The sequence below is a fragment of the Akkermansia sp. RCC_12PD genome, assembly GCF_036417355.1.
Classification (GTDB): Bacteria; Verrucomicrobiota; Verrucomicrobiia; order Verrucomicrobiales; family Akkermansiaceae; genus Akkermansia.
On sequence record NZ_CP143889.1, the window covers coordinates 1,038,086 to 1,095,756 of the forward strand.

A 57,671-nucleotide genomic window follows, 5' to 3' on the forward strand; every position below is an offset into this window, starting at 1 on the left:
TCCTTGAAATTCATCGGAATCTGGAGGGAGGGAACGCCTTCGGCATTCTCCGGAAGAACACAGGAATAACGTAGCCGGATGGTGCGCGTGCCCCCCACGGGAATGGGATAAACGCGCGTCTTGAACATGTTGCCGCCGGACCATTCCACCAATCCGGGATCAATCTGCCTGCGCACTTCATTTTCAAAGATGACACGGGCCTTTTTCTTGGGTACGGGGACGCCGTCCACCATGCGGCCGTTGATGTCCAGGGCATATCCCTGCACCGTGGCGCCGGCAGGCAGGGGATAGGCCAGTTCGCCTTCCATCACGCGGCTGTTGGGATTGCGGAATACCAGAGTCACTTCCGTTTCCGCCAGGTTTTCCATCACACGGGATTTGATTTCCGCCTGAACGACGGAAACGGGACTTTCCCCCTGGCGGCATTCCGTCTTCATGAAAGGGGGAGGTAGGGAAGGCAGGCGGGAAGCCGCCGTCTGGGCGGCAGCCACGCAAACGGCAACAACAGGCAGGCAGAAAAAATACAGCAGTTTCATGTCCAGGGTAGTCAGGGTGAGGAGATGAAAGAAGAACCGGCCTTCTTACATTCCAATCCCGTTAACACATAAAGCCCCACATGACAAGTTGTTTGTTACAAATGCATCCCGGATTCCGCTGCAGGCTGTCCATAATCCAACCTCATGGAGAAGGAGGAAGGCCATCCCGTTCAGAAATGAAAACGGACGGCGGTGAACCAGGTCCAGCCGTTGAAACATTTGGCTCCGCCGCGCGCGCCGCTGGTAGCGGTGTATTCGCCGCCCACCATGAATTTCAGCATGTCCGGGTCTTTCGGGAACACATAATAATTCAACCCAAAGTAAAACGAGTTCATCGTACTCACCCATTTGGGATAAGTCGTCACGGCGGGAACGTAGCGGACAAACATCTTGACCGCATCCCTTCCGTGGGAAAGCTGATACCGGAAGATGCCCTCCAGATGGGGGGAAAACCTATAGGAAGGCAGAAGGACAAGCCCGTAAACATTCTCTCCGTAGGCATCCCCCACCACACGGAAGCCGGACATCAGTTCCGTCACCATGGAAAACTTCCCCTGGGACATTACCCAGTCCATCGTCACCACATCCCTGGCCCCCAGCCCCGAATAGTAGGAGTCTTCCGGCAGGGCACGCCCCGCGTAATGGGTGAAATTATGCGCATAAGTCAGCCAGACACGGCTTTTCTCCCCCGGCAGAAAGCCGCGGGCATCCATATGGACGGAGGCTTTGGCAAAGGCGTTGTCCTCCGTATTGAACTGGATTTCATGGGCCAGGCTGGTACTCGTGTCATTCAGGAAAACAGCCGCTTCCCACCCCACGGGAACATCCTGCCGCGGGTTTTCCAGCACGATGCCCCAGTTGGAAATGCTGCCGAGCTGGTTGACAAGGTCCGAACGTTCCAGAGTCTTGATCTCGCTGGCCGTCTCCCGGAATTCGGTCATCATCTTCGTAGTGATCTTTCCGGTGCGTACAAAAAAGGAGGGGTTGACCTTGTACTTGAGATAAAGCTCAAAAATGCCCCAGTCCGTCTTTGTGCGGCTCCACCGGCCGTTTTCCAGCTTGTACATGCCGTCCGTCTCCCCCATGTTGGTCAGACTGTGCAGAGTCAGGCGGTTTTTCAGGAAAACGGCTTCAAAGCCGATCTGAAGGCGCCGCCACTCATCCTCATGGCCGCCGGAACCCTTCCGGAATTTATTGGCTCCGGACGGAGCCACCCATGCCGCCTGATACTGTCCGGTCAGCAGAAGCTTGAACTGGTTTAGAAATTCCGAATCCTTGTTCTTGTAAAGATAGGGCATCTCCTTCAACCGGGCATAAAGCCCGTCCTCCGCCAGATGCTCGGGAGCCTTCACGGCAGCACCCGGTCCCGCAGGACCGGAGGCTTTCCAAGCGGAGCCTTCAGCCTTTGCAGTAACAGGCCCCAGAGCCAAAACCGCAAAAAGAAAACAGAAGATACGGGTACACATGTCTTCATAAGAAGACATGCCCTTGCCCTTGCCCTGTTGAATGCATGCCGGAAGATGCCAGGCTTACCGGACTGAGAAATCCGGACAAAATTCTCCATTTCCGCCCTGCCATCAGGAAGGAGAAAATCGCCCGGCAGGCACGGTCTTACGGAGGCGGAAACGGACATTCTCCAACGGGGCGGCATCAAGGCCGGATATATCCAACATACTCATTATCAAAATAAAAAAAGAAAGAAAAATCATGCCGGCTCCCGTGTACCTGCAAACAGACGGAAACAAGGCAAGCACGCTTCCCTGCTCCCAACTCTTGCAAAACGCGTGGAATCATCCGCTACTCATGCGGCTTGTGCGGCTCCAGCATTTGCTGGCGCTCCCGCTCCTTGTCCTTGGCAAGCCGACGCGCCTCCTTGGTCAGGTACTGCTGCAGGCGGAAGGCCTTCTGGCCCTTTTTGCGCACAACGTGCTCGGAAGAGCCGTCCGGCAGAATGCTGCATGCCTGCACGTTATCCCTGAAGCAGGCATCCAGAATGGACTTGAGGCGCCGCGCCAGCCTGCCGTTGATCACCGGAACCATGAGTTCCACCCTCTTATCCAAATTGCGGGTCATCCAGTCCGCGCTGGCGATGAAGAGCTGATGGTTGCCGCCGTGGTGGAAAAAGAAAATGCGGGCATGTTCCAGATAACGGTCCACAATGCTGACGACGCGAATGACTTTCCCGTTGGGACGCGGCCCCGTTTTCAAACAGCAGATGCCGCGCACGTTCAGTTCAATGTCCACTCCGGCATCGGCGGCCCTGTACAGGGCGTCAATAATTTCCACATCCTGAAGGCTGTTCATTTTGGCAGAAATGCGTGCAGGTTCGCCCTGCCGGGCGCGCTCCGCCTCCCCCTCAATCAGCTCAATGAGACGGGCCTTCATCAGCGCCGGAGAGGGATACAGCTTGCGGAACCGCATGAGCTTGGTGCGGCCCGTCACGGAATTGAAAAACTGGGAGGCGTCCGCCCCGAGCTGGTCATCGCAGGTGAGGTAGGAAATATCCGTGTAAATCTTGGCCGTGACTTCATTGTAATTTCCCGTGCCGAAATGGCAATAGCGGCGCAGCATGCCCTGTTCCCTGCGTACGACCAGGCAGATTTTTGCATGGGTTTTCAGCCCCTTGACGCCATAAACCACCTGCACCCCGGAACGCTGGAGCTCCTCCGCCTTTTCCAGATTGCGCGCTTCGTCGAACCTGGCCTTCAATTCCACCAGGGCCGTCACCTGCTTGCCGCTCTCCGCCGCCTTTTTCAGCGCGGCCACAATGCGGGAATTCCTGGCGGTACGGTACAGCACCTGCTTGATGGCGATGACGTCCGGATCTTCCGCCGCTTCCTCCACCAGACGCAGAACCGGCTCAAAACTTTCATAAGGATGGTTGAGCAGAATGTCCCCGTTGGCGATGTTTTCAAAGATGCTGACGGCGGGATCCACCGCGGGCGATGGCTGCGGAGACCATTGTTCCACCTTGAGCTGGTCATTGCCGGGGGCAAAGGCCATTTCCATGAAGTCGGAAAGCATCAAAGGCCCCTTGAGGTCGTAGGTCTCCGCCTTGCCTGCGCCGACGATCAGCATGATCCGGTCATGAAGGGGAACGGGAGCGGAAGATTCTATTTCCAGCCGCACGCATTCGGAGAATTTGCGGGCTACAAGCACTTCCTCCATTTCATCCGCCAGGTCCAGCGCATCTTCCTCCTGCACGGCGATATCTCCATTGCGCGTGACGCGGAACACGGCGGCGGAAAGAACGGTTTCTCCCGGGAAAACGGAACCTATGCATTCCCGCACCAGGTCTTCCAGCATCACGTAGCGCTCCGTCTCCGCAGAGGGCACGGGAACGCGGCGCGGCAGGCCGTCCGGGAGGGCTACCACGCTCACGCGTACGTCCCCGGTCTCATTGTCCCGCAATTCCACCCCCATCAGGAGCTTGAGGGACGGAAGGGCCGGCGCTTCCGGCGCATCCATGTCCAACGGAGTCAGAAGGGGGAAAATCTGGTTGTTAAAATATTGTTCCAGCGTCAGCCTCTGGGAAGTGCTGAGGTCTTCCAGAGCCAGGGGATTAATGCCGTTGACTTCCATCCACGGCAGGATTTCCTCATGGAAAAGCCGGTACTGGTCTTCAATCATGCGCCCTACCCGGGTACGGATAGCCTTCAACTGGCGCGTCGGAGTCATTCCGGAAATGTCCTTTACGCGGGAACCGGAATGCCTGAGCATTTGGAGGCCGCCCACGCGCACCATGAAAAATTCGTCCAGGTTGGAGGCGGTAATGGCCAGGAACTTGAGCCGTTCCAGAAGAGGAAGATCCGTCCTTACAGCCTGGTCCAGCACGCGCTGATTGAATTCCAGCCAGGAAAGTTCTCTGTTGATATATTCGTTAGACATGGGAAAAAGAGGATAGGGGTTCTGCAGCAGGGTCACCTCTGCGGGACCAGCACGACGTCATAGCCAAAAATATCCGCAAACAGGTCACCCTTCAGCCGCAGGGCCAGGTCTTCCACGGCGGTTTCCCGCACGCCCTGAAGTTCCAGCTCCAGCATCCGGCCGCGGATATGGGCTCTGACGCCGTTCACGCGCTGGGCGTGCCCGCGCTCCAGGGCATCCGCCACGCGCAGGATGGCGGCCATTTTCGCCACGCGCATGCGGTCCGTGAGTTCCAGCTCCCCGTACATGGGATCAGAATTGGAAGGAACCTCATGCCGGTGGTAGCGGGCCAGCAGAGCCACGGTTTCCACGTCGTCACGCGAAAGGCCAAAAATTTCACTGTTCAGAATGATGTACTGGGAATGAAGCTGGTGGTTCTGCTGGCTGATGAAAGACCCTACTTCATGGAGGATGGAGGCTACCTCCAACAGCAACCGGTCATGCTCCGAAAGACGGTGCAGGTCCTGGAGCTGGTCAAACATTTCCATGCACAGGTGCGCCACATGCTCCCGGTGCCCCTTGTCTGCCTTGTACCTGTCCGCCAGAATGCCGGCAAAGTGGAGCACTTCCGCCTCCAGATCCTCCGGATGCCGTTCCGCACGGATGAGACTGCCGAGGAATTCCTCCTCATAGCCGCTATCGGGAATAATGACGTCATTCAGGTTCAGACTGCGGGCAATCATTTCCGTCATCAACACGGCGGGCAGCAGGGAATCCACCCCGGCAAAGTCGGCACCGTAAACGTTCATGCGCTGCTCCATCGTGGTGCGGGACATTTTTTCAGCTTCCGCCACCAGCGCGGAACAGGAAACCTTGCCCTCCGCAGACGGATTCAGGCGCTCCCGCAACTGCTGCATTTCCTGCCCGATGACAACGAGGCCGGCCAATCCCTTGACGCCGCCGTAATCCAGGCAGATCTGGTCCACCTGCCCGCGCATGTGCTCCCGGAGCAGGGAAAGTTCCGTTACGTCGTCCCCATATTCGATTTCTCCGACGGCTTCACCCGTGCGGTGCGTTCCCAGGCGGTAGCAGGAATAGCGCATGATGCGCCCCTTCTGGAACAGAAGCACGCGGGTATTTCCCGGTCCGGTATGGACCACAAGCACCTTTTTCTTGCTGAATCCGGGATACCGGGCCAGCGTTTCCTGCACCTTCACATAAATGAGGCGCGTCATTTTGCCGTCGTCAATGCGCCGGCCGCGCAAACCGTGGGCCACATGCATCCGGTTCACGAATACATCCACATTATCCGCTTCCGAGATGATGTTAGAAATCATCAGCCGTACGGAAAGCCGGACGCCGGTTCCATATTCCTTGAGAATTTCCAGGTAGTCCCCGATGATCTGCACGCAGCGGTCCATCGTATGGCGGGAAATGCGGTGAAGGCGGAAAATATCCCGGGCCATGGGAACGGGCTGCTGGAGGAAATCCAGCATGCGTATCCTGTTCTCGGCCACCTCCGCCACCATCAGGCTCATGGAGCTGGGCCCCAGGTAGATGACCGCCTGCGTTGATATTTCAGAATCCTGAGCCTGATCGCCTTGCATCATTGCCTTACCATGTATTGTTTCCCCTGCCGTACGACAAGAACGGCAGCGTGACAACAATGTCACGCCGGCCCTTCCAGCAAGCTGAAGAATAAGGGATTTGCCATTTGACGGCAAGAGATAAGCGCGGCTCACAACCAGCTTTTAGACATGCTTGTGGCGACGATGGGAGTTGAATCCAAAAATGATTAAAATTGCCATGTTGAAAATTCCAAACATTACACTGGTCAAATGGAACCGTATATCGGGCGAGGGTGTAGCCACCAAGAAGGAAAGAAGGTAAGCCACGGCCATTAAAGAAGTCGACTTCACAAATCGCAATTCTATTTCTCTCGGAGGGTGCCGCATAACTAATATAAAAAATGACGCTGTCAGCACCGAGAAAACATTGATGATAAAAACTACTCTTGAAACCGGTACCCAGTTAAAATATTTCCAGTTAAAGATTTTATCGGAATAATGCTCATGAACAAGCATATTGCCGTACAACTTATGATAAATGAACATATGGGGTTCGGGCAATTTAACGTCAGGATAGTGCTTCCTGATTATATTGCATATACTTTCAGGCAGCATCCCTATGAATAAAAATTGCAGATAATTAATACTTCTTGTCGCCACAAATTCTCGAGGATGATTATTGATCGTTTCTTTCCACTGGCTACATAAATCAGAAAATTGCTCCTCCTTTGTTTTCCCGTCATTATTCCATCCATACCAATAAAGAGGGAACAATACTCTTTCCTCTTTAGATTGATCCTCAGTATTTTCTTTAGCAAGAAGCTGCGTACACAAAATATCGCTTTTCATCAAAACGCGAATAGGATACTCCCTGTCCACAGGCAAAACACTCTGAATCAGAAAAACGACAATTATCAGCAAGACGGATAAAAAGATCTGTCTCCAACGCCCCATTTTAACAAACTTTGGCAGTAAAGGAGTCATGTAACAAACCAAAAACGGCAATAATACCAAGGCATTGCTTCGATATGACAATGCATTCAGTATCAATAAAATACTCCCAATAAATATCCACACTGATTTAATACGTTTGCTTATCAAATAGGTGGATAGCCCCAGCAAAAATAATAGATTGGCATACAGAGCCAAATCCGTCCGAATGACAGTAAATGCAGTATAAGAATTAAGCATTGTCATGGGCAGTATAAACACAATCCAACGGTAACGAGTGGATGAGGAGTCCAGAGCTCTAACCAGAAATAAACATCCCACGCCCACTAATAAAATCCATAGATGATAAAAAAGCAGGAACACAAGTTTTACTGCTGTCGCCTGAAACCACGGCAATAGAGAGCACAAGGCGATCAACGGATATGACTTGAGAGCCAGAACAGGAGAATGTTGATCCGATAACTGCGAATAGTTGTCTACCATTCGTTGTGACGGAGAATAGCATGCCACAAAAACCAACAAGGTCACCACAATGACATAAAACGGCCAATACCGCAGGCAAAAGATTACTTTCCCCTTCAGGACTTCAAATATTGCCGCGCTGGCTCTCGGTTTATTTGGATTCATGGTATTCCTTTTCCGTATTGACATTCCATATATTGGATTTATCCATACGGCCAGAAATAATATTTTTGACCGCTTCCATAGCAGACAACATGGAATGATCCATATTGTTGTAGCGATGCATGCCATTGCGGCCTATTAAATACAAATTGGAAAAACCATCCAAGTATTCCCTGATTTTTTGAAACTGAGGATAAGTTCCAAAATAGGCCGGGTAAGCTTTGTTAATGCGGAATACAGTTTGATCAATAACATCTTTCTGATCGATAACGCCTATCTTTTCCAATTCCTCAATCGCAAATTGACAGAAATCTTTATCTTCCATCTTCCACAAATCGTCTCCTTCATTAACAAAATATTCCAAACCAATCCAAACAAAATTCCTGTTATGAACCAAATAAGGACTCCAATTGTTAAAAATCTGAAGTCTCCCCACCTTGACATCAGGTTCTTGAATATAAATCCAGTTATCGAAAACCACACCATCTTCACCCACACTGGTATTCATATATTTACTCTTGATCTTCAGTTTATGAAGCAATAGCCCTGCAGTCATAAAATCCCTGTAAACCAATCCCGCAGCAACATGCTGCACAGGTTCGGGAACTGGAATATCCATTTTTGCAATAAGCTCTTTTACCGGCATGGTGGAAATAACGTAATCAGCGTAAATTGTTCTGTAGGTTTGAGCATCCAAAGACAAAACTTCCACCCCTGCAACACGATCTCCTTTTAACAGAATTTTGGCAACTTCCTGGTGTAATTGTATAGACACGCCTAATTGGGAGGCTTCGCGGCCCACTTTTTCCCACAACTGTCCCGGTCCCAATTTTGGATACCAAAACTCCTCAATCAATGACGTTTCCGTTTTTGTTCCTTTCAGCTTTTTCCAAAAAAACAGTTTCTGACACGCATGGCCCAGGACTTTGGCCACAGATACTCCCTTGACACGCTGAGAACCCCAGTCAGCGCCTATTTCCCTGCAGGGCACCCCCCAAACCTTGGCTGTATAATCTCTGAAAAACGTTTTATAAAGTTCCTCTCCAAAACGGTTTACGAAAAAATCTTCCAACGTTTTTTCCTCCCGTTTATGAAAAACAGAATAAAGATAGGAACACCCCATCTTAAACACGCGCATCATACCCAGGTTCCTTATTGTCTCTACACTTAGGGAAATCGGATAAGCGAAAAATTTTCTCAAAAAATAAATCCGGGACAATCTGGACCTAACCAGCATAACCTCTTCTTCCTTTTCCGGATCAGGGGTTTCTCTGTCCCCCGTCAAGGCAACCCGCCGTTTGAGAGCAATATCATCACAAGATGGAGCTCCTTGCAGAGGGAGCATGTTTTTCCACCAGTCCATTACTACCCTTGATTTGGAAAAGAACCGATGCCCTCCGATGTCAATGCGGTTACCCTGATACATCAGTGTTCGGGAAATTCCTCCAAGCTGCTTCTCCTTTTCCAAGACAACTACATGAAATTTTCCTGTTTTTCCAAGCTCATAAGCAGCCGTTAACCCGGCAGGACCACCTCCGATAATCAAAACTGTTTTCATTAAAATTATCAATATAAAATGTATTTCCTAACTCCAAAATTCCATATTAGCACAACGGAGGTAGTCAGGCACTTGGATATTTCCACAGAAATAAGACATTGACCTACAAACAACCACATCAACAATTGCGTTAACAGGAGTCCCACGATGCCTATGAAAGCAAAAATAATAAATTCGATAGCAGGTTTTGAGCCTATTTTCCGTCGCTCAAATACCCATGTATTACTTGCAATATACACAACCACTAACCCAGCCACAAAACCAAAAGCCGAAGATACCAAGTAATATAATCCGAAAATTCTAAAGCATATAACAAGAATTCCAAAATCAATAAAAAATCCAATTCCGCCAACAAGCAAATACCGTAAAAAAACGTTCCATAACGCTTTTATATTGCCGTCCTGTTGGCAAAATAATCTCATTCGTTCAGTAAAACGGATTTAAAATTTATAGTCAACAGCAAATGATACGGACAGGACTCACCGAAAAAACTGGTTGAAATCACTAACATAGATGCCTACAAATAACTAAAATTACTATTTATCAATCAATATCCTGTATGCCCCCAATAAGGGAACTAGGCGTGGAACAAACCGCTTCATGCAGAAAAACAGCCCCGCCAGCACGCTGAAAATGACAGGCACCAAGCAAAGCCAGAAAACGTCCCAGGAGGTTCCCTTCAGCGTGATCCAACCGCTTTCCCGCAACAGGATAATAACAATGTAATGCGTTCCGAAGATGAAGAAGCAGGCCGGCGCAAGCCCCGCCATCCATTTGGCGGAGCGCGGGAACCACTCCGTAAACAGAATGGCCAGGGACATCAGGCCCAGCATACCCAGCGCAATGAGCATGGAATTGTGCTGGTCCCTGTGGCCTACCAGCCACCAGGTAAGCACCAGCGTGCAGAGAAGGAAAGCTACGGCATGGCGGCGCACGGCGGCCGTCAAATCCGGCAGGGGATAACGGGAAATAAACATCCCCAACAGGAAAAAGCCGAGGCTGTTGGCAATCGGATAGTCATGGTCCGCCAAATCCAGCGCAAAATAGTTCAGGGAAAGCATGAGCAGCCCCATCCAGAGCAAATAGCTCCCCAGCCGGTGCAGGAGAGGGGCAATAGCGGTATAAATGATGATGTCCCGTAGAAACCACATGGGAGCGTCCACAGGATGTCCCGCAATGCCCATGCAGCGAGCAAATGCCGCCAAGGCGGGCCAGAAACCGCTCCCCGGCTCCCCGCGCAGCCACCCGTACAGGGGGACGTAGGATTCATAATATTCATGCAACGGGGACCAGCCGATCAGGACGACCGCCGTCAATCCCCAGATCAGGTAGGGGCGCAGCAGAAACCAGCTGCGTTTCCACAGGAAAAAGCGCCCATCCAGAGAACCGAACGAACCGCGCCCGACAAAATATCCGGCAACCAGCAGGAAGAAAGGGGTGCGCGCCGCCAGAAACTCCGCCCAGACCCAGCGGTAGAGTTCCGCCGAATAAAAAGCCATGTGATTGGCAATGATCAGGAGGCAGGCAACGACCCGCGCCACATCCACCCAGACCATGCGATGAGTAGCCGTTTTTTCAAAAATCACGGAATCGGGAATGGGAGCGGCGGGCGTCATGATTCCCTTTCCGGCAGGATTTTTTAGAGGGGGGCAATCCCGAGCTGTTCGGGAAGCGCGATCCGGGGGCGCTCCGTCACAATGAGGGGTGCGCCGTCCGTCACGATGACAGTATGCTCAAAGTGGGCGGAAGGCTTGCCATCCGCCGTGACCACCGTCCAGCCATCATCCAGGATTTTGACGGAAGGCCTGCCGGCGTTCACCATGGGTTCAATCGCCAGAGCCATGCCTTTTTTCAGGCGCGGCAACTTGTAATGGGGGCGGTAATTCGGAATCTGGGGCTCCTCATGCAGATGACGGCCTATGCCGTGTCCGACAAAGTCTCTCACCACCGTAAAGCCGCGGGGGCGCACAAAGGCTTCCACCGCGCCGCACACGTCTGCCAGCAGAGCCCCGGGCCTCACCAAGTCAATGGCGCGGAACAGGGATTCCTCCGTGGCAGCCAGAAGGCGGAGCGTTTCAGGAGCCACCATGCCCACAGGCACAGTCATGGCATTGTCCCCATACCAGCCGTCCACAATGGCACCCACGTCCAGGCTCACAATGTCACCATTTTCAATACGGCGGGGGCCGCCGCTGCCGTGCACGACCTCCTCATTCACGGAAATGCAGAGCTGGCCGGGAAAACCGCGGTACTGGTAGAAGGCGTTGCCTACCTTGTATTTTTTGAAAATTTCGCGAGCAATGTCGTCTATTTCCCGCGTCGTGCGGCCCGCGTGGACCTCCGCCCCGATCTCCATCAAGATTTCCGCCGTAACGGCACCGGCTTTCTGCATTTTGGCGATTTCACCGGGAGACTTGATGTGGATTCGTTCTGCCATGAGATTCGGTTTTCTATTGTCGGTACTCCTCCAGCTTGCAGGCCAGATCCCGGGAAACCTCGGCAGGTTCCCGTTCCTCAGTCACGGTCATCTTGACCACCATGCCGCGCGCTTCGTAATATTTGGCCACTGGAAGGGTCATGGCCTCAAAGTCTTTCCAGCGGCGGGCGAAGGCTTCCAGGTTGTCATCCTTGCGGGAGACCATCTTCCCGCCGCATCTCGTGCACACTTCATCGGGAGTCTGCACTACGTAGCCGCAGGTGGAGCATTCCCGACGACGCAAAATGCGCTGTTCGATGAGCTCCCTGGCTACGTCCATCCAGACAACCACGTCCACGGCGGTTCCGCGCTGGGTCAGGAAATGGTCCAGAGCTTCCGCCTGGGCAACAGTACGGGGATAACCGTCCAGCAGCCATGCATCGTTGTCCACCTCGGAAAGCCAACCGCGCACCATATCGTTGACGATCTCGTCCGGCACCAGCATAGCCTTGTCCATATAGCTGAGCGCCTTGCGGCCCAGCTCCGTGCAGGATTCAATCTCCCGGCGCAGCATGGAACCCGTGCTCAGGGAATTCAGATTGAAAGCATCGGTCAGGAACCGCCCCTGGGTTCCTTTCCCGGATGCGGGAGCCCCAACCAGAATAAAATGCTTGAGATCCTTCATATCTGTCACTTTCAGAAAGGTTGTAAAGCTCTGCTTCACTGCATGGCATTATATGCTACGGCGCCAGCCAACACAAGCACGGCGATGATAACCCACATCACAGCGACCGTGCGGCTGCCTGCGGCAGAGCCGGTGCCCTGCACATGGCCGTACTTGCCCTTAAGCTTGCCTTTCTTCAAGAAGCCGTCGTAGTTGCGGGAAAGAAGCGTGGTTTCCACCTGGCGCATCATGTCAAGCAGCACGCCGACGAGAATCAGAAGGCTGGTGCCGCCGAAAAACTGGGTAACCAGGTAGGGAATGCTACCGCCGATGTTCAGCAGGGACGGCAGGAAGTAAATGAGGGTCAGGAAGGCGGAACCGGCAAAGGTCAGCCTCTGCATGGTCTGGTCCAGGAAAAGGGCGGTGGGGGGGCCGGGACGAATGCCGGGGATATAGCCGCCGTTGCGTTTCAGGTCTTCCGCAATCTGGGAGGGCTGGAACATCGTAGCCACCCAGAAGTAGGAGAAGAAGAAGATCATGAGACCGGAAATAATGTAATAACCGGAGGAAGCAGGGTTCATCCAGTCGCTCATCTTGGTCGCAATCCACTGCAGCGTGGTGTTGTAATGGGCGATCTGGGAAAAGAGCACCTGCGGCAGGGACAAAATGGCCGTGGCAAAAATGACGGGCATCACGCCGGAATAGTTGAGCTTGAGCGGCAGGTACTGCGTGGCTCCGCTGAACATCTTGTTGCCCATGACCCGCTTGGCGTACTGCACGGGTATTCGCCGCTGGGCCTGCGTCACCGTGACGACAAGGGCCACGACAATGATGAGGAAGGCTATCAGGGCCACAAGTAGCATGGCGCCCATGGGAACAACCGCTCCATCCTTGTACACGAGGGTTTTCCACGCCAGAGTGACCGCACCGGGAAGGGCGTGAATGATGTTGACGGAGATAATGAGGGAAACGCCGTTGCCTACCCCCCGTTCCGTGATCTGATCACCGATCCACATCAGAAACATGGTGCCGGCCACCATGATGAGCACGGTCATCAGCGCAAACTGCATGCCGGGGTTGATGACAAGTTGGCAGTCTGCGGGAATGTTGAGGCCGAGGGATTTCAAGCGCTCCGGATGTTCCAGAGTGCCTACCAGGAACCAGCCCTGCACAATGGCAATGACAATGGCAATGGCGCGCGTCCACTTGGTCATTTTCTGGCGGCCGCCTTCCTCCCGCACCATCTTGGCCCACTGGGGAACCACGGCGGAAAGGAGCTGGGTCATGATGGAAGCGGAAATGTAAGGCATGATGCCGAGGGCAAAAATGCCGCACTGCTGCAAGCCGCCGCCGGAAAAGATGGTCAGGACCGTAGCCAGCCCCGCTCCAGGACCGCTGGCATTGGCGGAGGCCTCAATCACCTTTTGCAGCTCCATGACGTCAATACCCGGCAGGGGTATCTGCACCCCGAGGCGGACAACGACGATCATCGCCAATGTGAACAAAATCCGGTGCCTGAGCTCCGGTACTTTCATGGAGTTTGCAAATGCGGATATCATGGTCCTGTTTTATAAAAGTTGTCGGGCAGCTTGGAGTTCCTGTCGCGGCGGCTTGTACCCGGGGCATCCATGGGAGCCGCAACAGTAAACACAATGATGCGAACCGGGTCAAGCTGCATGACCCGGTTCGCCAAATGTGATTAGGCTTCGCTAAGCACAGTGACGGAGCCACCGGCCTGGGCGACCTTTTCGCGGGCGCTGGCGCTCACGAAGTCCACGACCACGTTCAAGCTCTTGGTCAGAGTCCCGTTGCCGAGAAGTTTCACGGCGTCACAGGGGCCCTGGACAAGCTTGGCGGCGCGCAGGGAGTTTTCATCAACCGTAGCGCCGGCCTCAAACACGCGTTCGAGCTGGGAGAGGTTGACGATAAGGATTTTGTCCTGGAAGCGGGTGTTGTTGAACCCCTTCTTGGGCAGACGGCGGTGAAGGGGCATCTGGCCACCTTCAAATCCCGGGCGGATGGTGCCGCCGGAACGGGCCTTCTGGCCCTTATTACCTTTGCCGCAAGTCTTGCCAAGACCGGAGCTTTCCCCGTTGCCAAGGCGCTTCTTGCGGTGCTTGGCGCCCGGATTGGGCTGGATAGAATGAAGCTGTAACATGTTATTTACAATGGTTGGGTTGTCGTGGAGGCGGCGGCACGGGCAGCCGCCTCCTTGTCAAATTAGATAGCCTTTTCCTTCTTTTTGCCGCGGTCGGCAAGCACCTGGTCGCTCGTACGCAGGGAAGCGAGAGCCTGCAGGGTGGCCTTCACCACGTTGGCGTGGTTGGAGGAACCCAGAGACTTGGCAACGATGTCGCGCACGCCGGCTGCTTCCAGCACGGCACGGATGGTGTTGCCTGCGATCAGACCGGTACCGGGGGAGGCTGGTTTCAGGAGCACCTTGCCGCCGCCGAATTCGGAGTAAACTTCGTGCGGAATCGTGCCGTTGACGATGGACACGGGACGAAGCTGACGCTTGGCGGACTCCGTAGCCTTGCGGATGGCGTCGGCCACTTCGTTAGCCTTGCCGAAGCCGAATCCTACGCGGCCTTCCATATCGCCGCTCACGACGAGGGCGGAGAAGGAGAAGCGACGGCCGCCCTTGACGACTTTGGCGCAACGGTTGATGAACACAACCTTTTCAGCCAACTGGGGACCTTCTTCAACAGGAGCTTCAGTCTGGGGACCACGGCGTCCGTCACGGCGCGGACCGCGGCCATTCTGACCGTCACGACGGGGACCGCGGGGGCCGCGGAAGTCACGACCGGCAGGTGCGGTTTGCTGCGCTTGGGCGGGAGCGGGAGCTTCCGTAGCAGGAGCAGTGTTTTCCGTTTCGTTATTCATTTAGGGAATCTTTCAATTAGAATTTCAAACCAGTTTCACGGGCGGCGTCGGCCAGGGCCTTCACTTTGCCGCAGAACTTGAACCCACCGCGGTCGAAGACGACTTCGGTGACGTTGGCGGCCTTCGCACGTTCGCCGATCAGGTTGCCCACCTTGACGGCGGAAGCGCAGTTGGCGAGCTTGGAAGGGTCGGCGATGGAGGCATCGGCCGTGGACGCGGAGCAGATTGTCTTGCCTGCCGTGTCGTCGATGATCTGGGCATAGACGTGACGGTTGGAGAAGTAGACAGCCAGCCGGGGGCGGGAAGCCGTACCGGAGAGCTTTCTGCGGATGCGGCGGTGCACCTTGGCGCGGACGGCTTTGCGATTGATAGTACTCATCGTGTATAAATATGTTGCAATAGTTATTACCTGAATTACTTACCGACGCTCTTGCCTTCCTTGCGGCGGATAACTTCACCGGCGAAGCGCACACCCTTGCCCTTGTAGGGTTCCGGGGGATAGTACGCACGGACTTCAGCGGCAAACTGGCCCACGACCTGCTTGTCGATGCCTTCAACCGTCACTTTCGTGTTTTCGGTCACGGTCACCTTGAGGCCTTCGGGAATCACCTGGTTAATCGGATGGGACTTGCCCAGGTTCAGGTCCAGGATGTTGCCCTTGACGGCGGCGCGGAAACCGACGCCGACGATTTCAAGGTTCTTGACGAAACCTTCGGAAACGCCAATGACCATGTTGTTCAGAAGAGAACGGTTCGTGCCGTGCAGAGCGCGGAGCTGACGGCTTTCGCCAGCGCGGTCAACGGACAGCTGATTGCCTTCAACGGTAGCGGTGATGCCTTCCGGGAGCGTCCAGGAAAGCTTGCCTTTGGGGCCTTCCACCTGTACGGAGGAGCCGTTAACCTTTACCGTTACCTTGTCCGGCAATGTGATGGATTTTTTACCAACTCGGGACATATGATTTAGGAAATGTTAAGGTTACCAGACAAGGGCGAGAAGTTCGCCGCCGATGCTCTGCTTGCGCGCCTGCGCACCAGTCATCACACCACGGGAGGTGGAGACGATGGCAATGCCAAGCCCACTGAGGACGCGGGGAATGTCCTGGGAAGAAACGTACTGGCGGCGCCCCGGCTTGGAGCTGCGCTTCACGTCGGTGACAACCGGCTTGCCCTGGGGGGTAAACTTGGTCTTTACCTTGATTTGCTTCTTCACACCTTCACCGATCACTTCGTAGCTCCAGATGTAGCCTTCTTCCTGAAGAATACGGGCGATTTCCACCTTGATGCCGGAGCAGGGTGCGGTAAATTCCTCATTGCCGGCCAGGCTGGCATTCTTCAAACGGGTGAGGAAGTCGGAAATAGGGTCACTTAATACGGCCATAATAAGAAATAGTTAAGCGTTAGCGGTTTGAGTTTCTTCAGCCTTCTTCGCTTCGCGCATGGGCACGCCCAAGGCACGGAGCAGGTCGCGACCTTCATCGTCCGTGGGAGCGGACGTCACGAAAATGATATCGAAACCAATCTGGCGCTTGATCTGGTCAAGCTCGATTTCAGGGAAGATGGACTGGTCGGAAATACCAATGGCATAGTTCCCGTTGCCGTCAAAGGACTTGTAGGGAAGGCCGCGGAAGTCGCGGATATTGGGGGCGGTGATATTGATGAAGCGGTCCAGGAATTCCCACATGCGGGCACCGCGCAGCGTTACGCGGGCTCCCAGAGGTTCGCCTTCGCGCACCTTGAAGTTGGCCACGCTCTTGCGGGCATAAGTGATGGACGGCTTCTGTCCGGTAATTTTTGCGATTTCGTTGACAGCATCTTCCACGGCCTGCTTGCGGTCCGGGTGCTTGCCCATGCAGGAGGTGACAACAATCTTCTCCAGACGGGGAATCTGATGCACGTTCTTGTATGCATGCTTCGCTTGAAGGCCGGGAACGACCTTTTCACGGTAGTATGTTTGCAGTGTTGGTGTACTCATTGTTTTAGCGGGTCAGCTCTTGATAATGATTTTATGGCTTAAGCGCAGGGTCAGGCAAAAAGCCTAGCCTACTTTCTTCACGTTGGAGATGTGAATCGGGCCGTTGATCTCCTGAATGCCGCCTTCCGGATTCTGTTCGGTCGGGCGCACGGCTTTTTTCAGTGTGCGGGCGCCTTCTACGATGACAGTACCTTTAGCAGCATTTACGGCGAGAACGGTGCCGCGCTTGCCCTTGTGGTTACGTCCGGCGATGATTTCTACTTCATCACCTTTTTTCACGTGGGTCTTCATATATGACTATTTCTTACGCGTTTATGCGATTAAGATCTACCACCCCCTTGGTGGCAGGGCAGGAAGAGTATTATAGGATGTGCCTTTTCGTCAAGCCCGCATCCTAAAAAAATCGTTTTTAGTTCTTGAACACGAAAAACGCACGCAGAAGAAGGGAGGTTCCCACTGTCTATTTAAATTCTCTTTTTCCGGCTCCGGTTTTCACGGAAAGGATATCTTCCGGCAACGGACGAACATCGCCGGGGCATCTCTGGCCGCTTTTGTTGCATCAGTCCTCATCGGAAGGAATTTCCGCACCCTGCCAGCGCAACTTGGCGCGCAGGAGGGCGCCGAAGTTCTGTTCCCGGAGATGCACCAGGACCAGGCTTTCCGGGGCCTTGCGGATAAGCAGGCTTTCTCCCACTTCCATGGGATAGGCGGAACGTCCGTCCAGGGAATACACCATGGAGTCAAAGCGTCCGCGGCGTTCCCTCGGCCTCAGGCGGATGGTCATGGTATCCGGCAGAACCACGGACCGGTTGGTGAGACTGTGCGGGCAAATGGGCGTAACGCACACCACGCGGGACATGGGCCATACCAGCGGACCGCCGGCGGAAAGGGAATACGCGGTGGAACCGGTAGGGGTGGAAACCAGCACGCCGTCCGCATGATAGCGGTTCAACAATTCCCCGTCTATTTCCGCATCCAGGTCCACCATTTTTCCCGTCTGCGCGCGGATTAGAGAAACCTCATTCAGGGCCAGCTTGCGTATGGATTCCGGAACGCCGTCCACCCTGATTCTTGTCACTTCCAGCATGGCGCGCTCATCTGTCTGGTAGGAACCCTCCTGAAGGGCATACGCCAGCAACGGAAGCTCCTGCACGGAACAGGTAGTCATGAAGCCCAGCCTGCCCAGATTCACGCCGGCCAGGGGCACATGGTGCATGGCCGCCAGAGAAGATACGGTGAGCATGGTCCCATCCCCTCCAAATGTCACCAGCATGCCGCACCGGGGGATCATCTGTTCCAGGTCTTCCGGCGTCTCAATAACGCAGGAGTCCAGTCCGTGACGGGAAAGTTCACGGCGCATGATGCGCAACGCTTCCACCAGGCCTGGTTTCTCCGCCAGAGCAACCAGGCCAATTACCTTGGGAGGGTTCATGCGTGCAATGTACTCCATTTCCATCCCCTGCTCAACTGGTAAACCATGGCCGGGGAAAGATTTCCGTCCGACCCGGAAAACCACTAAATTCCAATTCCTCGTTCTTTTTTTGTTATACAGGATTATAAATATGTGTTAAGGATAAAAAACGTGAAATGGCCCATCCTCCTTCTGTTGCCCTGCCTGCTGCCCGCCTGTTCTACAACAGGAAAAAGCCCGCATGTCCGGAATACGGCTTCGTCCGTGCAGGCAACGGAGGCGCATGTAAAAAATGCCCCCTACAAAGCCGGCGGAAAGAGATATGTTCCCATGAGCGTGCAGGAAGCCCTGGACTACAAGGAAACGGGGTATGCCTCCTGGTACGGCGGAACAAAACGGCGCCTCAGGACGTCCTCCGGAGAGCATATCAATCCCCGAACTTCACTGACGGCGGCCCACAAGACACTCCCGATGCCATGCAAAGTAAAGGTTACGTGCCTGAAAACCGGAAAATCCGTCATTGTGAGGGTCAACAACCGCGGACCATTTCACAGCAACCGTCTGATCGACCTGACCCCGGCAGCCGCGCACCGCATCAATTTGAAAGGCCGCGGCATTGGAAAAGTTCGTCTGGAAGTAGTCTCCGTGGGCGACGGCAAATATGAAATCTTCGCTCGTTAGCCATACATTTCATTACCTTTCTTTGTATTTCCGTTCATCCATGATCTCTTCCCGCATTCTCCTTGCCGGACTGTTCTGCCTGTGTCCGCTTTCCCTGGCACAGAAAATTGAACCGGACCCCAAACATACGCTGATCATCATCTCCACCAGCGACATTCACGGCAATCTGGATAAATTCCCGAAACTGGCCACCCTGGTGAAAAAATACCGTTCCAAATTCCCTCATGTGCTGCTGATGGATTCAGGAGACTATTTCATGGGCAATCCCTTCGTGGACGACTGGGAAAAACCCGGCCTGCCCATCACCATCCTGATGAACAAGCTGGGATATGACGCGGCGACCATCGGCAACCACGACATGGACTATGGACAAACGGCCCTCCGCGACCACATCAAGGGAATGCCGGGAACAAAATTCGTCGTCACCAATCTTTCTCCTTCTCCGGTTCTGGAAAACTGTTTCCTTCCCTATGCCGCCATTCCCATCAAGGGGACTCCCATTTCCGTAGGCGTTATCGGACTGGTGGACATGCAGACTACGGATATCCTGAAAATGGACGGCATTACATGGAAACTGCCGACTGAAATGGACTACAAAGGCATCATGGACAGATTCCGCCTCCATCACAATACAATCAATATTATCCTTAGCCATATGGGGTATGATCACGATCTGAGAATGATGAAATATTCTCCGAACATCGACGTCATTCTGGGCGGCCATACCCATGTCATGCTGCCCAAGGGCCATCTCAGGACCGGCTCCCTGCTCAGCCACACGGGGCACAGGCTGAGCCACGCAGGAGTCACCAAGATCATCTTCTCCACGGATGAAAAGCCGGCCGTCCTCTCCAAATCCACGGAAGCCGTATCTCTGGAGACCCTTCCTGACGATCCGGAAGTTGAAGCGATTGTCAGGCAGTTCACCTCCAACCCCTTTTTCAACCAGCAAATTGCTATTGCCAAGGAAGAAATTACGCACGTTACCATAGGCCGCTATTTCTGCAAGGCCATCCAGAAAGCGGCAAACGCAGACATCGCCATTTACAACCGCGGCGGAGTCCGGGCCAAAACTCATCTTTCCAAAGGTCCCGTAACTATCAAGGACGTCTATGAAATGGAGCCGTTCCGGGAAACGGTCGTCACCTGCAAAATGACCAAGGCGGACATCGAACAACTGATCCTGACCAAATTCATGGCTCCCATGGAAAAGGAAGGCGGCATGCTGGAAGTTTACAGTTCCGGCTTCTCCTACCAAATCATGGACGGCATTAACCCAAGCATCACCAGCACATTGAGGGACGGAGTGGTATACACCGTCGCCATGGGCGACTCGCCATGGGCGACTACCTGTGCAATAATTTCAACTTTCCCCAGCAGGGAGAAGGTACCGCTGCCGGGAAATCCGTACGCCAGGCATTAATCTCCTACCTCACGCAGCTCAAGGAGCTGGTCAATCCCCCGCCTACCCAGCTTCCCATCATCAGAAAGACGACATTCTCCCTGTAAACACGGAAAACATGAAGGAAGAAATGGAACATTTCTCCGCTTTCTGACAAGCTGCGGCATAAAATCCACTGCGCCGGAATCATTTTCCCAACGCAATTTTCGCAACTGCGGCACTCCGGTGTCAGAGTTTTTCTCAGACCGTGTTTCCGTCCCTTTCGTTTTCTGCGGCGTCCTTGCAGAAACACAGGGAGCGATTGAACGCACCGCAGGCCCATGTTATAATCATAGAGCTATGCAGCCGGAACCCCATCATGCAGTACCGGAGCGAAACAGAAACATGGACGACCTCCACATCCTGCCATCCGGAGCGCCTGCAATGGCCAGCCCGCCTTTTGACCGGCTGTTTGAAGCAGGCTCCGGACAGGGATTGTACGCTCTTGCCACTTCCAGCTGGGAAACGCCGCTGGGTACGGCGGCCTTTTTCATGAAAACCATGGCAAGGCAGGCCCTCACCCGCATGGCCCATGCCGCCGCCGAACGGCCTGACGAGGTTGACAGCGTGCTGGACCACCTTCTTCCCAATGCTGCGGAAAGAGTATCCCTGGCGGATCAGTTCCCCCCCGTGCCGGGCGGCGAATACATCACGCCCACTGTCATCTCCGGATGGTTTGAAGACTTCCGCCGCCTGGTAAAAAAGGAAACCGGCATACGCGGCATCACGCCTGCCGCATGGCTGAAGGCCCTGGGAGCGCCCTGGGACCAGATTGGCAAAGTGTTTTTTTCATCTGGCGGAAAACCGGGATGATTCCACGGGGCTGCGCCCCTTCGCCTTTATGGCCACTTTTGCGCACCAAAGCGCGGCGGACAACCAGATACGGCATCTGCCCCTTTCCTCCGCCCTGAAACTTCATGAAGGCAATCATGCGGCCCTGCTCGCCGTCCTCCAGCCTTTGCAGGAAGCCGCCCGTGGAAGCCGGCTGCTCCAAAACCTGCTGGAAAGCGGGAAAATATACTCCCCCCTGGCCTGGAGCGCTTCGGAAGCCAGGGACTTCCTGCAGGACAGCTCCCTTTATGAGCGGGCGGGGATCATGGTCCGCATGGTGAACCTGTGGAAAAAGGCGCCTCCCAGGCTTCAGGTGAAAGTCACGGCTGATACGGCGGACGGAGAAAAAGCCATCCATTCCTCCGGCCTTTCCATCTCCACCCTGTTGAAATTTTCCGTTTCCGCCACGCTGGGTGGCAGGGACCTCACGCCGGAAGAACTGGAAGAACTGCTCAATAACGGAGACGGCCTTATCCGTTTCAAGGGAGAGTGGGTTCGCGTGGACGCCCAAAAGGTGAAAGACCTCATGGAACGCTGGAACAGGGCGGCACACATGATGAGTTCTCTGGGCATTCCCCTGGTGCAGGGGCTGCGGCTGCTGGTGAACGGACCTGCGGACCGCCTGGCGGAACTCCCGGAGCCGGACGAAGACTGCCTGATGGAACCGGGCGGCAATCTCCGCAACATCCTGGACGTGCTGGCGGGAAATTCCCCCGTACTCGTGCCGGAACTGCCGCCTCATTTGGACAGGATTCTGCGGCCTTACCAGAAGGAAGGCTTCTCTTTCCTGTACAGAACCACGGAAAGAGGATTCGGAGCCTGCCTGGCGGACGACATGGGACTGGGAAAAACCCTTCAGGCCATTGCATGGCTGGATACGCTGAGACGCCAGGAAAAACTGGAGGCCGTGCCGGCGCTCATCGTTGCCCCGGCCTCCCTGCTGGGCAACTGGAAAGAGGAAGCGGAACGCTTCGCTCCGGAACTCGTCCTGCGTATCATGCACCCTTCCGTTCCGGATTCCTGGCAGCCTTTCCCAAACCCGCTGGACACCCCATGCCACGCCGTCATCACTACCTACGGCATGGCCGTGCGTACTCCAGCCCTGGCAGACCTGCATTTTCCCGCCATTGTTCTGGATGAGGCGCAAGCCGTCAAAAATGCTTCTTCCGCGCGTTCCCGCGCCATTCGCGCCCTGCACGGAGACAGGCGGATTGCCCTGTCCGGAACTCCCGTGGAAAACACCCTGAATGAAATTTGGAGCCTGATGGAATTCCTGAATCCAGGACTGCTTGGAAACAGAAAGAGTTTTGAGAAATTCACCCGCTCCCTGGAACAAGGATATGCCCCCCTCCGCCGCCTGATTCGCCCCTTTATTCTGCGCAGAATGAAAACGGATCCGGCGCTGGTTCCGGATCTGCCGGACAAAACGGAAATCCCCGCCTACTGCCAATTGACCCCGGAACAGGCCGCTCTGTACCATCACCAGATAGACACCCTGCACGCGATGCTGGACGAGCCGGACCCGGCCAAACGTCTCATGCTCGTCCTCCCCGTGCTGGCACGGCTCAAGCAAATCTGCAACCATCCCGCCCAATTCCAGGGTACGGACGATTATCTTCCGGAACGCTCCGGAAAATTCCTCCGTCTTCAGGATCTGTGCTCCTCCATCGCGGCGCGACAGGAAAAAGTCATTCTGTTCACCCAGTTCCGCTCCGTCATCCCCCATCTGCACGACCTGCTTTCCGGGATTTTCGGCCGTCCGGGCCTCACATTGCATGGGGGTACGCCCATTCCGGAACGGCAGAACATCGTCTCCTCCTTCCAAAAAGAATCAGGTCCCCCCTTCTGTATCCTGTCCTTGAAAGCAGCGGGAACCGGGCTGACGCTGACGCAGGCCTCCCACGTCATCCATGTGGACCGCTGGTGGAATCCCGCCGTGGAAAGCCAAGCGACCGACCGCGCCTACCGCATCGGACAGCACCGCAATGTTCTGGTGCACCACCTGATTTGCCGCGGTACCATTGAAGACCGCATTGACGCCATGCTGACGGAAAAACGCCGCATGGCGGATGATCTGTTCTCCGGAGGGCCGGAACAATGGCTGATGAACATGAGCCCGGAAGAATTGAAGAAACTGCTTTGCCAATCCTGAACAACGGATTAACTGCCCTCTGGCGGGCAAGCCGGATGTTCCTTGTTCCGCCCGCACAAGCAAGCCTCATGGCCCGTATAATTGCGTCCATGAGACTCTTGCCCTTGTGGAGGTGACGCCCTGGAAAAACACCCGGTTCAGGAAATAACCGCCAGAGGAGCCGTGGTCTTCCAGCCGCCGCGGGTGAAATCCGGAAACTCCACGGGAACGCCGCCCTGCGCGATGGAGTGCGCCGTCAAGGGCAGCAGGGAGGACCAGTAGGCTCCTTCATAAACGTTCTGATCCATCGGCTCTCCGCGGCGCAGACATTCCACCATGCGGTACAGCATCACGAAGTCCATGCCCCCGTGGCCGCCCATCTTCATGGCCAGATCTCCTATGCGCTTCCAGAGAGGATGGTCATATTTCTCATAAACAGCTTTCAGCCCGTCCTTCCCCTGAATCCATTCGTGATAATTGCCGTTGCCCAGCTTCTCCCCGGCTACGCGGGTGGGAAAACCCGCCAGGGTGCCGCCAGTTCCCTGAATCAGATTGGAACGCGAATAGGGGCGGGGAGACGTTTCGTCCAGTTGAACGACGATGGTCCGTCCCAGATTCGTTTTCACAATCGCCGTATTCATGTCTCCGCACACAAAGGGCGTGCGGTTCCAGCGGTGGTCGGGAGGAAGATGCTTTTTGGCGTAGGCCGTACGCCCCAGAGCCGGGGAGGCAAACGCCGCCAGACGGCTGAAATTGTCGTCCTTGCGCGCCAGGCTCATGTATTGGGCCACCGGTCCCAGGCCATGCGTGGGATACAGGTTGCCGTTGATTCTGGTATGGTACTCGGGCCGCCAGGCTCCCTCCCCGCGGGTATCTCCCAACTGCGTCACCAGGCAATGGATATAGGAGGCTTCACCGTGGAGCAGATCCCCAATCATTCCCTGCCGGACCATGTTGAGGAACATGAGCTCGTCGCGCCCGTAATTGACGTTTTCCATCATCATGCAGTGTTTTTGCGTTGCCTCACTGGTATCCACGATCTTCCAGAGCTCTTCCAGGGAAACGGCCATGGGCACTTCCACAAAGGCGTGCGCTCCGTTCCGCATGCTATCGCATGCGATGCGGGCATGAGAACTCCAATCCGTGCTGATGATGACCGCATCCGGCTTCAGCTCGCGGAGCATGGTGAGATACTCCATTTCACCGCCGGAATATCCCGCAGGCTTTTTCCCCGTTTTTTTCCGTACCCTGTCCACTCCGCGTTCCGTCAGATCCCGCTTCAAGTCGCACACGCCGGTAATCTCCACGCCGTCCATCACGCACATCTGAGCCAGGTGGGAGAAACCGCGGCCACCCACGCCGATGAAAGCTATCCTGACCCGGTCCAGAGCGGGAGCCCGGAACCCGCCCATGTACACGGAACCGGAGGGGCGGGAAGACGCCGGAGCACCAGTGCTCCAAAGACACTCTTCCGAGGGAATATCCAGGGCCTGTACCGTGAAACCGTTCCCGACCGCAGCCGCTCCGGCGGCCAGCCCCAGGGATTTGAGAAATTCTCTGCGAGATGAAAAAATAGACATAATCTGCAAGTATAATTCAATGGAAGATACGCCCTTTCCATACCGGATTTATCACCTCTCCTGAAGAGGATGAAAAAAGAAGCGGATGGCTCATTTTATGATTTGCAAAGGCCCGGTAAGCTTCCACTATGACAGAACCTACTGCCTACTGTCCCACTTCAAGTTATGCGCTACTTCCTTCTCATCCTGCTGCTCGCCGGAGGTTATTACGGCTGGAATTATTATCAAACCGATCTCGTGCCCCGGCATGAGGAAATCAAGGCCTTGGAAATGGAACCCTATCCGGAACTGGATGCGGCCCAAATGCGCTTTGACGAACTGGCGGAACTCCACGAACAGCAGGCGGCGCGCCTCCAGGCGGCCATCCAGCGCAAGGAGGAAGCCGTCCGGAAATACTGGGACGGCCAAATGGAAAAGGCGGACAAGGCTGCGGCGGTTTCAAAAACACCACGCGCCTCTTCCGGGACGCCCCATTCCCGTACTGCGGAAGACCGGATTGCCCGGCTGCTGCAACAATACGACAAACGTGCTGCGGACGTAGAAGAACTCCAGAGCAAGCTGAATACCACCAGGCAACAGCTTTCCGCCGCCCAGGCACGGCTTCAGGAACAAATCCGCCAGGTGGAAACTCGGCTGGACATCGACCGCATTCAGCGTGCGGAAGCCTCCAACACGAAGAGCAAGGAATTCAAGGTGACGGAAAACAGGCAGGAATTGCTCAAGCTCCAGACCAGCCTTCCCCAGGAACTGGAACGCATTACCCGGAAAGGGGAGGCCATGATCCGGCAGCAGACGGAAGCCTGGGAAAAGGCGAAAAGGGAGCTTTCCCTGTTCCAGAACAAGGTGGACAGGCAGATTGCCAGCATCAGGGACACGATGAATTCCCCCCTGGCGGAGGAATATGACGATACGGCCATTCTAGCGGAGGATCCCGAATTCCAGGCCATGATCGCCCCGTTCGACCAGGCGGTAAGCCATGAAGAAAGCCTGACCATGCGGACGGAGGCGAATGTGGAGGAACAGGCCAAGGTAGTACACAGCCTGCAGAGGATCAGGGACGGGAGCATTGAGGAATACCGCAGCCGCCTGAAACAGGAGGAACAAATTTTCTTCACGGCGGCCACTGTTATCGGCGCGGTCCTTCTGGTCTCCCTTCTGCTCTCCTTCACCAGGAGGAAATGAACTCTTTGATGGTTGACACTGCACGGCAAACCTAGTTTACTGTCCAGGCCGCCGGGAACCCGTGGAGGCACGACTGGCAAACCCCGCCAGGACCGAGAGGTAGCAACGGTAGCTTGTTCGTGTTTGCCGCGTCCGTTCCCGGCGGTATTTTGTTGAACGGCTCACGCCGGGATTGAACCGGGGGACTCTCATGGTAGAATGCCGCCCATGAACGTATCCGCCGCTCTTGACTGGCTGTTTTCCACCCAATTCTTCGGAATCAAGCTGGGACTTGAAAACACCCGGAAACTGCTGCAGGTGGCAGGTGCAGACCACCCGGACGCCATCGTCGTCCACGTGGCCGGCACCAACGGCAAGGGTTCCACCTGCGCCATGATTGAAGCGCTGGCGCGTGCAAAAGGCTATAAAACCGGCCTGTTCACTTCTCCCCATCTGGTGGAGTTTGCCGAACGCATCCGCGTGAACGGGGAAATGATTCCCCGGGACGCCCTGACGGCAGAAATCCTCTTTCTGAAAAACCTTGTGGAAGGATGGGAACAGTCCCCCACCTTCTTTGAACTGGCCCTGGCCGTCGCCCTGCGCCACTTCATCAGGAACAGTGCAGATTTCATCATTCTGGAAACGGGGCTGGGCGGCAGGCTGGACGCCACGAATGCCCTGCGCAAGGACATCGCGGTGCTGGCTCCCATCGGGCTGGACCACCAGCAGTATCTGGGAAACACTCTTGCGGAAATTGCCGGAGAAAAGGCGGCGATCATTGCTTCCGGCAAGCCCGTCGTCACCGCTGTTCAGGAACCGGAAGCCATAGCCGTCATCGAACGGACGGCACGGGAACGGCTCTCCCCGCTTACCGTTGCGCGAGCGGACAGCGACACTCCCCGGCCCTCTCTTCCCGGAACGCATCAGCTTGAAAATGCTGCACTTGCGCTTGAAACAATGAAACAGCTCAATGCCCTCCCGGAAAGTACCCTGGCAGATAAAGCCCTGAAATCCGTGCAGTGGCCCGGCAGGTTCGAGCGCATCGGCACGCCGCCCCTGGTACTGGACGGAGCGCACAATGAACACGCCGCCCGCGTTCTGGCCGCCACATGGAACGAAGAATTTCCCGGACAAAAGGCGGCTCTGGTCTTTGCCGCAGCCGCGGACAAGCACATTCGGGACATGATTCCCGTTTTCCGGGAAATTGCGGGAGAATGGCACCTGGTGCCCTGTTCATCCCCACGCATCATGCCTGCGGAAGACATGGGCGCCCTGCTGAAAAACCTCGTATCCGAACCTGTTTTTATTCATTCTTCCCTCTCCGAAGGGCTCCGCAAGGCGGCGGACTCCTCCCTGCCCGCCCTGGCCGCCGGTTCCCTCTTCCTGCTCGGAGACCTGAAAGCCCTGCTCCGCCGCACGGAAAAGCGCAGTACCTCCCAGTAAACAGAACTTCCCCATGGCCGTGATTCCCGAAGACGACACCACCCTTTCCTCCCTGCGCCCCGGCGACGTGCGCCCCGAACTGCTGGCCCCCGCCGGAGACATGGACTGCGCCCGTGCCGCCGTCGCCAATGGCGCGGATGCCATTTACTTCGGCCTGGACCGCTTCAACGCCCGCCTGCGCGCCAACAACTTCACGCTGGCTTCCCTGCCGGAGCTGATGCGTTTTCTCCATGTACACGGCGTGAAGGGATACGTGACGATGAACACGCTCATCTTCACCTCCGAACTGGCGGACGCCCTCGCCTACCTGGGCCATTTGAACGCCGCCGGGGTGGACGGCGTGATCGTGCAGGACATCGGGCTTGCGCGCTGCCTGACGGAATGGAGAAGGCAGGACCCCGCCATGAAGCTGGAATTGCACGCCTCCACCCAAATGACGCTTACCTCCACGGAAGGCCTGGAATTCGCCTCCGGTTTCCTGGACCTGAAACAGGCCGTGCTGGCGCGGGAACTGAGCCTGAAGGAAATAGAACAATGCGTGCGGCACACCGATATTCCTCTGGAGGTGTTTGTGCACGGAGCGCTCTGCGTGGCTTATTCCGGCCAGTGCCTCACGTCGGAAAGTCTGGGCCAGCGCAGCGCCAACCGGGGGGAATGCGCGCAGGCCTGCCGGCTGCCCTACACTCTGGTCGTGGACGGCAAACCCGTTCCTCTTGGTGAAAGGCACTACCTACTCAGCCCGAATGATTTGTGCGCCCTGGACCGCATTCCGGAGCTGGTCCGCATGGGGGTGAGAAGCTACAAGATCGAGGGACGGCTGAAAAGCCCGGAATACGTGGCGGCGGCAACGGCCGCCTACAGGAAGGCCCTGGACGCCGCCTGCGCGGGAATACCCGTGAAGGAAATGGTGACCGCACATGACCGCTATGCACTGCAAATGGTATTTTCACGCGGTTTCTCCACCGGCTGGCTGGACGGCACGGACCACCCGCGGCTGACTCACGGCCGCCACGGCAAGAAGCGCGGCGCCTATGCAGGCGTCATTGTGGACAGCGGCCGGGGCTGGCTGGACCTCAGCCCGGAAGGGGACGTTCCACTCGCGCCCGGCGACGGCTTCGTCATTGACGCCGGGGAGGACCGCAATGAAGAACAGGGCGGCCGCATCTGGAAGGTGCAGAGAAACCGCCTTTTCTTTCACGGAAAGGCCTCCTCCATTGACTGGAGCAGGGTCAAACCGGGGCAAAAGCTCTGGAAAACGGATGATCCGGCCTTGAATGCGAAGCTGAAGAAAATGCGGGACCACCTGCCGGAGGCTGCCGTTCCCCTCCATCTGGCATGCGCCGGATCCGCCGGGGAACCCCTGACGGTTTCCTGCCCGGAATACGGGTGTTCTGTGCAATCCGTCCAGCCGCTGCAAACGGCGGAAAAGCGTCCTTTGACCTCTGAAGTGCTGGAACAGCAGCTCGGCAGGCTGGGAGGAACAGGGTTCCGCCTGGCCTCCTGCAAATGCCGCCTGCCGGAAGGGCTGATGCTCCCGCTCAGCATCCTCAATCAAACGCGGCGGGCCCTGGTGGAACAAGTTCAAGCGGCCCGGCAGAAGAAGGAAGCCGCCTCCCGACGCCTTCCGGCTCCTTTCCTCCTTCCTGAGTTCCCTCCGCCAGCCGCCGCTCAGGCCCTGCCGCCGCATTTATCCGTGCTGTGCCGCAGACCGGAGCAGATACCCGCCGCGCTGGACGCCGGGGCGGACGCCGTCTATCTGGACTTTGAAGACCTCCGGGATTACGCGGCGGGAGTGCAGGCCGCCCGGCGGCACGGAAAAAGCGTTCCCGTCTTCCTGGCGACTCCCCGCATCCAAAAGACCTCGGAAGCCGGGTACTTCAAGCTCATGGAACGTGCGGAGGCTGACGGCGTGCTGATCCGCAACCTGGGCGCGGCCCAGTACTTCCGCCATTCCCCCCTGCGCCGCATCGGAGACTTCTCCCTGAACGTGGCCAATCCTTGCAGCGCGGCCATCCTGAAGGAACAGGGTAATCTGGAATTCCTCACCATTTCCTATGACCTGAACGCCGGGCAGGTGGCGGATCTGCTCCGCGCCGCGCCGCCGGAATGGTTTGAACTGACGCTGCACCAGCACATGCCCATGTTCCATATGGAGCACTGCGTGTTCTGCACCTTCCTTTCGGACGGCGCCAATTATAAAAACTGCGGCCGTCCCTGCGAACGGTATCATGTGCAGCTGCGGGACCGCGTGGGCCAGCTTCATCCCCTGCTGGCGGACGCCGGGTGCCGGAATACCCTGTTCAACGGACGCGCCCAGACGGGAGCCGGCTTTTTCCGGGACTTCCGCCGCCAGGGCCTTTTCCGCTTCCGCGTGGAACTGCTGGATGATTCGCCGGAGAAAACGCGCCTGCTGGTGTCCCGCTACCGGGGGCTTCTGGACGGCGCCTGCACGGCTGCACGGCTCATCCGGGAACTGGACGTCGCGGAACAGCTCGGAACTACAGAAGGAACGCTCCGGCCCGAATAACGCCGCACTGAAAAATAGTTGATCCGCCTTTAGATTCCCGGGATTTTATCATACATCTTTAATATTTTGTCATTTTTTAAAAGAACGCCCATTTTTCTTCCCATGCCGGCCATCTCCTTTTTAACTGATTCGTTGGTGACATTTTTTAAATGATCCTGCACAAATTCGTGTGCCTGCATCATGTATTTCTCATCATCCCACATGATGAGAAACCGGCGATAGCTTTTGATCACTTTGATAAAAGTTTTTTCCTTGTCAGCCAAAGCCAGCAAAGCTTGCTGGAAAGCCCTGCCGGCTTTGCTTTTTGTTTTAGAATTCCATTTGACATTTTTTGATTTTTCCAGCCACAAACTCAAAAAGTCTCCTGTAGTTCCTTCTTTGTAAACAGCATGGGTCTTGATCTCAGGGCAATCAGCAGTCAGTTTTTTCCAAAATTGCCGGATGAAAAGTTCCTCTGCTCCGGGCGTACCGTCCGGGCTGACCCCGCAGGCGTACACTTCATAGGGATTCACCTTTTCAGGGTTAATCTTCAAAACATGATTCGCCACGTAATGAATCAGGTTATGTTCCCGGGGCATCGCCTTGCTGAACTGGATGAGGTACTCCAGCTTCTTTTTATCGCTCACGCCTCCCGCCTTGATGCCCAAATAACGCGCCCATGCCGGGTAATTGCAGGGATTAGTCCGGCAAGCCTCTTGAAGCAGCAGCTCCACATGCTGCGGATTCCGGGAATAAAACGATAAATCATACATCAAGGAAGATTCCCGGGCCTGCGGACTCTGCCAAAAGGCGCAGAGAGCGGTGATGATCTGCACGGGGCCTTTCCACGGCAGTTTATTTCCTCCGTTGGCCCAGTTCCATCCTCCAATATTGTTGCCGATGAGCCATTGCCCCTTGGGATGTTTCCAAATGAAGGCGCAATGGCCCGGCTGGCCGATGGGGTACGCCGGAACGCCTTTGGCCCTTAAAAAACCTGCGGCTCCCTTGGAGACGGCTCCGCACACGCCGCCGTATTCCGTGTAAAGCTTAAGGGTAATGGGTTTATTATCATAAAATGCTGCCCCGGCATGCACGCTGATTCCCTTGTGATTCTTTTTACGGTAGGGAATAAATCCGGTAAATTTACCCCCCGCCTGATCCGGTTTGATATTCTTTCCTTCAATAAACTGCTGGGCCCATGCCAGGTCTTCCAGGCTCTCCTTTCCTCTCAGAACCACGGCCCACTCCCATGGTTCAAGATCATCGGCCTGCGGATAACACCTGCCGTGATGATGGGAATCCTGGTAAAACCCGTATCTGGCCATGCATTCCTCTACCGTGAAGACATCAGCGATGAGACAGGCCCCCAGGGCAATGTTAAGGTCAACACCGTATAACTTCCCGTCTGCATTGTTCCACAGGCGGTAGAGAATTGCCAGGCTGTTCTGGTGGGCGTACCCTGCATGGGCCAGTTTTCGGAAAACTTCCGGATGGGAGACAAGCCACCCGGTGAATGTCCGGTCCCGGAGTTCCGTTGTTTGAAACGCCTTTCCTTGACTGGCATGGCGGAAAAATTGTCCGATATGGCACAATTGCTCTAGCTCCGGATCATGTACCAGCTCCCGGATTTTTTCTGGAGAAAGGGCGCCGGAATCAAGCTGTTTCCGGAGTTGATTCCTCACTTCATCAATGATGACTGAAGAATAATCCGCCTTCAACAGCCTCTCTATGATCATAGAATCACCACCCCGGGAAATGCCGAGCGTCAGGCACAAAACGCATAATGTCCTCAAAAAAGCATTCGCGGTCATGGAATGATTCAATTCTCCTTCCTGATGCTCCTGTACTCCCGGAGCATCCCCGGAGAGTACAGGAATTTGGTATCCCTATCCATCCCTCCCGTCCGTTCCAGAAACTCCACCAGCTCCCGGTCCGTTTTGTAGCCGCAGTCCCTCAATTTTTCCAGAACGCGCGTTCTGCTTCCGGGATGGAGTTCCAGAACGATATTCAAAAGCGCACCCTCCCTGTGTTTAATATACCAGCGGAAGGACTCGCGGAGACGCACCAGGCCGTCTACGTTCCACTCGTAAACGATCCGGTTACGGCGTCTTTCCTCAGGCGCCTCCACGACAAGCTTGTGTTCTTCTTCATAGCGCCAGTAGGGCAAGGTGTCGACCGGACGCACGGGATGGAACTTTCCATGCGCCTTTTCCAGGCCCGCGATGTAGCGGTAGACGGCGGCTCCCCGGAGCATCATCCGTTTGATATATTCGAACTCCGCTTCCAGGCAAAACCTCGCGAGCTCCTTCCCTTGCTTGAGCTTCTTGTTATCCCGTACATATCTTTTAATTTTGGAAAGATTTCCATATGCCTTAAATTTGGCAGTCAGGTCAGCCCCATTGATCCAGTTGGAAAAATTGTCGAGCCGGTAGTCCTGATAGGGCGCCTTGACGACCATGTTGTTGATGAACAGAGCGTTTTCCAGGTCGGAGGGAGACATCCGGCCGTCCTCGTCAAGCAGGTCCCTGTCGATCACGGGCAGGGCCTCCTGGTAGAAGTCGCCCAGCTTTCCCTGGTCCAGCAGGCCTTTCAGATGCCGGGCCTCTTCGCCCAATTGGTCGGACCGGATGTCCATGAAGGAGGGAAGGTCGTTGTACGCGGCTTCATCCCCCCGGCTTCCGGAGGAAAAGAGGAGAAAAGCTGAAATACAGAGGAGCGGCATCCTCAAAAAAGCATTCGCGGTCATGGATGATTCAATTCTCCTTCCTGATGCTCCTGTACTCCCGGAGCATCCCCGGAGAGTACAGGAACCGGGTATCCTTGTCCATCCCTCCCGTCCGCTCCAGGAACTCCACCAGCTCCCGGTCCGTTTTGTAGCCGCAGTCCCTCAATTTTTCCAGAACGCGCGTTCTGTTCCCGGGGTGAAGTTTCAGAACGATATTCAAAAGCAGTCCCTCACTGTTTTTGATATACCAGCGGAAGGACTCGCGGAGACGCACCAGGCCGTCCACGTTCCATTCGTAAACGATCCGGTTACGGCGTCTTTCCTCCGGGGACTCCACGGCAAGCTTATGTTCTTCTTCATAGCGCCAGTAGGGCAAGGTGTCGACCGGACGCACGGGATGGAACTTTCCATGCGCCTTTTCCAAGCCCGCGATGTAGCGGTAGACGGCAGCTCCCTGGAGCATCATCCGCTTGACGTATTCGAACTCCGCTTCCAGGCAGAACCTCGCGAGTTCCTTGCCCTGCTTAAGCCTCTTGTTGTCCTGCACATATTTGTAAATTTTAGAAAAATTGATACCTGCCTTAAATTTGGCAGTCAGGTCAGCTCCATTGATCCAGTTGGAAAAATTGTCGAGCCGGTAGTCCTGATAGGGCGCCTTGATGACCATGTTGTTGATGAACAGGGAGTTTTCCAGGTCGGCGGGAGACATCCGGCCGTCCTCGTCAAGCAAGTCCCTGTCGATCACGGGCAGGGCCTGCTGGTAGAAGTCGCCCAGCTTTCCCTGGTCCAGCAGGCCTTTCAGATGCCGGGCCTCTTCGCCCAATTGGTCGGACCGGATGTCCATGAAGGAGGGAAGGTCGTTGTACGCAGCTTCATCCCCCCGGCTTCCGGAGGAAAAGAGGAGGAAGAATGAAATACAGAGGGGCAAATAGTGTTTCATAAAGGAAGTTAGTTGCTTGTTGCGGTGACGATGCCCGGATCTTTTTTATTCAATCCCTTGAACTTCTGGATCTGGTAATGAACCGTTCCCGTCACAGGATCACGCCTGATGGTGAAAATCTGATCCGTGTTAAAATCCCAGAGAATTCTTTCTTTCGTGTACTTGTCTTCTTTTACTTCACCCGTGCATCCGAATATTTGCCAGCGGCACTTCCACGTCCAGCTGATGGAACCCGTGAACGCGTCAATGTCCTCCGGGCGATACAGGCAATTGGTGCTGTCATAAATTTCATTGGTTACGGAAACCCGGGCGGGGTTCGCTGAAACCTTGTGCTCGCTGACCAGGGGATGATCCGGAAGAGGTTCGGGATCATAACCGGCATGCTGCTCCAGGGAGTAGAGATTGGTGAAGCTGACATTCAAGGGAAAGATGCGCAGGATTCTGAGAGCGCTCAGCCCTGTGGTGCATTTAATTTTAGCCGCTTCATCCAGCGCTTTCTGGAAAGGGCTCTCCGCCCCCGCGTAGGTCAGGCCCTTGGGAGGGATGAGGGTGAATTCGATCTCCTGCTCCACTCCGTCCACTTCCGCCTTCACCTTGATCTTTTGCTGCTCTTTGGCCAGGGTATTGATGTTGACGGTTATTTGATCTGACCGAAACTCATTTTTTTCAAGCTTGAAATACTCCTCCCCTTCAACGGCGGTCCAGCTGCACCGGGTTCCTTCGGGAAGTTTTTTGCCGTCCAGGGTGGCGGTCAGGGTGATGTATTCCCGGAGGGTGACGGTCGTTCTTTCCCTGTTGCTTTTGTCAATCTCCTCCTGGGGAGGGTTGAGATCGGGGTATTTGAAGTACACTTCCGCCGCGCAAAACTGGGTTTCATGTTTTATTTCAACGCCCTTGGACGCCAGGCTATTGAACGTCAGGGTGCAGCTGATCAATAACAGGCAAAGGAATGTTTTCATGGGAAACTTCAGGTAAACTGTTTTTAAATTACGCAGAATCAAAAATTTGTCAATATATTATTCATTTAAAACATAAAATCAAGGGTTGCGGACAAAGCCCGTGAAAACGGGATATGCGGCAGCATGCCAAAAGCCGCAGATGAACGCAGAATGCACCGCCCGCGCCTTGAAGCGGCACAAAAACCGCCTTATGATGGCGCTCATGGGAATGGAAGACTCCCTTCCCGGCATTTCAAGATGAATACTCCCCTCAAAGACCGCCTGCTCCGTCACATGAAAGACGGGCATTATGAACCGCAGAGCAAGTCAGAGCTGGCCCGTGCCCTGAATGTGGATTCCCGCCAGCGCCTGGACCTTCGGAATCTGGTGGACCAGTTGGAGGAAGAGGGCATGCTTGTACGCCTGCAAAAGGGCAAATATGCCCTGAAAAGGGAGCGGCGCGATTTGGTACAGGGCAAAATCCGTATCCTGCGTTCCGGTAAAATTCTTTTTCTCCCCCAAAAGGGGGATTCCGCAGCGGCGGCCATGGGCTGGGATCTGGATTCCATTCCGGAGCTGGAACTCAAACCCGAACGGTTGAATACCGCCCTGGATGGAGACCAGGTGGCCATGCGCGTGGAACGCAAGGCAGCCAAAGGCAGGCGCAACGACCGCAGAAGCGGTTCTTCCGCGTCAGACGCAAATTGGAAAGCGCGCGTGGAGGAAGTGACGAAACGCGCCCGATCCCGCTGGCTGGGCGTTTTCCGCACCGGAAAGAACAAATTCGGGCGCGTCCTGGGAGACGGTTCGGGGTCTCCGGCATACATCGAGTTGACGGAAGCCCCCGCCATGGAAGTACTGCCGGGGCAGCTTGTCTCCGTGGAGCCGGTCACCTACGGCGGCGACAAGAAATCACCGCGCGGGAAAATCGTGGAAGTGCTCGGTTATGCGGACGAACCCCATGTGGATATGGAAGCTGTCATCAGAAAATACGACCTGCCCGTGGAATTCCCCGCCGAAGCGCTTCAGGAAGCGGACGCGCTGCCCGCAGAGCCCTCCGCCAGGGAACTGGCCAGGCGGGAAGACTGGACGGACCGGACCGTCATCACCATTGACCCGGCAAGCGCCAAGGATTTTGACGACGCCATTTCCATCAGGACCACGCCGGAAGGGTGGGTGCTGGCCGTCCACATTGCGGACGTCTCCCACTTTGTTCAGCCAGGCGGCGCTCTGGACCGGGAAGCGCGCAAACGGGGCAATTCCACCTACCTTCCGGACCGCGTGCTGCCCATGCTTCCCCCGCGCCTTTCCGACGATTTGTGCAGCCTGAGGCCGGGCGTTGTGAGGCTGACAAAGGCCTGTGAGATGAAATTCAACAAAAAGGGGAAAATGCTCCACGCCCGCTTTGCGGACGCCTATATCCGCAGCAGCGCCCGGCTTACCTACCAGGAAGCGTTCGCCATGATGAACGGCCGCGACAAGGCGGGAATTCCCGCGCTGGTCAAGGAGGCATGGAAGCTGGCCTCCATCCTGCGCCGCAACCGTTATGCGAAAGGAGCGCTGGACCTGGACTTCCCGGAAGTGCGCGCCGTCATGGACAAGGACGGCCGCGTGACGGACATCGTCACGGAGGAATACGACGAAAGCCACCAGTTGATTGAAGAATGCATGCTGGCAGCCAATGAAGCCGTGGCCCTGACCCTGAAAAACCGCAACCGCCCCACGATTTACCGCGTTCATGAGGAACCTGATGCCGCCAAACTGTTCGAATTCGGCCAGCTTTGCAGGCTGTACGGCCATCCCGTTCATGACATCGGCCAGCGCCAGTACCTGAATGAACTGATGCAGTCCATCAAGGGCTCCCCGGACGAACAGCTTCTCAAGCTGGCCCTGCTGAAAAGCCTGATGCGCGCCAGATACGATACGGAACCCCTGGGGCACTACGGGCTGGCTACCCCCAATTATTGCCACTTCACCAGCCCTATCCGCCGTTATGCAGACCTGGTGGTGCACCGTTCCCTGGATCCCCTGCTGGCCAACCCGCCGAAAGGGGCAAAAGGCCCCGGCAGCGTAGCGGCTCTGGAGGAAGCGGCGGAACATATTTCCGAAACGGAACGCGTTTCCGCCAGCGCGGAAAAGGATGCCAACCGCATGAAGCTTTTTGAATGGCTGGAAGGCCAGTGTTTCGCAGACCATCCGGAAGTGCACGACGCCCTGATTACGGACACGCGCCACTTCGGCATTCTGCTGGAAATTCCGCGCCTCCAGATCAAGGGACTGGTCAAGCCGGACAAGCTTCCGGGCGGACGATGGGTGTATGAAGCCTTCGCCAACCGCTGGAAAAACGATCAGGGATTCGTCCTGTGCGCAGGCCTGCGCGTGCCCGTAATTCCCGTGAAGGTGGACCGGGAACAGCAATGGGCGGACTTTGCCATCGTTCCCAGGGAGAACCAGGAAAGTCCCGGGAAGAAAATTGTGAAGAGGAAAAACGGGCGGCACCGTCCCCGGAAATAACCGGGAAGTTCCGCGGCCGGAACCTTCCGGCTCCATCTGCCGCGATTCTTCAGAATTAACTTGAAACAGCAGAGTTATTTTGGGTATAAGGCGATTGCTGTTTACTAACTACCGACCCCACGCCTATGAAATCAGGATGTTGAATCTGTAAGCACGCACCATATGAATGCTGAATGCCAAGGCCCGCTCTTGGGTCAGGAGCGGGCCTTTTTCCAAAAAGCTTCGTCATGAAGGAAACAGGGCAGGGCCTTGAAAGTGTCCAACCTGCATGACGGAAATGCAGCATATCCCTGAACAGTCGCCTTTTAATTATGCGGATCTGATCGATTACCGCGAGGGGCAGATCACCAGCCTGGCCCTGTTGCGCTCCAAGGGAGTCAACATAACCATTCTCGCCTTTGACGATGAACAGCTCCTGCCGACCCATCAGACTCCGGGGCCTGCTCTCGTCCAGGTCGTGGACGGTACCGCCTACTTCACCATAGGCAATGCGGAAGCAGATTTGTCCCAGGGAGAAGCGCTGATGATCCCGGCCGGAGTTCCCCACTCCGTCATAGCCAGGGAACGCTTCAAAATGCTGGTTACTTCCATTCTGCCGCTGGACTGAACGGCATTCCCGTCCGGGGGGACCCGCGCCGGGAACCATTAAACGTGATCAAGTCACAATTCCCTGACGGAAAAGGTTGAACTTTGTTCCAGATTCAATTCCGGATGCCGCACGGTAATGACGTGCGTACCGGGCGCCAGCACCGCATGGGCTTCATCTCCGTATTGCACGATTTCCAGCGTGGGACATGACCAGAGAGCTCCCATGGGCAGGTTGGACCGCAATTTGAGCATGCGCCCGCCCCCGGGCATTTCCGGGTCCAGGATCAGGCGGGAGCCGTCCCGGGGAACCAGGACGCGGGGAGGTTCTCCGGACCAGTATTCGGGCAGCAGGCACCAGGCATCCGCCGCCGTGCAGGACGGGCTGGTGAACCATTCCGTATAACGGCTGTCCAGATAAGCCCTTCCCCGCGCATCGTAATCTCCGGGGGAAGCTTCTCCCGGCATGTTCGCCGGGGATGCCCACTCTTCCCGCACATAGGCGGCAGGTATTTGCATGGCCCCGGTGCGCTTTCCGGTGCGGGAATCAATGCGGATGCGCACCAAGTCCGCACCGGGCTGCGGAAAGGTCGCTTTCCTGTTCCGGTGCGCCAGTTTCATCACTCCGGCAAAAATGGGCCCCGCGCCCGTCATGCCCCCTACCTGCCTCATGGGGGAAGCGTCAAAATTGCCCACCCAGACGCCAACCGTAATTTCACGGGTAAAGCCCACGCACCAGTTGTCGCGGAAATCGGAAGAAGTGCCCGTCTTGCACGCGTAACGGAAGGGAAGATTCATCATTTCATGATCGCCGAACGTAGCCCGGCGCGCTTCCCGGTCCGCCAGAATGTCCGCTACCAGAAAGCACGAAGCCGCGGGCAATACCGGCCGCTCCGGAAAAGATTCTGCCACCGGAGCCTTCTCCAGATTCAAAGTGACGGCCTTTCCTTCGCGGGCCAGGCAGGCGTATGCGGCCGTCAGGTCCCTCAGAGTCACTTCCGCATTTCCGATAGCCAGCCCCAGGCCGTAATGCAGGGCATTCCCGTCAATGCCCTGCATGCCCAGTTCCTTCAACAATTTCAACAGGCGGGACGGGCCGCCGAACGAGCCCAGAGCCCGCATGGCGGGAATGTTCTGGGAGCATGCCAGCGCCTTTCTGATGGAAATGGGTCCCATGTAGGTCTTGTTGTAATTCTGCGGCGCTTCCAGGCCGTGCGCACTCCTGTACGTGGTCGGGACATCCGGCAGAACGGTTCCCGGATACGCCCCCAGGGTGAATGCCTGAGCATACACGAACGGTTTCAGGGCGGACCCGGGGGAGCGCGGCATGGATGTTCCATCCAGAAGCCCCCCCCTGCGGATGCTTTCTGTTCGCGGAACCAACCAGGCAGAGAATGTCTCCCGTAGCGTTTTCCACCACCACCACGGCAGCCTGGGTCACATGGTGGTCCTCAAGATTCGCCAGTTCCCTCCCTACGATTTCCTGAACTCCGCGCTGCAAGTCGGAATCCAGCGTGGTATGAACTTCCCCGGTCCGGAAGGCACGGAGAAAGGAGGCCGTCACGTGGGGAGCCAGCGCCTGACGGCGCTTTTCCGTTCCGGAACTGAACAGGGGTTCCTGCAAGGCGCGGTCCAGCATCTCTCCGGGAAACATGCCTTCCTCCTTCATTCTGCGGAGAACGCGGTTCCGGCGTTCCAGGGCCCGGTCCGGGTAGTTGAGGGGATTCAGACGCGACGGCCCCTGGGGCAGGCCCGCCAGCAGGGCACATTCCGCCAGGGAAAGATGGTCCATGTTCCTTCCAAAGTAAAAACGGGCCGCAGCCGCAGGCCCGCGACGCAAATTGCCGTAATCCAGACGATTGAAGTAGGCCTCCAGAATCTCCTCTTTGCTCATGGTCATTTCCAGACGCCGGGCTTGAAAAAATTCCCTCATTTTTGAGGCCAGATTTCTTTTGCCTGGACGATTGGCATTTTTGGCAAGCTGCTGGGTGATGGTGGATGCGCCGGACACGATTTCCCCGCCCGCGGCATTTGTCACGACGGCGCGGCCCAATGCCAGAAAATCCGCCCCTCCGTGGCTGTAAAACCGCTTGTCTTCCGCAGCCAACGTGGCTTTGACCAGCATTTCCGGCACGGCACGCAGCGGGACAGGTTCACAATGGTAATAATCCCGTCCCGGCAGGGTGGCGATTCTGCCTCCGTCCCTGTCCAACACGACGGCTCCCGGCTTTTCCGGATGCACCAGGCCTTCCGGTCCGGGAAAGAACCACGGAAGCGCATACCAGATAAACAGCCATGCAACGGCAAGTCCAGCCACCGTGCAAAGCAGTTTTTTTCTTTTCAAAAGCCTTCTTGCAATCAGAGTCTTCATGGCCCTTTTCACGGCAGAGGGGTGCCGCGATGACGGCACCCTTCCGGGTTATTAAGAAAAAACGGGCACAGGCGCTTATTCCCTCAGCGATGTTTACTTCTCCTCACCATGCAGCACAGTCAGTTTCTGGGGAATGCTCAAGCCGTATACCTCCGGCCTGTACATCAGCTCCGCCTTGGCGGATGGGGCAATGACGGTACCGGACTTGGTCACCCGCGCCAGGTAGCGGGCCGTAAAACGTTCACGGCTCCAGGTATCGGCAAAGAAGCGCACCCTGTCTTTCAGAAACTCCCGGTGCGATACCCAGGAATTCCAGTAGAACCAGCGGTCTCCCTGGCTGGCAGCCTCGTTCTCGCGGCCTCCCGGTATTTGGGAAAGCAAAGCCGGATTGACGGCTTCCAAGGCGGAAGGAAGATAATCTTCCATCACCACATAGGAAAGGGGGGTGGGCCCTTTGTCCACATGCAGCGTAATTCTCACGAGGTCTCCCACCGCAAACTCCGCGGCAGGTTCCCATTTGCCTTCGGAATTGAGTTTTTCATACACGCGGGAAACGGCAAAGCCCCGGTTGACGGCGGCACCATCTTCCTGGGTCTTGCTGCGCCCGTGGGCTTCCGCATTCCCGTAAACGGTGGAACCGGCATCAGGAAGGCTCAGCACGGCCTTTTCCCCCACTGCCGTACGGAATTGCGCAGGGGAAGCCAGGGAGCATGTTCCGCTCGTCACCTGCGCCCCCCGATCCACCCGGAAGGGTGCGGAAACGGAAGATTCCTTCACTTCCTTGAGATACTCGCCCAGCAACATGACGTCCCATCCGGAAGACCAGGTCGTGTACAGAGGCCTTTCTCCAAAGGGGCGCGACGTCCTGTCCATGATCAACCGGGCCAGGCGGATCCGGGCAGCGGCATCGCCGGAAGACAGGGACATGTCCGCCAGACCTCTTAAAAGCTGAATATGGGACGATTCCTTCTTCTCCGGTTCCGTATTTATCAGACGACGCCCCAGCGTTTCGGCATCCGGACGGGAAGACAATGCTACGGCCAAAGCCAGGTACATCCGGTTTTCCGGACTCAATGAACCGGACCTGTCCAGCAGGCGGTTCAGCAGGGAGTCCGGCAGGCGCTTTGCCCGCGCAAGAACCCATGCTCCCAGCAAATCCCCCTGGGGATTATTGGACAAGCTCCTTGCCAGATAACCGTATAACTTGTCCAGGGGCTTTTCCGGAACGTCAATTCCGCTTTCCCGTGCCAGAGTAAGCACCAGGGCGGCATAAGGGCAATACTCGCTCACCGAAGTTCCGCCCTGCCAGTAGGCCAGGCCCCCGTCGGGAAGCTGGTTTCTCAGAATCTTCTGGATGCCTCCCCTCAGAGCCTTGCTGCGTTCTTCCTTAGTCTTTCCTTTGAAATCGGGCAGATATTTGGCCAGTAGCGGTTCGTAAATCCAAGGCAAGGTGGATGAAGAAAGCTGTTCCAGGCAGCCGTAGGGATAACGCAGCAGGAAATTCACGCTTCCGTTCGCATAAATGAGCGGCGATGTGCTGAGAGTCACCTGTACGGGAGTGCCCGGCAGGAAAGGCGTAGATAACATGCCGGGAACATCCAGCGTGCTGCCGGAAGAAAGGGAGAAACAGCGCAACTCACGCAAATCCGGGAAGGGAGGAACCACCTCAAACGTATTGGCTGCGGCATCCCGCAGCAGGGAGTAAACACCGGAGGAATACGACACTCCTTCCGCATCCGCGGCACGGATTTCCCATATCAGCCGGGCCTCTCCGGACTTATGGAATTTAACATTGAAAACCAGTGTTTTCGGCTGATTTCCCTCCAGCGTCAGCGTTTGAGTGGGCTGGGGAACAGCGGCAATATCATTGGACTTCAGCGTTACCGTCCATTTCCCTTTCCTGGTACCCGTTTGGCTGACAGTCACCGGGATATTCAGGGAATCCCCTGCCGTGGCGGTGAAAGGAGGGGCAGGTTCCAGCATGATGGGCTTGTTCACCACATAAGCCCCTTCCCCGTTGCCGAAGTCGGAATCCCCCGCCAGAACGACGGCCATGACCCGGTAGCGGGTCAACGTGTCCGGATTCCTGTAGGAAGCCTTGAAACGTCCCTGTTCATCCGTCCGGATGGAGGAAAGCCAGACCGCGCAAGGGTTGAAATCCTCCCTTAAATACACCGCCTGCTGCGCCGCAGCGTTCATGGGTGAACCGAAAACGCCGTCCCCACCTCCGATGAACATGCCCTTGTTATCCGTGGAACGGCTTCCCCAGTCCTCATCCAGAATTTGCTCCAGCGTCGTCCAGGTACCCACTGACAAGGGACGGTCCGCATAAAAATACCGGATGGGCTGCGGCGTCCGGTAACCGATGACTTGAAGGGTGCCTTCATCTTCCGCAAACAGGCATACGTCCGCATTGCGGACAGGCTTGCCGCGGTGGTCCGTGACCACGCCGCTGACTGTGGCGATGGAGCCCGGCAGGGACATGCCGGCGGGAACCTTCATCTCCACATTCAGCATATTGTCTGCCGACTGCACCTTCAGCGCGGCATATCCCAGCTTCAACTGGGGATTCTGAACCTTGCGGCTGCTTAAATCCGCCCCCTTGACCAGGAAAACGGACACATAAACATTCGGAGCATCCATGCTCTCCAGCGGAATTTCTATAACGGGATTGTCCAGCGTCAGCGTCCTGGTAAAGCTCCGCAGCACCTTCTCGCGTTCCACCGTCACGATGACCTCTCCTTCAATGGGCGTCTGGACCAGCAGACGCGCCGTATCTCCCGGCTTGTACAGTTGTTTGTCCGGAATGATCTTCACTTTCAAGCCGTCATGATATTCCCACGGAGAAACGTCGCTGCCGTACACCCAGTACTTCACGGCAGTCCGGAATTCCCGGCCTTCCGGATCACGTCCGGACAGCGTCACCTCATAAATGCCATCCTGCGTTGTAGGAATGGATACGGGCTTGCCGCCTTCCTGAAGATTGGCGGAATCCGACGGAGCGAGAACCAGTTCCTTCTTCTCAACGGTGCTTGTCAATGGTTCGTTGCGCACGGTAGTGGTATGGTCTCCATCATAACGCGTGGACTGGAAGGCGGTGCGGGTTACTTCCAAATTCAATGGCAAATCCCCTCCGGCGTAAGGCTTGCCGTCCAGACCCACGGCAATCAGCCGCAAATCCAGCGGCGTACCCTGGCGGCAGATGGAGGAAATATTCTTTACGCCCACGAATACGGAGGCTGGATTCCACGTGGCATTGCGCGCAGCCTTGATCAACTGTTCATTCCCGTTGGTAACGGAAGCGGTCAGTATCAATTTCCGGACGCGCGGAAAAGCCTGCCCGTCCAGGGAAAACTCCACGGCATTCTTCCCGTTCGCGTCCAGAACAGCGGACTGCTGCTGCATGCCTGACGAGGGACTTCCGCCGGAATAACCGTAATAAGCATCCCAATACCCATAATCCTCATTCCGGTAATCACCGAAACGGTAATCCTTGTATCCTGCCGGATAAAAATTGGAAAAAATGCTGCGCAGCCCCCAGTTCACCTTCCCTCCGGAAACGGGCGTTCCGGTGAAATTCGTGGCTTTCACGTCGGCCTTCAACACCTTGTCGCCGGGTTTGAGGTCATGAATCACGGATTCCACTTCAAACTCATTGCGCTTGAACTCCGCCACCTCTACGGAATAGCGGAACTCCCGGTTCTTCCGGTTGAACTCCCTGCGGTAATAGCGGTTGCTGTCGTACTCGCCGTCGTTGTCTTCATCGGAATCTTCCTCCGCATCTCCTTTCAACCGCAATTTGGCGGTAATGGAATACATCCCCGTTTCCCCTTCCGGGAAGTTGAAATCCAGATCAAACGTACCTGCATCCGACGGTTTCACCTGCCTGACGGCAACTTCACGCTGCCGGCCGTCCCTGATCGTCAGCTGCACCTCTTCCACGGGCGTCACGCTGAGCTTGTTATCCAGCAGGGTACGCATGATCCCCTTCAAATGCATTGTCTCCGTCGGACGGTACAGATTCCTGTCCGAGAACATGAACACCTTGTTCTCCGCCGTGGTGGCGGGATTCAGGCCAAGTTCATTCCACCAGTAAGGCAGCGTCTCCACGTCAAAAGACCACAGCCCCACGCGGCCGTTCCAATCCTTCAAGGGGCTCAGGTAACTGTCCGCTCCGGACCGGACGCGCAAATAGGCGGCCTTTCCGCTCATGGGCAGGCGTACCGTGCCCTTCTCCACGGAGGCGGATGCAAGAAGACTGCCGTCCGCATCCAGAAGCTGTGCTTCCGCCTTTTCCGTCGCCTTGCCCGTAGCCAGAGAATATACGTACACGAACATGTCATCCGCCGTCTTCTTGTGCAGGACGCCCAGGTCCGTCACCTGCACGACAGCCTGTACGGCGTAGGCTGCCTGCTTCTCCTTGTTGAATTCCTTCCTGGTCCCGTCCGGTCCCGGCACGCCGAAAAGCTTGTATGCCGCCAATACCGGATCGCTCACCTGCCCTTCCACCTCAATGAAGTACATGCCCGGGTCCGCCTTCCCGCCGAAAAGCTCGTCCAATCCGATCACGGCTTCCGTCTTGCCGCGCACATCCACCTTCATCACTTCCTTTCTGTCTGCGGAAAGGAGTTCGGCAGGAAGAAAATGCCTGTCGTCCTTGTCCGTGACGGTACGCGGCAGCGGAGCCGCCTGGTCCCGTTCGTAAATCTTCTTGTAGGCTGTGAGCGTCCGGTGCTGCGCATCTTCACGAATGCGGTAGCCGCGTACGGTCAAATCCTTCAAATTGCTAACGGAAGCCTTCAATTTGCGCGACCCGGCAGACATGATGCCGTTATTCCCCGCATCCAGAAACAGGGAGGGATTTTCCGGGCGCACTTCCACATGGGAGCCGGCATTTGTGCCTTCCAGCCTCTGGCCGTCCACGGAACGGACGTTTTTCCACCTCCACTTCAAATTAAAGACGGGATTGCTTCCGCATACCAGCACGGGCAGGGAACCGTACCAATCCGGCCGCACAAGCTTCACCTTTGCCAGACGTTCACGATCCGGGCGTATCACTACCTCTTGATTCTGTCCCGTAGCCTCATTCTCCACCATGGCGGTAAAGCCGCGAACCTTTTCGTCATAAGGCATGGGGTTGTTATTTTTCCCGATGAAAAACTCGGCATGGTCACGGAAAAATTGATCCACATTCTCTATCTTTACCGGCTGCGTCCATTTCATGGTCAGACGACCTTCCTGATCTGACACCGTGCCATAATACGCGGAACAGGAAAATTTGGCCACCTTGCCCAGTCTTTCATCCCACTTCTCAGACTGTTTGCCCTGCGGAGAGGCCTCTCCAATGTCCGGAATGACAAAATAATAAGTGCTGCCATAAGAAAACAGGGTTTCCGGTTCTACTACGTACACGCCTGGAACGGGCGTATCGTCCGGCTTGCCCTGAAACTCCCTGCCCTGCACCCGGTACCTTACGCGGTACGCCTCCGCCTCCCGCACCTCCTTCAAAAGCGCCGGCCTCATTCTGGAAGCAATCGTATGGGGTTCCACGCCGGCTTTCTTCTGCTCATCCGTCAAAACCGTGGTAAAATAAGTTTTATTCAGCAGGGCTTCTTCTCCAGGAACGTAATCGGGGAGCACCAGGAAAAAACTCTCCCAAGGATAAATTTCATCATTCCTCCAATAACGGCTTGTGGATTCCAGATCGGCATTCAACTTCCTGCGCCCTGTCAGGCGGACGGCGTCCTCCGGAATGGGGGAGCCGTCCTGAAAACGCGCTCCTTCCTCCGGTTTCCATTCATAACTGGCCCTGAAATGGATGATATCCTGCGGACGGCACTCCAAAACATTCGGGGCAATCCATTTGGAAGAAAACTTCAAGTCTGGAGAAACACTCAGCAAGCCCGGCTTCAACGGCTTGCCAACCTCGGAGGACGCCACCACGGCCTTGTCAAACACAAGCTGGAAGGGCTGTCCCGTCGCCAAATGGGAAGGAACGGAAGAGGGATAGCGCACCGTTGTGGCGGCAAGAGAGGACGCGATGCTGCAAATACCTAATAGGCAAGCAACAATAAAAGAATGATGTTTCATGCAGGGAGGGGATTTTATACACTCCATCTTCTCCCCCTTTTAGGTTCTCAAGACAAGAAGAAAATCCGCGAATGGCAAAAAAACACATGCAGCAAAGCATTAACTATTCGTTGGATGGCATCGGTGCCTTATTCCGCACTCATGAAAACTTCCTCCTCAAGCACCCTGAAAATTGTTAAGCCTGCCACAAACCGGACCGGAGATTTTAAAACTATATCAGTTCACACAGTTTCCGCATTATTCAAAAACGGAATTATCTACTTTAATCCTGTCCCGCTTCAATTGTCTGATTTGTCTCCATCGGGTCATCGGATAAAAGAGGATTATAAGCGTTTAACATTCCCATCCCATCACCTGATGGATGATCATCAACACAACAACGCTATTCTATATAGTTCTGTTTTTTCCTCATCCGCACAGCATCGGATTCTTCCACAAGGCAGCCTTCCTCCACGCGCATAAGTTTCCGAAAGGCCATCATACCCTCTTCATTGCTCCATGCCAAGGGATTTAACCACATCGTATCTAAAAAATACTCATATTGGTTGTTTTGTTGTTTCGCCAGTTTGCTCGAATCCAAAAATACATACCATAGCGCTCCTTGAACGGGCGAGGCGATAAAACGTACACTCCCCTCCGTCCTGACTGTACCGGCATCAGGCAAGCTCTCCGCCTTTCGATGCAAGTTCAATAGGGAGCCCATGGGAACCTTGCCGCGCAATGACTTGACAACGCGGCACTGGCAGGCCCTGTCCCATACAAGGCCTCCCCCCCTAGGGATCGGAGTATACCGCGCCTCATAGGCGCATACGAGCAGGACGGTATCGGCTTTCTTTAAATAACTCGCCAGAACTGCCTCTCGCGATTCAGGCTCAATCTCACTTTGTTGAATCAAATCCGCACGAACTGCCGCACTACATAGGAAAAAAAACGTAAAAACAAAAAGAAAAAAGGATTTCATAATTCACATATACTTAAAATAAATGAAAAAACAAGACGATTTTCCAGCTTCTGGCTGCTAAAAAAGGGAGCGGACTGATCCGCTCCCTGAATTGACGTAATGTCCGCTTATTGCTTATCATTCAGCGCACTCCAGTAGAGTAGCAGAATCGCTCTCGGGCGGCATCCCCGGATTCTGGATGTCGATACTTTCCCCTGAAGAGGTCCTCTCCTTTTTTCCCAAAGCGGAGACAAGAGCGGGAAAACCACATCATTTGTCGGATTCCGGTTTAAAGCGGGCTGCTTCCGATTCGGCGGAAATTTTTGCCGGCTCGATATGCAGAAGCTTTTTCATGGCACGGCCAGGGTCACTCTCCGTCATCGGAAAATATCTGACGCAATCTCCCAGGCTGTAGAAATCCAGCCCATAAATGCTGTCAGCCGGAGTGAAATCTTCCGACGTATCCGGCAGTTTTTCTACATTCTTGGAAGAGGCAAGAACATAAGTCAACAAACAATCAGAAGACATGGTTATTTCTGGAGCGCTGCCCTCAGGGAGTTTATTGGCGTGCCCGTTCCACTTGACCAAGGCTTCTACGGGAATATCCCCCCGCAGCGACTGAACGACGCGGGCATAGTGCATTGTTCCCTGATCAGTGGACACTATTTTGTAAATGATGACAGCCAGGACCACATCGCTTTTTTCTAAATTCCGAGCTGTACCCCTGAGAAAACTATCCTGTTCGACTTCAGCCTGCGTAGCAACATGGGAAGAAGAGGCTAACTCTCCATGGGCTATGGTTGAAAGTAGCCCTGAAAATAAAATGCAAAGAAAAGAAACACGCTTCATAATGTATTTATTAGATACTGAAATTTTGGTTTATATTCAAGAAAAAATAGGGTAAATAAAAAAATGTCTACCCTATAAATATATTATTAAACGGAACTATATAGGATAGTCTTGTTGTATTGATGATTATCCATCAGGTGATGGGATGGGAATGTTAAACGCTTATAATGCTCTTTTATTCGATGAGCAGATGGAGACAAATCAGACAATTGAAGCGGGACAGAATTAAAGTAGATAATTATGTTCAAAATCTGTCCGGAAGAAAAGCCTATTCTCTCTTGTATCCCTTCTTCCAAGAAACTGAATATTCTCACGTAAACGTATAAGGCGTGGAAACCCTTGTGGCACAAATTATTGCCACAACCGTTCAAGGTAAGTTGCCTGTAACATTCTCTCCCTTTTCTCTCTTGTACGGTTGAATAAAACAACTAACTCTGATCCTGATTTTTACATTTTACAAATCCTTCACCAACCTGATTTACAAGACAATGAACAATACCCAAATTACCCAGGAACCCCGTTATCCCTTCGTTCCCATGTTCGCCAATGGGCAACCGCAGGCCGACTTCTACGCCAACGGCATCACCGCCCCCGTTCTCATCTCCCCTCGCTCCGCTTCCGATGACACTCGCCATGAATGGACCGGGTACCTCAAGATCATGAAACGCGGTACCTATTTCCTCTCCCTGGACGCCGATTCCTCCATCTCCCTGGCCATCCCATTCAAGAATGTAGAGTTCACGAAGGAAGCAAAGGACCTTTCCGTGAAGCCGGAGAGCGTCGTGCTGGAACAGGGGTATTACTGGTGCCGAATCGTCCATGAATACCACCCCACCCTGGGCTCCGGACAGGAGTTCTGCATTGCCGTTCTTTCCGACAAGACGGATGTGCCCGATATCAATTCCTACCTCGACCCCAATGTAACTCCTCCGGACAAGGAAGGGGAGGAAGTTATCACCCTGGTCAATCTTTATCGGGACGAGGAAGAGGAGACCACCTCCAGCAGCTCTTCGGAAGGGGGAGGGTTTGATTTTGGGTTTGATCCCAAGTCAAGCAGCTCCAGTTCCAGTTCCAGTTCCAGCTCCAGTTCCAGCTCCAGTTCCAGCTCCAGCTCCAGTTCCAGTTCCAGTTCCAGTTCCAGCTCCAGTTCCAGCTCCAGTTCCAGTTCCAGTTCCAGTTCCAGTTCCAGCTCCAGCTCCAGCTCCAGCTCCAGTTCCAGTTCCAGTTCCAGTTCCAGTTCCAGTTCCAGCTCCAGCTCCAGCTCCAGCTCCAGCTCCAGCTCCAGTTCCAGCTCCAGTTCCAGCTCCAGTTCCAGCTCCAGCTCCAGTTCCAGCTCCAGCTCCAGCTCCAGCTCCAGCTCCAGTTCCAGCTCCAGCTCCAGCTCCAGCTCCAGTTCCAGCTCCAGCTCCAGCTCCAGCTCCAGCTCCAGCTCCAGCTCCAGTTCCAGTTCCAGTTCCAGTTCCAGTTCCAGTTCCAGTTCCAGTTCCAGCTCCAGTTCCAGCTCCAGTTCCAGCTCCAGTTCCAGCTCCAGTTCCAGCTCCAGTTCCAGCTCCAGTTCCAGTTCCGGTTCCAGCTCCAGTTCCAGCAGCAATTCCTCTTCCTCCTCCAGCGGACCGGAAGAAGAAGGCTGCCCATGCCCCTGTTCCTGCAAATGCGAGGAAGAAAGCGCTCAATCCGAGTGTGACAAGAATGGAGGACCCAACTCTGCCGGAGGCCACTCCTTCGGCGGCAATCCGAATGATCCCGACGACTGTGAAGGCATGCTGGAAGTCGGCGGGGAAAACTCCGGAGGCGGGGGTGAAGGAGGCGGAGCTACTACCTTTGCCACCTTCAGTTTCCGAGCCAATCCTCAATGCTCCATCGGACTGCGCTACAAGCATCCCCTCGAATGGACCTGCTCCTGGGACTCCGCTTCCCGCCAGGCAACTGTCAAGCGCCCAACCGGCAGCTCCATCTCTTTCCGCGCCGCCGCCGGAAGCGCCGACGCTCCCGTTTCCGGAGGCTCACGCAAACTCAACTACAGGGTCCGGCTGCTCAACCAGGACAAGTCTCCCTGCACTGACGGAAATCCCATTTATCTGGACATGGTCCAGAGCAATGGAAGTACCCTGCGCTTCTCGGCTTCCACCGGCAAGGTTGTCTCCCTGATTTCTTCTTCCGGGGTGGAAACCACGGCGGAAGCCTATGCTGCCAAACTCCAGGTCAACCGCCATCCCTCCACCGGCGCCATCCAAAGCATCTGGTCCCAGTCGCAGGGTCTTCTCCAGGCAGTGCCTGAAGGCAACAAACTCACCCTGGAGTGGTACTCCCCCTCCCAGGTGAACAAAACCGCCCGGAGCGTAACTGCTTCCGGGACTCCCTACAAGACGGTCAGCTATGAAAATACTGTCAAGGATGGAGAACCCGTGATGCTCATCACCGAGCAGAGGCAGGGCATGCCCGCCTTCCGCACGGAGCGGAAAGTGGAAGGCAACAATGTAACTATCACCCAGGGTGAAGGGGACGAGCGCATCGTACGGCGGATTGAGCGCAATTTCCTGCCCGGCTCCAAGTGGGAAATGATTGAGAGCTACCGCAAGATCAACGAGGAAACGCCCGTATCCTGCGTACGCACCGTCCAGAAGAGCACGGACGGAGGCTGGCTGACCATCAGCAGCACGGAAGGCTACGATACTCCTCTGGCCCAAACAACACTCTACACGTATAACGACCAGTTCCGCGTGTCATTGGAAATCAAGCCCGACGGAGGCTACACGCGCTATGAGTACGACGACCAGGGCCGGGTGGTTCTGGAAGCAACACCGTGGGCAGGAGGAGGAGAAAAAGGAACACGTACCACCTATGCCGACCTGCGTTTCAATGATTTCAGGCCGGCAACGGAAAGGGAAATCATCATTGCCCAGGACGGAACGGAAACCGTTCTGAACCAAAGGAGCTACACTTATGAAGACAGCCACGAAGTCAACCGGACCACAGTTACAGAGACGGCTCTGGGCTCCGATGAGGTTCACACAAGCATCTCGGAGACTTATGGAGAAGCAACACAATACCCTTATGCCCGGGGAAGACAGAAGATGAGCCAGGGTATCAACGGCGTTCAGACCGTCTATACCTATGAAGCCACCACGGATCATGGTGCTACCCACAAGGTGACCTCAACTGTCCAGGCAAACGGGAGCATTGTTCCCGGCCAAAGTACCAGAACCGTGCAATACGTCGCTGAAAACGGCACCACCACCAGACAGGAGCAATACGTCCACACAGGTGAAAATTGGTCTTTAATTACTTCGGAAGATTATGAATACGATGTTGAACTTCGCCGTACCAAGACGACGAAGGGCAATGGACGCATCCGCACGACGGAATGGATGTGCTGCGGTCCCTTGAGAGAAACCGACGAAGATGGCATCACAACCAGCTACGCATACAACTCGGCCAAGCAACTAGTTGAAACTATTCGTTCCGCCACGGAAACCACGCCTGAAACCATCACCAGCTACATTTATGATGCCGCAGGAAGGATTATTTCCACACGAAAGGATGTCGGTGCCCTGACGACGGTTGAAAGCACGGAGTACGACGATTTGGGAAGGGTTATTTCCACAACCGATATCCTCGGACGTGTGACCAGGACCCAATACAGTGACAATCAACTCACCACCACCATTACCAATCCTTCAGGGGCGACTCAAGTAGTTCAAAAATATTATGATGGATTCATTATATTCCGGGGAGGAACCGGTCAGCGGGAAACCGAAGCACAGATTAATTTAACACCAGAAGGAATCCTCATTACTATCTTTTCTCAAGGTTCTATCCTCACCAAAACCTTGGAAAACGGCTTTGGTCAAACTATTCGACAAGAACAACCAAATACTTTGGGAGAATTCATTATCACAAGAAACTACTACAACGACAAAGGACAGCTCATCTGTACCCAGACAGAAGATATGGCACCTACAATGACTTCCTATAATGAAATTGGTTACGCAATTAAAGAAACCATTCTTTTGGATCAGTTTAACCCGGACAATGTCACGAAGAACAGAATATCGGAAAATACAATATGTCATCAAATCAGGGAAGATGGCGTATACCAATTACAAACATTCATAACGTACAATACTGCAGGTTTTCCTCTTACACAAATCAAAGAAAGTTTAATTTCTGAATTGAGTTCAGTATTAAAAAAGAAAAATATTACTACAGACATTTATGGACATCAGAGTATGCAGTGGACAGAATACGGAGGCCCTACTCAATGTATCCATTACAGTCAAATCCCTACCTCCGACATCGTGGCTACATTTCTTGCCGTAGATAATTTTACGGTAACTCAGACCGACCATGCCGGTATCCATTTCTCACAGGAAAGATCCTACACCACTAAAGGCATGATTTTACAGCAAACCGATGCCCGAGGAAATGTCACCACAACAGAATTTGATATTGCCGGACGCTCCGTCAAGGTTACCAATCCTGCTGGAAATGTAACAGCGATCCGCTATTCATCTTATTATGATTCTCCAATCTGCATAACCAATGCTCTGGGAGACACCATCTGCTATTCCTATGACATTCGTGGTAGAAAGACGGCTGAATTCGGAACTGCTACACGCCCCCTTTGTTTTGCTTATGATGAAACCGACCATATGGTAACTCTCACCACTTTCAGAACGGGAGAAGGAGATATCGCAACTGATCCTTCTGACCGTACTGATGGAGATAGTACTACATGGCTATATGATACGGCTACGGGGTTCGAATTGAAAAAGACCTATGCGGACGGCTCCTGTACCGTCAAAACTTATGATCGGCTCAATCGTCTGGAAACCGTCACCAAAGCACGTGGTATCATTACCAGCTATGCATATGCACAACTTACCGGAGAACTCATTTCTGTCACCCATAATGACGCCACTCCTCCTTGGCACTTCAACTACAACCATCTCGGACAGATAATTTCTATCACTGACGCTTCCGGTATTAGAGAACTTTCCTACGACGCCTATGGCAAAATGATCCAAGATACTTCCTTTGGAACTGTAGAAAATTGTCTTCAGGAAAATTTCGATTCTTTTGGCCGTTCTTCTGGATATTGTTTGATGCTTGGAACACGTACTGTTCAACATTCCTCTCTTGGTTATAACCACAAAGGAGCTATCACTAGAATGGATTTAGAAGAATTGACATCTCCCTTCACTTGGGAATATGATAATGTTAGTGGTTTCCTTAAACAATTATCCTATCCTAATGGTCTCGTCCGCAAGAACATCTATCATCCCACTCTCAACCTTTTTTCATCCATCAACTATGAGGACTTGGAAAATGGCGATATGATTGCCGGACATACCTATCAATATGACGAACTGATGCGTCCAATACAACGCCAAAACTTCTGGGATGCAACCACAAGTACAACAAGAAATTTTACCTATAATAGTAGAAGTGAGTTGGTCAATGACCAGTTCTTAGCAGGAGAGAACTTTGTATACCAATACGACAATATAGGTAACCGCAAAATCTCCCGGGAGCTGGAAGGAGAAAGATACTATAATACCAACCGACTCAACCAATATATAACTATCAACCGAGAAGAAACGTCATTCATACCTTCTTACGATGCAGACGGCAATCAAACACATATCAAAACTTCAACAGGCGTTTGGAACGTTTCCTATGATGCTAATGACAGACCCATCTCCTTCACCAGTGAAGATAACCGTCTAGTGATTTCTTTTAAATATGATTGCATAGGTCGATGCTTCGAAAAAAAAGTTGTAGTCAACAAAATAACAGATAGTCACATTTATTATCTCTACCGGGGTTATTTACAAATCGCCGAACTAGATTTGATGCATCCTGAAGCTATGTTGGTAAAAAGCTATTGGTGGGATCCAAATGAGCCATTAACTACACGCCTTCTGATGATGAAATGCTGGAAAGAAAACATGGCAGCTAAAAAAGAACATTTTTACTATCTATACGATTCCTTAAAAAATGTTACTTCTATCTTTGGAGAACAGAAGGAAAGAAAGGCATTATATGAATATAGTTCCTTCGGACAAGTTCTTAAATCAGAAGGTGATATTGCTCAATTTAATAAGTTCCGTTTTTCCTGTGAATATATGGATGATGAATTGGGACTCATCTATTACAATTATCGGCATTTCAACCCTACAGACGGCAGGTGGATCAACAGAGACCCCATTACCGAACGGGGAGGATGGAATCTATATGAATTCGTATCCAACGCCAACAACAAAATAGACTATTTAGGATTGAATGACTGTTACTGGAGTTCAACTGCAAATATGCCCCTACCTAGACCAACTTCTTCTACGCCCGAACCGGATGAGCCAGATGGTCTAGAAAGTTTTGAAAAAGCACTAAATGAAAATTTAAAAACACTTTCAGAGTATAAGTGCACCTTTTTAATCACCTATTCACAACATGGGAATATTGTAGGCGAAAAATTTGATACTAAAGCTGTTGTAGAAAAAGTGAAAATGTTGATACAGAAAAAATTCGATAAGGACTGTTTAACAATCAAAGAAGTACCGTCTCACACACCTGAATGTCTTATAGAAACAATGAAAAAAGAAAAATGTTTGTGTGGAATTGTATACATCGGTCATTCGTCTACGAATCCCTCTAGAATGATTTTTGACCCGGCTGCAAATGGTCAAAAAAGTATTGCGTCAAGTCAAACAGAAGGAAATCCCCATAGATATCCGCCCACCTGTCTACCTGTAGACAATCTTCTTCCGTGTAATACTTCTGCAATTTTTGGATGTCAATCCGCAAAGGGTGAAAATTCTATTTCTGAATCCATAAGTAAACATTTTTGCGGAACAGTAGTTGGTTCAAAGGGGAAATTAAATTTTGATGGAGGCAATCCATATACACCTTCATTCTTGTGGATGGGTGGCAGTGAATTTGTCAAATTCAAAAATGCTAAAGAAAAAGAAAAAGAAGTGCCAAAAGAATGTTGTTGCACAAAAGAAAAAAAAGATGTTGAATAATAATATGTTTTTTAAAGTAATAAAAATCGTTTCTTTTAGTTCATTGATGCTCACCTCGTCTTGCAAAGAGAATCAATCTGGTACTGAAAAACCTCAAAGTCAAAATGGATCTATGGAAAACACTCTCAAGAAAGAAAGAAAAAAAGCCATCATTAACGTGATTGCTACTACTCTTCTCGCGATGAATGGTGAGGAATGTTTTACTTGGAAAGGACTAGCACCTGCTGCATTTTATCGAGGCATTTTATTTTCTATCAATTTAAAAAACACTACCCAGGAATTTCAAAGAGAATATGCAGTGATGATGCTGAATTTATCAAAAATATCCGACCATGAAAAAGACATGTCCCATGCTGAAATGAATAAAAAAATGGCGCCAGTATTTCGCCAATTCAGGGATTATCTTAAAAACAACTACAGAGATATAAATATTGATTATATTATAGAACAATTTGGCAATTTTAAAAATAGGAGTCATGAATATGCAATGTTAAAATTTGAAGGTGTTGAAAATAAAGATAAAATATCCATAAAAGAAGAAGAAAAATATTCTTTTCTTGAAATGAGATGTACAACATTGAAAGAGCAATTAGATTATTTAGAAAAGTCCAACAAATTTAAGGAAGAATTCATTAATGAAATGATGCATGACCGCAATGTCAGTCAATAATAAGTCTATAAAAATTACGATGCCCTTGTAATTTCATTTAAAAGCATGAGGGACAGCGACTCCTATTCATTTCTCCCAACAGCCGTCATATCGGCAGTCTTTTGACATCATGAAATAATAGCCTTAGACACCTCTCAGGGATTCATCTGTTTTTTCAAATGTCCCAGTAAACCGGAGCAGGCATCTTCCAGAAGTTTCACGACGTGTTCAAATCCTTCCCGGTCGCCATAATAGGGATCCGGTACCTCTTCATCCAGAAAATGGGTTGCGAAAAAGCACATGGGTACGATTTTTCGTTCTGCGAGCCCATTCTTGTCCATCTTCTTCAAATCGCGCAGGTTTTCCCGGTCCATACCCACAATCAGATCAAACTCTTCCAAGTCATTCTTCCGGACAGGGCGTGATTTGAGTCCTGGATTACTGTAGCCGTATTTTTTCAAGGCTTCCAGCATCCGGGCATCGGGAGGATATCCCCGATGGTAGCCGATCATGCCGGCGGAGTCGCTTTCAATTTGCCCTTCCAAACCTTGTTCCTTCACCATGGCCTTGAAAATGATTTCAGCGGCAGGAGAGCGGCAGATGTTACCCAGGCAGACGAAAAGGATGCTGTACGGTTTTGGGGTATTCATGGACATGATTCTTTTTCTTTTAGGATAAGAGAGGCGTTTTTGCAGATCAAGAGGGAAGAGTTTTCTACAGGGCAGCCACCATTCTTCCCGCCGGCGTTTGTTCAGCTGCGCTCTTCCGGGGCATATCTTCAAAAACGGAAGGTCTGTGTGTTTCGGCTTGCGTCAAAGGGTATTTGACTGTAGATTGTCGCATGGCAGATTTCCCTCTTGGATTAAGTTTTGACGACGTGCTCCTGCTGCCCCGCCTGAGCGCGATTCTTCCCGGTGATGCGGACATCAGTTCCCAGCTCGTTCCCGGATTCAACATGAAAATCCCCGTGCTTTCCGCGGCCATGGACACCGTTTCCGAATCGGAACTGGCCATTGCCCTGGCACGTGAAGGCGGCCTCGCCGTCATCCACCGCAACAATCCCATCGACATTCAGGCGGCCATGGTCTCCCGCGTGAAGCGGTTTGAAAACGCCGTCATCCCGAACCCCGTCACGGTGAGCAAAGACATGACGCTTGAAGAAGTCCATCACGTCATGATGGACCAGGGTTACTCCGGCTTCCCCGTGGTGGATGCCAACCGAAAGCTGGAAGGCATCGTCACCGGCCGCGATATGCGCGGAGTGGACGATTACGAACACGTGCTGGTGAAAGATGTGATGACCCCTCTTTCCCGCCTGATTACCGCCGCCCCCAGCACCACTATTGAAGAAGCTCGCCACATCCTTTACACGCACCGCATTGAAAAGCTTCCCCTCGTGGATGAAAACGGCGTTCTTGCCGGCCTGATCACGGAAACGGACATCCAGAAGCGCGCCATGTTTGCGGACGCCTCCAAGGACGACCACGGCCATCTGCGCTGCGGCGCTGCCGTAGGCGTAGGCCCCGACTACCTGGACCGGGCCAAGGCCCTGGTCGCCGCAGGGGCTGACGCCCTGTTCATCGACGCCGCCACAGGCCATACCACACGCGTGATGGATGTGGTTTCCAATCTCCGCAAGCTGACGGACCGCCCCATCGTGGCCGGCAACGTAGTCACTGCGGAAGGCGCTTCCGACCTGATCAAGGCGGGCGTCCAGGCCATCAAGGTGGGCGTGGGTCCCGGCTCCATCTGCACCACCCGCGTCATTTCCGGTGTGGGGATGCCCCAGTTCACCGCCATTAAGGAAGTAGCTTCCGTGGCC

43 protein-coding genes, 1 other RNA gene and 1 pseudogene (2 of these 45 running past the window's edge) are annotated in these 57,671 nt (G+C 54.2%); 14 read left to right on the forward strand and 31 right to left on the reverse strand.

Going from position 1 to position 57,671, the window contains the following annotated elements; genetic code table 11:
• The 18 genes from V3C20_RS04280 to V3C20_RS04365 form a co-directional block, all read right to left on the reverse strand.
• Positions 1-536, reverse strand: partial view of a VIT domain-containing protein gene (locus tag V3C20_RS04280; RefSeq protein ID WP_130084382.1) — the start only. The gene continues 3,181 nt to the left of window position 1, outside the view; only the first 536 of its 3,717 coding nucleotides appear in the window; its start codon is at positions 534-536; its stop codon lies beyond the left edge, outside the window.
• 170 nt (positions 537-706) lie between these two features.
• Positions 707-2,002 (reverse strand): hypothetical protein, encoded by a 1,296-nt coding sequence (locus tag V3C20_RS04285; protein WP_130084383.1) that lies wholly within the window; start codon positions 2,000-2,002, stop codon positions 707-709.
• A 331-nt stretch (positions 2,003-2,333) separates the two neighbouring features.
• Complete coding sequence (ppk1, locus tag V3C20_RS04290) at positions 2,334-4,424, reverse strand: polyphosphate kinase 1 (protein WP_130084384.1); 2,091 nt, start codon at positions 4,422-4,424, stop codon at positions 2,334-2,336.
• A gap of 32 nt (positions 4,425-4,456) precedes the next feature.
• Positions 4,457-6,013 carry an HD domain-containing protein gene (locus V3C20_RS04295; RefSeq protein ID WP_130084385.1) on the reverse strand — a complete coding sequence of 519 codons (1,557 nt, stop codon included), beginning with the start codon at positions 6,011-6,013 and terminating at the stop codon, positions 4,457-4,459.
• 141 nt (positions 6,014-6,154) lie between these two features.
• Positions 6,155-7,549: a hypothetical protein gene (locus V3C20_RS04300; RefSeq protein WP_130084386.1), complete on the reverse strand. Its 1,395-nt coding sequence runs from the start codon at positions 7,547-7,549 to the stop codon at positions 6,155-6,157.
• The gene (locus tag V3C20_RS04305; RefSeq protein WP_130084387.1) at positions 7,536-9,104 is read right to left on the reverse strand and encodes an NAD(P)/FAD-dependent oxidoreductase; all 1,569 of its coding nucleotides are present in this window, start codon (positions 9,102-9,104) and stop codon (positions 7,536-7,538) included. Before V3C20_RS04305 ends, V3C20_RS04300 begins: the two co-directional genes overlap by 14 nt.
• A 536-nt stretch (positions 9,105-9,640) precedes the next feature.
• The gene (locus tag V3C20_RS04310; RefSeq protein ID WP_130084389.1) at positions 9,641-10,720 is read right to left on the reverse strand and encodes an acyltransferase; all 1,080 of its coding nucleotides are present in this window, start codon (positions 10,718-10,720) and stop codon (positions 9,641-9,643) included.
• A gap of 23 nt (positions 10,721-10,743) precedes the next feature.
• On the reverse strand, positions 10,744-11,541 hold the full coding sequence (gene map / locus V3C20_RS04315; protein ID WP_130084390.1) for a type I methionyl aminopeptidase: 798 nt from the start codon (positions 11,539-11,541) through the stop codon (positions 10,744-10,746).
• A 13-nt stretch (positions 11,542-11,554) separates the two neighbouring features.
• Entirely contained in the window at positions 11,555-12,205 is a 651-nt protein-coding gene (locus V3C20_RS04320) for a nucleoside monophosphate kinase (RefSeq protein WP_130084391.1), read from the reverse strand.
• 35 nt (positions 12,206-12,240) lie between these two features.
• Positions 12,241-13,743 carry a preprotein translocase subunit SecY gene (gene secY, locus V3C20_RS04325; RefSeq protein ID WP_130084392.1) on the reverse strand — a complete coding sequence of 501 codons (1,503 nt, stop codon included), beginning with the start codon at positions 13,741-13,743 and terminating at the stop codon, positions 12,241-12,243.
• A 140-nt stretch (positions 13,744-13,883) separates the two neighbouring features.
• A complete protein-coding gene (gene rplO, locus V3C20_RS04330) occupies positions 13,884-14,342 on the reverse strand; it encodes a 50S ribosomal protein L15 (protein WP_130084393.1) in 459 nt (152 codons plus the stop codon).
• Between the two features lie 62 nt (positions 14,343-14,404).
• The gene (rpsE, locus tag V3C20_RS04335) at positions 14,405-15,067 is read right to left on the reverse strand and encodes a 30S ribosomal protein S5 (RefSeq protein WP_205068522.1); all 663 of its coding nucleotides are present in this window, start codon (positions 15,065-15,067) and stop codon (positions 14,405-14,407) included.
• 16 nt (positions 15,068-15,083) lie between these two features.
• A complete protein-coding gene (gene rplR, locus V3C20_RS04340; RefSeq protein ID WP_130084394.1) occupies positions 15,084-15,446 on the reverse strand; it encodes a 50S ribosomal protein L18 in 363 nt (120 codons plus the stop codon).
• A 35-nt stretch (positions 15,447-15,481) separates the two neighbouring features.
• Positions 15,482-16,021, reverse strand: a complete 540-nt coding sequence (rplF, locus tag V3C20_RS04345; RefSeq protein WP_067572230.1) for a 50S ribosomal protein L6 — start codon at positions 16,019-16,021, stop codon at positions 15,482-15,484.
• Positions 16,022-16,042: 21 nt separating this feature from the next.
• A complete protein-coding gene (gene rpsH, locus V3C20_RS04350) occupies positions 16,043-16,444 on the reverse strand; it encodes a 30S ribosomal protein S8 (protein WP_067572228.1) in 402 nt (133 codons plus the stop codon).
• A 12-nt stretch (positions 16,445-16,456) separates the two neighbouring features.
• Positions 16,457-17,038 carry a 50S ribosomal protein L5 gene (gene rplE, locus V3C20_RS04355; RefSeq protein ID WP_130084395.1) on the reverse strand — a complete coding sequence of 194 codons (582 nt, stop codon included), beginning with the start codon at positions 17,036-17,038 and terminating at the stop codon, positions 16,457-16,459.
• 63 nt (positions 17,039-17,101) lie between these two features.
• Positions 17,102-17,329, reverse strand: a complete 228-nt coding sequence (gene rplX, locus V3C20_RS04360) for a 50S ribosomal protein L24 (RefSeq protein WP_130084396.1) — start codon at positions 17,327-17,329, stop codon at positions 17,102-17,104.
• A gap of 268 nt (positions 17,330-17,597) precedes the next feature.
• A complete protein-coding gene (locus V3C20_RS04365; RefSeq protein ID WP_161981389.1) occupies positions 17,598-18,470 on the reverse strand; it encodes an NAD(+)/NADH kinase in 873 nt (290 codons plus the stop codon).
• A gap of 150 nt (positions 18,471-18,620) precedes the next feature.
• Here V3C20_RS04365 and V3C20_RS04370 point away from each other — a divergent pair, with 150 nt between their 5' ends.
• From V3C20_RS04370 to V3C20_RS04385, 4 genes are all read left to right on the forward strand, one after another.
• Positions 18,621-19,130 carry a septal ring lytic transglycosylase RlpA family protein gene (locus V3C20_RS04370; protein WP_202975676.1) on the forward strand — a complete coding sequence of 170 codons (510 nt, stop codon included), beginning with the start codon at positions 18,621-18,623 and terminating at the stop codon, positions 19,128-19,130.
• Positions 19,131-19,170: 40 nt separating this feature from the next.
• Complete coding sequence (locus V3C20_RS04375) at positions 19,171-20,553, forward strand: bifunctional UDP-sugar hydrolase/5'-nucleotidase (RefSeq protein WP_330935423.1); 1,383 nt, start codon at positions 19,171-19,173, stop codon at positions 20,551-20,553.
• Between the two features lie 363 nt (positions 20,554-20,916).
• Entirely contained in the window at positions 20,917-21,384 is a 468-nt protein-coding gene (locus tag V3C20_RS04380) for a hypothetical protein (protein ID WP_330935424.1), read from the forward strand.
• Positions 21,344-23,554, forward strand: a complete 2,211-nt coding sequence (locus tag V3C20_RS04385) for a DEAD/DEAH box helicase (protein ID WP_330935425.1) — start codon at positions 21,344-21,346, stop codon at positions 23,552-23,554. Before V3C20_RS04380 ends, V3C20_RS04385 begins: the two co-directional genes overlap by 41 nt.
• Positions 23,555-23,691: 137 nt before the next feature.
• Here V3C20_RS04385 and V3C20_RS04390 read toward each other — a convergent pair whose 3' ends face one another.
• Positions 23,692-25,113 (reverse strand): Gfo/Idh/MocA family oxidoreductase, encoded by a 1,422-nt coding sequence (locus tag V3C20_RS04390; RefSeq protein ID WP_130084400.1) that lies wholly within the window; start codon positions 25,111-25,113, stop codon positions 23,692-23,694.
• Positions 25,114-25,278: 165 nt separating this feature from the next.
• Between V3C20_RS04390 and V3C20_RS04395 the strand changes: the two genes are divergently transcribed.
• The 4 genes from V3C20_RS04395 to V3C20_RS04410 all read left to right on the forward strand — a co-directional run bounded on the left by V3C20_RS04395 (position 25,279) and on the right by V3C20_RS04410 (position 30,244).
• On the forward strand, positions 25,279-26,295 hold the full coding sequence (locus V3C20_RS04395; protein ID WP_130084401.1) for a hypothetical protein: 1,017 nt from the start codon (positions 25,279-25,281) through the stop codon (positions 26,293-26,295).
• 51 nt (positions 26,296-26,346) lie between these two features.
• An RNA gene (gene ffs, locus V3C20_RS04400) (signal recognition particle sRNA small type) lies at positions 26,347-26,440 on the forward strand.
• 62 nt (positions 26,441-26,502) lie between these two features.
• Positions 26,503-27,717 carry a folylpolyglutamate synthase/dihydrofolate synthase family protein gene (locus tag V3C20_RS04405; protein WP_161981392.1) on the forward strand — a complete coding sequence of 405 codons (1,215 nt, stop codon included), beginning with the start codon at positions 26,503-26,505 and terminating at the stop codon, positions 27,715-27,717.
• A gap of 13 nt (positions 27,718-27,730) precedes the next feature.
• Positions 27,731-30,244, forward strand: a complete 2,514-nt coding sequence (locus V3C20_RS04410) for a U32 family peptidase (RefSeq protein ID WP_162851518.1) — start codon at positions 27,731-27,733, stop codon at positions 30,242-30,244.
• A gap of 29 nt (positions 30,245-30,273) precedes the next feature.
• Here V3C20_RS04410 and V3C20_RS04415 read toward each other — a convergent pair whose 3' ends face one another.
• Complete coding sequence (locus tag V3C20_RS04415) at positions 30,274-31,059, reverse strand: hypothetical protein (RefSeq protein ID WP_130084403.1); 786 nt, start codon at positions 31,057-31,059, stop codon at positions 30,274-30,276.
• A 252-nt stretch (positions 31,060-31,311) separates the two neighbouring features.
• Here V3C20_RS04415 and V3C20_RS04420 point away from each other — a divergent pair, with 252 nt between their 5' ends.
• Entirely contained in the window at positions 31,312-31,620 is a 309-nt protein-coding gene (locus V3C20_RS04420; RefSeq protein WP_130084404.1) for a hypothetical protein, read from the forward strand.
• A 422-nt stretch (positions 31,621-32,042) separates the two neighbouring features.
• Here the strand turns inward: V3C20_RS04420 and V3C20_RS04425 are convergent, their stop codons facing one another.
• Genes V3C20_RS04425 through V3C20_RS04435 form a run of 3 tightly spaced genes read right to left on the reverse strand, consistent with a single transcriptional unit; the run spans position 32,043 to position 34,847 of the window.
• The gene (locus tag V3C20_RS04425) at positions 32,043-32,945 is read right to left on the reverse strand and encodes a hypothetical protein (RefSeq protein WP_130084405.1); all 903 of its coding nucleotides are present in this window, start codon (positions 32,943-32,945) and stop codon (positions 32,043-32,045) included.
• Between the two features lie 31 nt (positions 32,946-32,976).
• A complete protein-coding gene (locus tag V3C20_RS04430; protein WP_130084406.1) occupies positions 32,977-33,888 on the reverse strand; it encodes a hypothetical protein in 912 nt (303 codons plus the stop codon).
• Between the two features lie 8 nt (positions 33,889-33,896).
• Complete coding sequence (locus V3C20_RS04435) at positions 33,897-34,847, reverse strand: hypothetical protein (protein ID WP_130084407.1); 951 nt, start codon at positions 34,845-34,847, stop codon at positions 33,897-33,899.
• Positions 34,848-35,084: 237 nt separating this feature from the next.
• On the opposite strand from V3C20_RS04435, the gene V3C20_RS04440 reads away from it, so the two are divergent.
• Both V3C20_RS04440 and V3C20_RS04445 read left to right on the forward strand, forming a co-directional pair.
• Entirely contained in the window at positions 35,085-37,340 is a 2,256-nt protein-coding gene (locus tag V3C20_RS04440; protein ID WP_161981393.1) for a VacB/RNase II family 3'-5' exoribonuclease, read from the forward strand.
• Between the two features lie 277 nt (positions 37,341-37,617).
• A complete protein-coding gene (locus V3C20_RS04445; protein WP_161981489.1) occupies positions 37,618-37,947 on the forward strand; it encodes a cupin domain-containing protein in 330 nt (109 codons plus the stop codon).
• 53 nt (positions 37,948-38,000) lie between these two features.
• Here the strand turns inward: V3C20_RS04445 and V3C20_RS04450 are convergent, their stop codons facing one another.
• The 7 genes and pseudogenes from V3C20_RS04450 to V3C20_RS04480 all read right to left on the reverse strand — a co-directional run bounded on the left by V3C20_RS04450 (position 38,001) and on the right by V3C20_RS04480 (position 49,826).
• Entirely contained in the window at positions 38,001-39,254 is a 1,254-nt protein-coding gene (locus V3C20_RS04450) for a penicillin-binding transpeptidase domain-containing protein (protein ID WP_330935426.1), read from the reverse strand.
• Between the two features lie 346 nt (positions 39,255-39,600).
• Positions 39,601-40,296, reverse strand: a pseudogene (locus V3C20_RS04455) (biosynthetic peptidoglycan transglycosylase); the annotation flags it as partial.
• Positions 40,297-40,389: 93 nt separating this feature from the next.
• Positions 40,390-46,386, reverse strand: coding sequence for an MG2 domain-containing protein (locus V3C20_RS04460; RefSeq protein ID WP_161981394.1), 5,997 nt, complete (start codon positions 46,384-46,386; stop codon positions 40,390-40,392).
• A 382-nt stretch (positions 46,387-46,768) separates the two neighbouring features.
• On the reverse strand, positions 46,769-47,347 hold the full coding sequence (locus tag V3C20_RS04465; RefSeq protein ID WP_130084411.1) for a hypothetical protein: 579 nt from the start codon (positions 47,345-47,347) through the stop codon (positions 46,769-46,771).
• Positions 47,348-47,596: 249 nt separating this feature from the next.
• Complete coding sequence (locus tag V3C20_RS04470; RefSeq protein ID WP_130084412.1) at positions 47,597-48,175, reverse strand: hypothetical protein; 579 nt, start codon at positions 48,173-48,175, stop codon at positions 47,597-47,599.
• Positions 48,176-48,603: 428 nt separating this feature from the next.
• Complete coding sequence (locus V3C20_RS04475; RefSeq protein WP_149875024.1) at positions 48,604-48,996, reverse strand: hypothetical protein; 393 nt, start codon at positions 48,994-48,996, stop codon at positions 48,604-48,606.
• A gap of 149 nt (positions 48,997-49,145) precedes the next feature.
• Positions 49,146-49,826, reverse strand: a complete 681-nt coding sequence (locus tag V3C20_RS04480) for a hypothetical protein (protein ID WP_330935427.1) — start codon at positions 49,824-49,826, stop codon at positions 49,146-49,148.
• A 109-nt stretch (positions 49,827-49,935) separates the two neighbouring features.
• On the opposite strand from V3C20_RS04480, the gene V3C20_RS04485 reads away from it, so the two are divergent.
• A complete protein-coding gene (locus V3C20_RS04485) occupies positions 49,936-55,200 on the forward strand; it encodes an RHS repeat-associated core domain-containing protein (RefSeq protein ID WP_149874417.1) in 5,265 nt (1,754 codons plus the stop codon).
• Positions 55,130-55,870: a hypothetical protein gene (locus tag V3C20_RS04490; RefSeq protein WP_149874643.1), complete on the forward strand. Its 741-nt coding sequence runs from the start codon at positions 55,130-55,132 to the stop codon at positions 55,868-55,870. The genes V3C20_RS04485 and V3C20_RS04490 overlap by 71 nt, the downstream gene beginning before the upstream one ends.
• 134 nt (positions 55,871-56,004) lie before the next feature.
• On the opposite strand, the gene V3C20_RS04495 is transcribed toward V3C20_RS04490, so the two are convergent.
• Positions 56,005-56,499, reverse strand: coding sequence for a low molecular weight protein-tyrosine-phosphatase (locus tag V3C20_RS04495; protein WP_130084133.1), 495 nt, complete (start codon positions 56,497-56,499; stop codon positions 56,005-56,007).
• Positions 56,500-56,690: 191 nt separating this feature from the next.
• Between V3C20_RS04495 and guaB the strand changes: the two genes are divergently transcribed.
• Positions 56,691-57,671, forward strand: the 5' portion of a protein-coding gene (gene guaB, locus V3C20_RS04500; RefSeq protein WP_130084132.1) for an IMP dehydrogenase. Its footprint extends 471 nt past the window's final position; 981 of the gene's 1,452 nt are visible here — the first part of the coding sequence; the start codon lies at positions 56,691-56,693; its stop codon lies beyond the right edge, outside the window.

Excerpts from the sequence above, each read along its gene's own strand:
- V3C20_RS04285 (WP_130084383.1), bottom strand. The coding sequence starts at position 2,002 with ATGTGTACCCGTATCTTCTGTTTTCTTTTTGCGGTTTTGGCTCTGGGG.
- ppk1 (WP_130084384.1), bottom strand. The coding sequence starts at position 4,424 with ATGTCTAACGAATATATCAACAGAGAACTTTCCTGGCTGGAATTCAAT.
- V3C20_RS04295 (WP_130084385.1), bottom strand. The coding sequence starts at position 6,013 with ATGATGCAAGGCGATCAGGCTCAGGATTCTGAAATATCAACGCAGGCG.
- V3C20_RS04300 (WP_130084386.1), bottom strand. The coding sequence starts at position 7,549 with ATGAATCCAAATAAACCGAGAGCCAGCGCGGCAATATTTGAAGTCCTG.
- V3C20_RS04305 (WP_130084387.1), bottom strand. The coding sequence starts at position 9,104 with ATGAAAACAGTTTTGATTATCGGAGGTGGTCCTGCCGGGTTAACGGCT.
- V3C20_RS04310 (WP_130084389.1), bottom strand. The coding sequence starts at position 10,720 with ATGACGCCCGCCGCTCCCATTCCCGATTCCGTGATTTTTGAAAAAACG.
- map (WP_130084390.1), bottom strand. The coding sequence starts at position 11,541 with ATGGCAGAACGAATCCACATCAAGTCTCCCGGTGAAATCGCCAAAATG.
- V3C20_RS04320 (WP_130084391.1), bottom strand. The coding sequence starts at position 12,205 with ATGAAGGATCTCAAGCATTTTATTCTGGTTGGGGCTCCCGCATCCGGG.
- secY (WP_130084392.1), bottom strand. The coding sequence starts at position 13,743 with ATGATATCCGCATTTGCAAACTCCATGAAAGTACCGGAGCTCAGGCAC.
- rplO (WP_130084393.1), bottom strand. The coding sequence starts at position 14,342 with ATGTTACAGCTTCATTCTATCCAGCCCAATCCGGGCGCCAAGCACCGC.
- rpsE (WP_205068522.1), bottom strand. The coding sequence starts at position 15,067 with ATGAATAACGAAACGGAAAACACTGCTCCTGCTACGGAAGCTCCCGCT.
- rplR (WP_130084394.1), bottom strand. The coding sequence starts at position 15,446 with ATGAGTACTATCAATCGCAAAGCCGTCCGCGCCAAGGTGCACCGCCGC.
- rplF (WP_067572230.1), bottom strand. The coding sequence starts at position 16,021 with ATGTCCCGAGTTGGTAAAAAATCCATCACATTGCCGGACAAGGTAACG.
- rpsH (WP_067572228.1), bottom strand. The coding sequence starts at position 16,444 with ATGGCCGTATTAAGTGACCCTATTTCCGACTTCCTCACCCGTTTGAAG.
- rplE (WP_130084395.1), bottom strand. The coding sequence starts at position 17,038 with ATGAGTACACCAACACTGCAAACATACTACCGTGAAAAGGTCGTTCCC.
- rplX (WP_130084396.1), bottom strand. The coding sequence starts at position 17,329 with ATGAAGACCCACGTGAAAAAAGGTGATGAAGTAGAAATCATCGCCGGA.
- V3C20_RS04365 (WP_161981389.1), bottom strand. The coding sequence starts at position 18,470 with ATGAACCCTCCCAAGGTAATTGGCCTGGTTGCTCTGGCGGAGAAACCA.
- V3C20_RS04375 (WP_330935423.1), top strand. The coding sequence starts at position 19,171 with ATGATCTCTTCCCGCATTCTCCTTGCCGGACTGTTCTGCCTGTGTCCG.
- V3C20_RS04380 (WP_330935424.1), top strand. The coding sequence starts at position 20,917 with ATGGACGACCTCCACATCCTGCCATCCGGAGCGCCTGCAATGGCCAGC.
- V3C20_RS04390 (WP_130084400.1), bottom strand. The coding sequence starts at position 25,113 with ATGTCTATTTTTTCATCTCGCAGAGAATTTCTCAAATCCCTGGGGCTG.
- V3C20_RS04395 (WP_130084401.1), top strand. The coding sequence starts at position 25,279 with ATGCGCTACTTCCTTCTCATCCTGCTGCTCGCCGGAGGTTATTACGGC.
- V3C20_RS04405 (WP_161981392.1), top strand. The coding sequence starts at position 26,503 with ATGAACGTATCCGCCGCTCTTGACTGGCTGTTTTCCACCCAATTCTTC.
- V3C20_RS04410 (WP_162851518.1), top strand. The coding sequence starts at position 27,731 with ATGGCCGTGATTCCCGAAGACGACACCACCCTTTCCTCCCTGCGCCCC.
- V3C20_RS04420 (WP_130084404.1), top strand. The coding sequence starts at position 31,312 with ATGCACGCTGATTCCCTTGTGATTCTTTTTACGGTAGGGAATAAATCC.
- V3C20_RS04425 (WP_130084405.1), bottom strand. The coding sequence starts at position 32,945 with ATGCCGCTCCTCTGTATTTCAGCTTTTCTCCTCTTTTCCTCCGGAAGC.
- V3C20_RS04430 (WP_130084406.1), bottom strand. The coding sequence starts at position 33,888 with ATGAAACACTATTTGCCCCTCTGTATTTCATTCTTCCTCCTCTTTTCC.
- V3C20_RS04435 (WP_130084407.1), bottom strand. The coding sequence starts at position 34,847 with ATGAAAACATTCCTTTGCCTGTTATTGATCAGCTGCACCCTGACGTTC.
- V3C20_RS04440 (WP_161981393.1), top strand. The coding sequence starts at position 35,085 with ATGAATACTCCCCTCAAAGACCGCCTGCTCCGTCACATGAAAGACGGG.
- V3C20_RS04445 (WP_161981489.1), top strand. The coding sequence starts at position 37,618 with ATGCAGCATATCCCTGAACAGTCGCCTTTTAATTATGCGGATCTGATC.
- V3C20_RS04450 (WP_330935426.1), bottom strand. The coding sequence starts at position 39,254 with ATGCCGCGCTCCCCCGGGTCCGCCCTGAAACCGTTCGTGTATGCTCAG.
- V3C20_RS04460 (WP_161981394.1), bottom strand. The coding sequence starts at position 46,386 with ATGAAACATCATTCTTTTATTGTTGCTTGCCTATTAGGTATTTGCAGC.
- V3C20_RS04465 (WP_130084411.1), bottom strand. The coding sequence starts at position 47,347 with ATGAAATCCTTTTTTCTTTTTGTTTTTACGTTTTTTTTCCTATGTAGT.
- V3C20_RS04470 (WP_130084412.1), bottom strand. The coding sequence starts at position 48,175 with ATGAAGCGTGTTTCTTTTCTTTGCATTTTATTTTCAGGGCTACTTTCA.
- V3C20_RS04475 (WP_149875024.1), bottom strand. The coding sequence starts at position 48,996 with ATGGACGATTCGGCACCAGTAATACCCCTGTTCCAGCACGACGCTCTC.
- V3C20_RS04485 (WP_149874417.1), top strand. The coding sequence starts at position 49,936 with ATGCTGGAAGTCGGCGGGGAAAACTCCGGAGGCGGGGGTGAAGGAGGC.
- V3C20_RS04490 (WP_149874643.1), top strand. The coding sequence starts at position 55,130 with ATGCTAAAGAAAAAGAAAAAGAAGTGCCAAAAGAATGTTGTTGCACAA.
- V3C20_RS04495 (WP_130084133.1), bottom strand. The coding sequence starts at position 56,499 with ATGAATACCCCAAAACCGTACAGCATCCTTTTCGTCTGCCTGGGTAAC.